At 58.8% G+C, this 57671-nt stretch carries 51 protein-coding genes, 1 tRNA gene and 2 pseudogenes (1 of these 54 running past the window's edge); 25 read left to right on the top strand and 29 right to left on the bottom strand.

Annotation, left to right across the window (positions count from 1 at the left end):
- The 4 genes from HFO71_RS33860 to HFO71_RS33845 all read left to right on the top strand — a co-directional run.
- Nucleotides 1-370, top strand: partial view of a GumC family protein gene (locus tag HFO71_RS33860; protein ID WP_077979156.1) — the final stretch only. 1394 nt of this gene lie to the left of the window's left edge; 370 of the gene's 1764 nt are visible here — the last part of the coding sequence; its start codon lies off the left edge, out of view; the stop codon is at nt 368-370.
- Nucleotides 367-1386: a glycosyltransferase family 2 protein gene (locus HFO71_RS33855; protein ID WP_170269710.1), complete on the top strand. Its 1020-nt coding sequence runs from the start codon at nt 367-369 to the stop codon at nt 1384-1386. Before HFO71_RS33860 ends, HFO71_RS33855 begins: the two co-directional genes overlap by 4 nt.
- Before the next feature lie 6 nt (nt 1387-1392).
- Nucleotides 1393-2778, top strand: coding sequence for a polysaccharide biosynthesis/export family protein (locus tag HFO71_RS33850; protein ID WP_131642808.1), 1386 nt, complete (start codon nt 1393-1395; stop codon nt 2776-2778).
- 114 nt (nt 2779-2892) lie between these two features.
- Complete coding sequence (locus tag HFO71_RS33845; protein ID WP_077979159.1) at nt 2893-4359, top strand: hypothetical protein; 1467 nt, start codon at nt 2893-2895, stop codon at nt 4357-4359.
- Between the two features lie 185 nt (nt 4360-4544).
- Here the strand turns inward: HFO71_RS33845 and HFO71_RS33840 are convergent, their stop codons facing one another.
- Complete coding sequence (locus HFO71_RS33840) at nt 4545-4844, bottom strand: hypothetical protein (RefSeq protein WP_077979160.1); 300 nt, start codon at nt 4842-4844, stop codon at nt 4545-4547.
- A 308-nt stretch (nt 4845-5152) separates the two neighbouring features.
- Here HFO71_RS33840 and HFO71_RS33835 point away from each other — a divergent pair, with 308 nt between their 5' ends.
- Together HFO71_RS33835 and HFO71_RS33830 are read left to right on the top strand one after the other, a co-directional pair.
- Nucleotides 5153-6064: a glycosyltransferase family 8 protein gene (locus tag HFO71_RS33835; protein WP_132613907.1), complete on the top strand. Its 912-nt coding sequence runs from the start codon at nt 5153-5155 to the stop codon at nt 6062-6064.
- 133 nt (nt 6065-6197) lie between these two features.
- Entirely contained in the window at nt 6198-7220 is a 1023-nt protein-coding gene (locus HFO71_RS33830) for a glycosyltransferase family 2 protein (protein ID WP_025395766.1), read from the top strand.
- 177 nt (nt 7221-7397) lie between these two features.
- On the opposite strand, the gene HFO71_RS33825 is transcribed toward HFO71_RS33830, so the two are convergent.
- Nucleotides 7398-8147, bottom strand: coding sequence for a Crp/Fnr family transcriptional regulator (locus HFO71_RS33825; protein ID WP_132613909.1), 750 nt, complete (start codon nt 8145-8147; stop codon nt 7398-7400).
- Nucleotides 8148-8599: 452 nt separating this feature from the next.
- Here HFO71_RS33825 and HFO71_RS33820 point away from each other — a divergent pair, with 452 nt between their 5' ends.
- Nucleotides 8600-9256, top strand: coding sequence for a sugar transferase (locus tag HFO71_RS33820; protein ID WP_131642811.1), 657 nt, complete (start codon nt 8600-8602; stop codon nt 9254-9256).
- A gap of 152 nt (nt 9257-9408) precedes the next feature.
- Here HFO71_RS33820 and HFO71_RS33815 read toward each other — a convergent pair whose 3' ends face one another.
- Complete coding sequence (locus HFO71_RS33815) at nt 9409-9705, bottom strand: hypothetical protein (RefSeq protein WP_077979165.1); 297 nt, start codon at nt 9703-9705, stop codon at nt 9409-9411.
- 593 nt (nt 9706-10298) lie between these two features.
- Nucleotides 10299-11408: an acyltransferase family protein gene (locus HFO71_RS33810; RefSeq protein WP_245007074.1), complete on the bottom strand. Its 1110-nt coding sequence runs from the start codon at nt 11406-11408 to the stop codon at nt 10299-10301.
- A 252-nt stretch (nt 11409-11660) separates the two neighbouring features.
- Between HFO71_RS33810 and HFO71_RS33805 the strand changes: the two genes are divergently transcribed.
- The 3 genes from HFO71_RS33805 (at nt 11661) to HFO71_RS33795 (ending at nt 18279) form a co-directional block, all read left to right on the top strand.
- A complete protein-coding gene (locus HFO71_RS33805; RefSeq protein WP_221989027.1) occupies nt 11661-13979 on the top strand; it encodes a membrane-bound PQQ-dependent dehydrogenase, glucose/quinate/shikimate family in 2319 nt (772 codons plus the stop codon).
- 146 nt (nt 13980-14125) lie between these two features.
- A complete protein-coding gene (locus HFO71_RS33800) occupies nt 14126-15913 on the top strand; it encodes an adenylate/guanylate cyclase domain-containing protein (protein ID WP_168284561.1) in 1788 nt (595 codons plus the stop codon).
- Nucleotides 15914-16107: 194 nt separating this feature from the next.
- Nucleotides 16108-18279: an adenylate/guanylate cyclase domain-containing protein gene (locus HFO71_RS33795; protein ID WP_077979168.1), complete on the top strand. Its 2172-nt coding sequence runs from the start codon at nt 16108-16110 to the stop codon at nt 18277-18279.
- Between the two features lie 14 nt (nt 18280-18293).
- Here the strand turns inward: HFO71_RS33795 and HFO71_RS33790 are convergent, their stop codons facing one another.
- From HFO71_RS33790 to HFO71_RS33770, 5 genes are all read right to left on the bottom strand, one after another.
- On the bottom strand, nt 18294-18794 hold the full coding sequence (locus HFO71_RS33790) for a YHS domain-containing (seleno)protein (protein ID WP_131642815.1): 501 nt from the start codon (nt 18792-18794) through the stop codon (nt 18294-18296).
- A 13-nt stretch (nt 18795-18807) separates the two neighbouring features.
- Entirely contained in the window at nt 18808-19401 is a 594-nt protein-coding gene (locus HFO71_RS33785; protein ID WP_131642816.1) for an ankyrin repeat domain-containing protein, read from the bottom strand.
- Nucleotides 19402-19535: 134 nt separating this feature from the next.
- Entirely contained in the window at nt 19536-20318 is a 783-nt protein-coding gene (locus tag HFO71_RS33780) for a FadR/GntR family transcriptional regulator (RefSeq protein ID WP_077979171.1), read from the bottom strand.
- Nucleotides 20319-20511: 193 nt separating this feature from the next.
- The gene (locus tag HFO71_RS33775) at nt 20512-21498 is read right to left on the bottom strand and encodes a substrate-binding domain-containing protein (protein ID WP_077979172.1); all 987 of its coding nucleotides are present in this window, start codon (nt 21496-21498) and stop codon (nt 20512-20514) included.
- Nucleotides 21499-21546: 48 nt separating this feature from the next.
- The gene (locus tag HFO71_RS33770) at nt 21547-22527 is read right to left on the bottom strand and encodes an NAD-dependent epimerase/dehydratase family protein (RefSeq protein WP_077979173.1); all 981 of its coding nucleotides are present in this window, start codon (nt 22525-22527) and stop codon (nt 21547-21549) included.
- A 259-nt stretch (nt 22528-22786) separates the two neighbouring features.
- Between HFO71_RS33770 and HFO71_RS33765 the strand changes: the two genes are divergently transcribed.
- On the top strand, nt 22787-23527 hold the full coding sequence (locus HFO71_RS33765) for an ATP-binding cassette domain-containing protein (RefSeq protein ID WP_025395777.1): 741 nt from the start codon (nt 22787-22789) through the stop codon (nt 23525-23527).
- 40 nt (nt 23528-23567) lie between these two features.
- The gene (locus HFO71_RS33760; RefSeq protein ID WP_029872506.1) at nt 23568-24566 is read left to right on the top strand and encodes an ABC transporter permease; all 999 of its coding nucleotides are present in this window, start codon (nt 23568-23570) and stop codon (nt 24564-24566) included.
- 60 nt (nt 24567-24626) lie between these two features.
- On the opposite strand, the gene HFO71_RS33755 is transcribed toward HFO71_RS33760, so the two are convergent.
- The 6 genes from HFO71_RS33755 to HFO71_RS33730 all read right to left on the bottom strand — a co-directional run bounded on the left by HFO71_RS33755 (nt 24627) and on the right by HFO71_RS33730 (nt 30390).
- Nucleotides 24627-25676, bottom strand: coding sequence for an ABC transporter ATP-binding protein (locus tag HFO71_RS33755; RefSeq protein WP_077979174.1), 1050 nt, complete (start codon nt 25674-25676; stop codon nt 24627-24629).
- A 13-nt stretch (nt 25677-25689) separates the two neighbouring features.
- Nucleotides 25690-26532, bottom strand: coding sequence for a carbohydrate ABC transporter permease (locus HFO71_RS33750; RefSeq protein WP_132613920.1), 843 nt, complete (start codon nt 26530-26532; stop codon nt 25690-25692).
- A complete protein-coding gene (locus HFO71_RS33745) occupies nt 26529-27452 on the bottom strand; it encodes a carbohydrate ABC transporter permease (protein ID WP_132613922.1) in 924 nt (307 codons plus the stop codon). Before HFO71_RS33745 ends, HFO71_RS33750 begins: the two co-directional genes overlap by 4 nt.
- A gap of 11 nt (nt 27453-27463) precedes the next feature.
- A complete protein-coding gene (locus HFO71_RS33740; protein WP_221989026.1) occupies nt 27464-28711 on the bottom strand; it encodes an ABC transporter substrate-binding protein in 1248 nt (415 codons plus the stop codon).
- A 132-nt stretch (nt 28712-28843) separates the two neighbouring features.
- A complete protein-coding gene (locus HFO71_RS33735) occupies nt 28844-29635 on the bottom strand; it encodes an SDR family NAD(P)-dependent oxidoreductase (protein ID WP_077979177.1) in 792 nt (263 codons plus the stop codon).
- A complete protein-coding gene (locus HFO71_RS33730; RefSeq protein WP_077979277.1) occupies nt 29632-30390 on the bottom strand; it encodes a FadR/GntR family transcriptional regulator in 759 nt (252 codons plus the stop codon). Before HFO71_RS33730 ends, HFO71_RS33735 begins: the two co-directional genes overlap by 4 nt.
- A gap of 160 nt (nt 30391-30550) precedes the next feature.
- Between HFO71_RS33730 and HFO71_RS33725 the strand changes: the two genes are divergently transcribed.
- Genes HFO71_RS33725 through HFO71_RS33715 form a run of 3 tightly spaced genes read left to right on the top strand, consistent with a single transcriptional unit; the run spans nt 30551 to nt 32956 of the window.
- A complete protein-coding gene (locus HFO71_RS33725; RefSeq protein WP_168257743.1) occupies nt 30551-31696 on the top strand; it encodes a mandelate racemase/muconate lactonizing enzyme family protein in 1146 nt (381 codons plus the stop codon).
- A 58-nt stretch (nt 31697-31754) separates the two neighbouring features.
- Nucleotides 31755-32621, top strand: coding sequence for a DUF6772 family protein (locus tag HFO71_RS33720; protein WP_017989306.1), 867 nt, complete (start codon nt 31755-31757; stop codon nt 32619-32621).
- Nucleotides 32621-32956 carry a hypothetical protein gene (locus tag HFO71_RS33715; protein WP_168257742.1) on the top strand — a complete coding sequence of 112 codons (336 nt, stop codon included), beginning with the start codon at nt 32621-32623 and terminating at the stop codon, nt 32954-32956. The genes HFO71_RS33720 and HFO71_RS33715 overlap by 1 nt, the downstream gene beginning before the upstream one ends.
- A 44-nt stretch (nt 32957-33000) precedes the next feature.
- Here the strand turns inward: HFO71_RS33715 and HFO71_RS33710 are convergent, their stop codons facing one another.
- The 10 genes from HFO71_RS33710 to HFO71_RS33665 all read right to left on the bottom strand — a co-directional run bounded on the left by HFO71_RS33710 (nt 33001) and on the right by HFO71_RS33665 (nt 43129).
- Nucleotides 33001-34395, bottom strand: coding sequence for an FAD-dependent oxidoreductase (locus HFO71_RS33710; protein ID WP_221969754.1), 1395 nt, complete (start codon nt 34393-34395; stop codon nt 33001-33003).
- A gap of 19 nt (nt 34396-34414) precedes the next feature.
- Nucleotides 34415-35218, bottom strand: coding sequence for an SDR family NAD(P)-dependent oxidoreductase (locus HFO71_RS33705; RefSeq protein ID WP_131642824.1), 804 nt, complete (start codon nt 35216-35218; stop codon nt 34415-34417).
- A gap of 314 nt (nt 35219-35532) precedes the next feature.
- Complete coding sequence (locus HFO71_RS33700; RefSeq protein WP_221969750.1) at nt 35533-36090, bottom strand: c-type cytochrome; 558 nt, start codon at nt 36088-36090, stop codon at nt 35533-35535.
- A gap of 125 nt (nt 36091-36215) precedes the next feature.
- A complete protein-coding gene (locus tag HFO71_RS33695) occupies nt 36216-36584 on the bottom strand; it encodes a methyltransferase (RefSeq protein WP_312895275.1) in 369 nt (122 codons plus the stop codon).
- A gap of 73 nt (nt 36585-36657) precedes the next feature.
- Nucleotides 36658-37407 carry a ribonuclease activity regulator RraA gene (locus tag HFO71_RS33690; protein ID WP_168321977.1) on the bottom strand — a complete coding sequence of 250 codons (750 nt, stop codon included), beginning with the start codon at nt 37405-37407 and terminating at the stop codon, nt 36658-36660.
- 21 nt (nt 37408-37428) lie between these two features.
- Nucleotides 37429-38592 (bottom strand): mandelate racemase/muconate lactonizing enzyme family protein, encoded by a 1164-nt coding sequence (locus HFO71_RS33685; protein ID WP_221969749.1) that lies wholly within the window; start codon nt 38590-38592, stop codon nt 37429-37431.
- A 32-nt stretch (nt 38593-38624) separates the two neighbouring features.
- Nucleotides 38625-39722, bottom strand: coding sequence for an ABC transporter ATP-binding protein (locus HFO71_RS33680; protein ID WP_131666203.1), 1098 nt, complete (start codon nt 39720-39722; stop codon nt 38625-38627).
- A gap of 10 nt (nt 39723-39732) precedes the next feature.
- The gene (locus HFO71_RS33675) at nt 39733-40620 is read right to left on the bottom strand and encodes a carbohydrate ABC transporter permease (protein ID WP_131666204.1); all 888 of its coding nucleotides are present in this window, start codon (nt 40618-40620) and stop codon (nt 39733-39735) included.
- A complete protein-coding gene (locus tag HFO71_RS33670; RefSeq protein WP_027663776.1) occupies nt 40617-41576 on the bottom strand; it encodes a carbohydrate ABC transporter permease in 960 nt (319 codons plus the stop codon). The genes HFO71_RS33675 and HFO71_RS33670 overlap by 4 nt, the downstream gene beginning before the upstream one ends.
- A gap of 74 nt (nt 41577-41650) precedes the next feature.
- Nucleotides 41651-43129, bottom strand: coding sequence for an ABC transporter substrate-binding protein (locus tag HFO71_RS33665; protein WP_017961866.1), 1479 nt, complete (start codon nt 43127-43129; stop codon nt 41651-41653).
- A gap of 208 nt (nt 43130-43337) precedes the next feature.
- Between HFO71_RS33665 and HFO71_RS33660 the strand changes: the two genes are divergently transcribed.
- From HFO71_RS33660 to HFO71_RS33645, 4 genes are all read left to right on the top strand, one after another.
- Nucleotides 43338-44048, top strand: a complete 711-nt coding sequence (locus HFO71_RS33660) for a GntR family transcriptional regulator (protein ID WP_221969747.1) — start codon at nt 43338-43340, stop codon at nt 44046-44048.
- A 32-nt stretch (nt 44049-44080) separates the two neighbouring features.
- Nucleotides 44081-45268 (top strand): mandelate racemase/muconate lactonizing enzyme family protein, encoded by a 1188-nt coding sequence (locus HFO71_RS33655; protein WP_338150506.1) that lies wholly within the window; start codon nt 44081-44083, stop codon nt 45266-45268.
- Between the two features lie 62 nt (nt 45269-45330).
- Nucleotides 45331-46692, top strand: a complete 1362-nt coding sequence (locus HFO71_RS33650; protein ID WP_168257738.1) for a mandelate racemase/muconate lactonizing enzyme family protein — start codon at nt 45331-45333, stop codon at nt 46690-46692.
- 17 nt (nt 46693-46709) lie between these two features.
- A complete protein-coding gene (locus tag HFO71_RS33645; protein ID WP_221969741.1) occupies nt 46710-47909 on the top strand; it encodes a mandelate racemase/muconate lactonizing enzyme family protein in 1200 nt (399 codons plus the stop codon).
- A gap of 224 nt (nt 47910-48133) precedes the next feature.
- Here the strand turns inward: HFO71_RS33645 and HFO71_RS33640 are convergent.
- Nucleotides 48134-48735: pseudogene (locus tag HFO71_RS33640) on the bottom strand (aldehyde dehydrogenase family protein); the annotation flags it as partial.
- A gap of 408 nt (nt 48736-49143) precedes the next feature.
- On the opposite strand from HFO71_RS33640, the gene HFO71_RS33635 reads away from it, so the two are divergent.
- From HFO71_RS33635 to HFO71_RS33620, 4 genes are all read left to right on the top strand, one after another.
- The gene (locus HFO71_RS33635; protein ID WP_221969739.1) at nt 49144-50424 is read left to right on the top strand and encodes a DUF3422 domain-containing protein; all 1281 of its coding nucleotides are present in this window, start codon (nt 49144-49146) and stop codon (nt 50422-50424) included.
- 312 nt (nt 50425-50736) lie between these two features.
- Nucleotides 50737-52101: a TadE/TadG family type IV pilus assembly protein gene (locus tag HFO71_RS33630; protein WP_221989025.1), complete on the top strand. Its 1365-nt coding sequence runs from the start codon at nt 50737-50739 to the stop codon at nt 52099-52101.
- 3 nt (nt 52102-52104) lie between these two features.
- Complete coding sequence (locus tag HFO71_RS33625) at nt 52105-52623, top strand: TadE/TadG family type IV pilus assembly protein (RefSeq protein WP_221969736.1); 519 nt, start codon at nt 52105-52107, stop codon at nt 52621-52623.
- Entirely contained in the window at nt 52613-53215 is a 603-nt protein-coding gene (locus tag HFO71_RS33620; protein ID WP_221969735.1) for a TadE/TadG family type IV pilus assembly protein, read from the top strand. The genes HFO71_RS33625 and HFO71_RS33620 overlap by 11 nt, the downstream gene beginning before the upstream one ends.
- 174 nt (nt 53216-53389) lie before the next feature.
- Here the strand turns inward: HFO71_RS33620 and HFO71_RS33615 are convergent, their stop codons facing one another.
- Nucleotides 53390-53593 carry a hypothetical protein gene (locus HFO71_RS33615; protein ID WP_221969734.1) on the bottom strand — a complete coding sequence of 68 codons (204 nt, stop codon included), beginning with the start codon at nt 53591-53593 and terminating at the stop codon, nt 53390-53392.
- Nucleotides 53594-54078: 485 nt separating this feature from the next.
- Between HFO71_RS33615 and HFO71_RS33610 the strand changes: the two genes are divergently transcribed.
- Complete coding sequence (locus tag HFO71_RS33610; RefSeq protein WP_221989024.1) at nt 54079-54276, top strand: hypothetical protein; 198 nt, start codon at nt 54079-54081, stop codon at nt 54274-54276.
- Complete coding sequence (locus tag HFO71_RS33605) at nt 54266-56329, top strand: recombinase family protein (RefSeq protein ID WP_221989023.1); 2064 nt, start codon at nt 54266-54268, stop codon at nt 56327-56329. The genes HFO71_RS33610 and HFO71_RS33605 overlap by 11 nt, the downstream gene beginning before the upstream one ends.
- A 23-nt stretch (nt 56330-56352) precedes the next feature.
- Here HFO71_RS33605 and HFO71_RS33600 read toward each other — a convergent pair.
- Nucleotides 56353-57370, bottom strand: a pseudogene (locus HFO71_RS33600) (IS3 family transposase); the annotation flags it as partial.
- 174 nt (nt 57371-57544) lie between these two features.
- A tRNA-Met gene (locus HFO71_RS33595) sits at nt 57545-57621 on the bottom strand.
- Nucleotides 57622-57671: the final 50 nt, after the last annotated feature.

Below are 57671 nucleotides of genomic sequence, written 5' to 3'. Positions count from 1 at the left end.
CGTCGACGTTCTCGACAATGGCGAACTGATCCGGACGGCGGCATTGCCCCTCACCCCGACGCTGAAATTCCTACCCCTCGGCAAAGTCGAAGCGGTAACGCCGGCCATTCGCCTCAGTTCCCGCCGCACGCAGTTGAGCTTCGCCGACTTGAAAAAGGAGTTCGACGCCATATTCGTCGACATTTCCGCATTCTCTGCTTCGTCGGATGTCAATGCGATCGCGCCGGAACTGGACGGTGTCCTCGTGGTCACCTCGCACGGGCACACCTCCATCGACGACACCATGCACGTCATCGAGACCCTGCGGAATGTCGGCGCGGAGATCCTCGGCGCGATCATCAACCATGCACCGAAAAGAATAGAGTCATGACTTCACCTTCGGCAGAAGCAACAAGGCAGGACAGCCCGATCGGACCGGCGCCTGTTCCTTGCGGCGCTAAAGCCATGGCGGGCCGCGCGCGCCGCCCATTGCGACTGGCTGTGGGGATTGCTTCGGCAGGCCGCCCCTCGATACTCAAGGAGACCGTCGATTATCTCACGGCCCTGCCGGACCAGGCCGAGCGGCTGATCGTCTGCGTGCCCGTGATCGACGACGCCGCCGGCCTCGCAGACCGCCTCGATGTGGAAGTCATCGTCGGCAGCCGTGGCCTGACCTCCCAGCGCAACAGGATCATCCAGGCCGCCGCCGACACGGATATTCTGATCTTCCTGGATGACGACTTCATTCCCGCCGCGACCTTCCTGTCGCGGATGGCGGCTGTCTTTGCAGCAAACCCCGACGTGACGATCGCCACTGGCGAAGTCCTGGCCGACGGCATCCTCGATGGCGGCCTCAGCATGCCAAAGGCCCTGCAGGTTCTTGAAACAGCCGGTGAAGGGGCCGAGCAGGTGACGGAGGTCTATAACGCCTACGGATGCAACATGGCGGTTCGCCTTTCACCCGTTCTCCAGCACGCGCTGGCCTTCGATGAACAGCTACCGCTCTACGGCTGGCTCGAAGATGTCGATTTCAGCCGGTCCATCGCCCGCTACGGCAGGTCCGTGCGTGTCGAAGGCGCTCGCGGCGTGCATCTCGGCGTCAGATCCGGGCGCCAGCCCGGCCGAAGGCTCGGCTATTCGCAGGTTGCCAATCCTGTCTACCTGATCCGGAAGGGCACGATGTCGAAGGGCCGTGCTGTCGCACAGATCGGCCGCAACATCCTGGCGAATACGCGGGGTCTATTATTCAATGACCGCCTGATCGACCGATGGGGACGCTTGAACGGCAATTTGCTGGCGCTTTCCGACCTTCTTGTCGGCCGCCTCTCTCCGTCCCGCATCCTGGAATTCGGCAATCCCGCGCCGCGCGAAATGCCTTCGCCGTCGATCGCAACGAAACGGAGATAGCAGACAATGCAGCGCACATCCTTGTCCGGTCGCCTCATCTCCATCGCCCTTGCCTTGCTGGTACTCTCCGGCGTGACCGGCTGGAGTGTCGCGCATGCGGAAAACTATACCCTCGTGCCGGAAGATCAGGTGAGACTGCGTGTCGTCGAATGGCGATCGTCGGATTCCCGGTATGCCAGCTGGGAGGCCCTCGGCGGAACATATACAGTCGACGATGCCGGTAATCTGGCGATTCCGATCGCCGGCCAGGTGCAGGCGATCGGCAAGACGACGGAGCAGGTTTCCGATGCGATCGCCACCGCGCTCTCCGAAAAGGCGGAACTGCCGGGAAAGCCGTTCATCGCCGTGGAAATTGCCCAGCATGCGCCGATCTTCGTAACCGGGACCGTGCAGACCCCCGGGCGCTATGCTTTTGAGGCCGATATGACGGTCATGAAGGCCGTCAGCATCGCCGGCGGCTTCCTTCGGGAGCGCGAAGAGAATACCGTCTTCGAGCGCGACCGGATCGAGGCTGCCGGCGCCTACCGAACGGCCATTCTCAACCGGCGTGATCTTCTGATGCGCCAGGCGCGGTTGCGCGCCGAGATCGCCGGCGAACAGAGTTTCGAGATCCCTGCAGAACTCGCCGGAACACCCGATGTGGACAAGCTGAAGGCGCAGGAATTGAACCTGATGCGGCTGCGACGCGTCGATATCGAAAGCCAGATCGAAGCGGCGAGCGACCTCGCCCGTCTCTACGGCCAGCAGGTCCAATCACTCGAGGCCAAGATCAATTCGCAAAAGCGGCAGATCGACCTTGCGCAAAAGGAACTGGATAATGTCAACAGCCTGGTGAGCAAGGGTCTGGTCAGCAATTCCCGGCAGGTCACGGTCGACCGCGGCGTTGCGGACGCACAAGGCACCCTGATCGATCTCGAGGTCGCCCTGACTACGGCTCGCCAGGGGCTCAGCGAAGCCGATCGCTCGAAGATTAATATCGTCAACCGGCAGAACAGCGAAAACCAGGAGCTGCTCAACCAGGTCAATCTCGCGATCGGCAGGGCTGCGATCGACATCCAGGTGGCCCAGCTTCTGGGCGAACAGGCTGGCTACAGCGCGCAACTCGCCCAGATGAATACGGACGTGCCGGGTCTTGGCAGAGCGCAAAAGAACTACAGGATCGTGCGTCGCAACGACGATGGCACCTATCGCAACATCGAGGCGGACGAGACGACCAGCTTGCGGCCGCATGATGTCGTCGAAATCGGCATCGACACGGATCTCCAGACGCCGTCGCCTCCGCTGCAGCTGCAGTCCGCGCCACAGCAGCAAAGCTCGGCAGTCCCGCTGTCTGATGTAGCAGGCGACAATCACGCGGTTCCCGGCTGGGTATCCCAGACGGGATCGAATTAGGGGGCGGTCGTGACCATGAACGACAGCTGGCGGCTTTCGCCTCGGGCATTGCGCCGGAAGGCGGATCGACAAACCCGATGCCTCCGCCGCTCCGTCCGGTTCGGGATCTGAAGCATGTCGATAGAACCAATCGGCTTCATCGTTCTGCTGCTTGGCCTGCTCAGCATGGTCAACGGCGCGCGTTTTGCGATCACGACCCTTTGCCTGTCGACGCTGCTCGGAGCGGCCGCGGCTCTGCAATTGCCCGCGCTCGGCGGCAGCAGCATCCAGCCAAGCCATCTTCTCGTGCTTTTTCTCGTGGTAGCCGCCCTGCTGCGCCCGGCTCAAACACAGGCGACGCTCGCCAGCATGGCCTATCCGGGTCCCGGTTTCTGGTTTGCCGCCTACATCTTGTTTTCCGTGGCATCATCTTTCTTTTTGCCGCGCATCTTTGCAGGCGCGACCCTCGTCTACTCCTCTGCACGAGACACCACGGGCATGATGTCGACGGTGGCCGCTCCCCTGTCGCCGGGTTCGTCCAATCTCAGCCAGTCTGTCTATCTGCTCGGCGACCTCGCCTGCTTTGCCGTCGTCTCGGGGCTTGCCAGGCTCGGCTATGCCCGTTTCATCGCACTGCAGTTAATCGTCGCCTCGATCGCATGTTTTACCCTGGCATTGATTGATATCGGAACATTCCTGACCGACCAGTCCTACCTGCTCGATGTCATCAGAAACGCGAACTATACGATGCATACGGCCGAGACGATCAGCGGCTTCAAACGCATCGTCGGCCCGTTCCCCGAAGCAAGCACTTATGGCGCAGTCGCATTAGCCTATTTTTCCTTCACGCTTCTGCTCTGGCTGGAGCGCGTCCAAAGCCGTATGGCAGGACTTGCAACGCTTTTCATCGGCCCGACGATCGTCCTCTGCACATCGACAACCGCTTATATTGCCGGCATTTTCGTTGTCTGCATGTTCGTTCTGTTTTGCCTGAAACGACTGATTGGCGGCCCCGCCAAGACCCCGCATGTGACTTTCCTGGTGATCACGCTGTTTTTGATTCCCTGCGCCATCGTCGCACTCAGCCTTGTCCCCGATGCGTGGAATTCCATCGCCGGCCTGATGAGCACCACCTTGTCGGACAAGCTCCAATCGCAATCCGGTGAAGAGCGCACCGCCTGGAATACACTGGCATTGATCGCATTCGTCGATACCGCCACCTTCGGCGCCGGGCTCGGCACGGTTCGGGCCTCGAGTTTTATCGCTGCGTTGCTCTCCAATGTCGGATTGACCGGCACTCTTCTCTTCGCCGCCTTCCTGTACAGCCTTGCAAGGGCCTCCGGCCGGCACATGTCAGGCGATCGGGAGACGCAAGCGATCGGAAACGCTGCGGTTATGGCATCCATCGCGCAGGTCGCCTCCGCGGCGATCTCGGGGAGCGGCACGGATCTCGGCTTGCTGTTCAGCACCACGGCAGGTCTGGCGGCCGGCTGCCTGGCAACCAATACCTCTCCCCGGCGCGCGACCCGATCGCTCGCTAATCGAACCCCGCTGGAGGCATCGACATCTCTGATGAGAGCGCCGATGTTTTCAACACGATGACGCCGGCTTTGGAACTCCGCCAGGGCGCGGGATGGCAATCTCGTCGAGCCATCGGCGTGCCCGCATTGGGCCGAAGCCGGCCGGCCGCACCGCATCTTTCAAGGATCGCCTGTAAAAGCAGTCCATCGAATAAACGCCGTCGGAGGTCAGTCGCGGAAGGCCATGCTGCAGGCTTTATGTCGACGTCAGCCTTGCGGGTGTTCGCTGGTGGTCGCGACGCTATCTGCAACGGAATTGTTTTCGCGCAGCTTGGCACTGCGCCGCAAAAGCCCCGACAGGAACACGCCTGCCAGATAGCCGATTTCCATGAGCACGAGGATGGCGATACCGGAGAGCATGGCCGCGATCACGGAAGACCCGCCGGCAAAAGCCACGCCGCCGAAGCCGATTGCCACCAGGATTGCAAAAATCGCGAAAGCCCAGGCGCGGATGGAAGCCCCGGCAGCGATCGAAATCACCGCTGCCCCGAGTGTGGTGATCAACATGACAATCCCCCTTCCCTCCGCATTCCGACAAGGGTCCCGGCACCAATCGCCGTACCGCGAAACAACATGTCGAAACATAGCCTTATGACAGGCAAGGCACTCTTCATGGTGAATATCTCAACAATGAAACATACAAAAACCGCCGACAGCCAGACACCGATTCAGCACCAGCGCACTGGATGCTGGCCTATATATACCGAACAGGGCCTTCATATGACAGACCCGTCGGCTCAATTCACAAATGGTCCCTCGCCTCGCAAAGACAATACCGATTCACTTGTATTGCGCCCAATCGGAAAGGTGATGACATGAACAACCAGTGCGTCGTCTACGTCACGGATGTCGAGTATTCATTTCCGACCATTCTCTCGGCGCTTCAAGCTCGCAAATTCGCAACCCCTGCGACCGACGTCTGCGTTCTGATGTCGGAACATCTCGACAATTTCGAAGAGCTGAAAGCCCTGCTCGCAAGGAGTGGGGTCATATTGACCGATGCGACCGAAGCGCTGCAGGACTCGCTCGGCAAGCTCGACAATTCGCATTTCCAAGGACGCATCAGCGTCAGCACAATGGCCAAGCTGGTCCTTTGCGAGATCCTGCCTTCCAACTATACCCAGATCATCTACCTCGATGGGGATACCCAGATCGTTAGCGATCTCGGCGCGTTCGAAAGTGCCACTGTGCCCGAGGGCAGGTTTTTCGCGGCGCGCGATTACACGGCGATCCATGACTTCCTCGACACCGGAAGGGACAGCCAGTATTTCAACGCAGGCGTCCTGAAATTCCATCGAAACGGCTGGATCGGGCAGGAGGCGCTCGAGCTTTTCGCTAGAAATCCCGAGGCCTGCGAGGGCAAACATGATCAGGGTGCATTGAATTACGTCTGCGGTTCATCGCTGATCCTGGTATCGAACCGCTGGAACTTTCCCAAACAATTCCTTCATCTGGTGAACATCTCCTCCTTGTCGATCGTCCACTATATGGCGCATCCGAAGCCATGGCATGGAACTTTCTTTCCGTGGACCGATAAGGAAAGCCAAGTATACGTCGACCTGCGCAAAGCACATCCGATTTACAACTCGCTGTATCGCGGGATAACCTTCGATCGGAAGATGCTGTATAAATACCGGTCTATACGGGCGCGCATCGAGAACGCAATTGAGAAACAAGGACCCAATCCCAGGGTCCAGAGCCTGCTGGTTGGCGACTACGCCGTATGATGATGTATTGTTGGCCCGACTTGAATGTCCGCGTGACTGAACTCAGCGTCGCCGGTCGAGCCGTGGATTTGCAGACGGAAGCGCAAAGTATTCATCCATTCATTCCAGGAATGGATAATCTTCAGGACAGAATATGAGTTATCGGGCTTCCGCCGTCAGTATCTCGCATTACGTGAAAGCCCGTCTGCGCCGGTCGCTCAAGGCTCGGCAGGTTCGCTATGACCTGCTGCGCAACGGGCTCAAGCAGGCGCGCCACGTCGTCATCTGCGTCATCCGTGACGAGGGGCACCGGTTGGCCTTCTTCCTTCAGTATTATCGCGATCTCGGCTTCGAGCACTTCATCTGTATCGACAACGGCTCGACCGACGGCACGGCCGAGTTGCTGTCCGGCTTCGACGATGTCTCCCTTCTTTCGGCTCATGGTTCCTACAAGGCGGCGAGGTTCGGAAACGACTGGATCAACGAAGTCATCAACCGCCACTGCCGGGAGAAATGGGTCCTGTATGTCGATGCAGACGAGTTCCTGGTCTATCCGCATTGCGACACACGGCCGATTGATCAATTGACGTCCTATATCGCTTCCATGGGCGGCCATTCCCTCCGCTCGGTCATGATCGACATGTACAGCCCGCATCCCGTTCTCGAAAACATATGCGAACCCGGTCGCAACCCGCTCGAGGTCTGCAATCTCTTCGACCGCTCCGGCTATGTGGCGCATTTCGACAAACGCAACTGGACGATATGGATCAAGGGCGGCGTTCGCGGGCGCGTCTATTTCCACGACCGGCTCTGGGACGGCCCCGCGCTCAACAAGATACCCCTCGTCTATGTGGCGGGTGAACGTCTGTTTCTCAAATCATCGCACCAGGTCTGGCCGCTCTCCCTGAATTTGGGCGACATGCGCGGAGCGCTCGGCGTATCCGGCGCCCTTCTGCATTTCAAGTTCCTGTCGACCTTCGTGCACAAGGTCGCCGATGCGGCACACCGGTCCCAACATACGGAAGAATATACCGTATACTCCTCAGTCAAGGACATGGATGACTTCGTCTACGACGATACGGGCACCTACAGAAGCTGGAAGGACCTGTCCGATCACGGGCTCATCCAGGGTGAGGGCTGGAAATACTGGAGGAGTGCTTCCGAGAGCGAAGTCTAAGTATGCCGTGCCAAAATACGCAGCGATTTTGGGACGACGTGCATGAAGACAAGCGCCAACCTGATCTTTCAGCCTGCCTCGTCTGTCTATCAGCTCGCACTGTCATCAAACAAAAACCCGCCGACGGCGGGTTCTGTCGAGGCTTTCTGCCGTTCCGTTTTTTATCGCGGCAACGTCTCAGGCGAGACCGGCCCCCTCGGCATAGGCCTCCAGCGCCTTCCGATTGAGAATGCGGATTTTGCCCTGTGTCCCGTCGACCACTTTGCTCTCGCGCAAGCGCCGCAGGCACTGGTTGACCTTTTCACGCGACGCCGGCAGTGTCGCGGCCAGCTCGTGCTGGGAGATGATCAGTTCGTCGCCGTTATTTTGCGCATCCATTCTGTACAGGGCAGAAAGACGCAGCAGCGTACGGGCCAGTCTCTGTCTTAGACTCGATCCGGCATTGGAAATGATCCGCAGTTCCAGTTCGGAAACACGCGCCAGCGCCTTCGACAGGATCTTCACCTGAAATTGCGGATCGTTCGCACACAGGTCCCGCAGCAACCGACCGTCGAAGTAATGCAGTTCGCAATCCGACGAGGCCCGATATTCCAGGCTGAGAGACTGCTTGCGGAGCACCTCCAATTCGCCGATCAAGCCGCCTTTCGGAACGATTTCCACGATGAACTCTCGTCCATCGGCAAGCGGGGTGCTTGCGCTTACCATTCCGCGCTGTACGCGGGCGAACACGTCGAGGACGACGCCGGCGCCGGCAATAATCTCACCGCGGCGAAACTTTCGAACACTCGAGCGGCAAAACGGGAACTCGTGATCCAAATCCGCCCGGCCACCGTAAACAATAGCTGCAGACCCGCAAGTAACCGCTTCGCTTATTCGCACCGCGTTTCCTCTAGCTCTGTTGTCCCTGGTACTGATCACCCCGTCCATACGCACAACTCCACACAGACTAAATAACTTATTATCTGGAGCGACATTCCTAATAGATTAAATTAGAAAGTCAAACAATAATAAAATAAAAAATTCGTGCTCGAACTATACATTATTATGAATAATCCTCATATTTATATAGCATAAAATTCATATTGAATTCTATCGCAGACAAGTCTTAGGGGCGGCATGACGATTTTTATACAATTTATGACAATTGCCCGCCTGCAGAATACATCTGGCAAATATAACAACAACGCCGAATTTTAAAATAAATCTAAATAGATTTCTGCTATACAGTCAAAAGAAAAGGTAATGCTTTTAATATTCGCAAGAATTTCTTAAGAGAATAAAGAATTTATTCATGATTATGACCTCGGTCACAGACATCAAACTTGCATTAAAACAAAGCTTTGGCTGTGATTTCTGGAATTCGTCTAACGGAGACGCGGGTGGCGGGAAAAAATCAGGGCATCAACCCGACCGGACCTTGGCGGGATTTCGCCAGGGCTCGACAGGAAAGGCGTCCATTCAATTCCTCACAACCCCGTCTGATCAGCAGAATTCTGAAGCGCGCATTGGACATCATCATTGCGGCAAGTTTCTTATTCTTTCTGTCACCGCTCCTTCTGTCGGCGGCAGTCATCGTCACGCTAAGTGATTGGGGCCCTGTTTTCAATTCTCATCGCAGGATCGGTTATAAGGGAAAAGAGTTTGGTTGCCTCAGGTTTCGGACGACAGGATCCGACGCAACGACCGACGCGCACGTTACGGTCGTCGGCGATATTTTGAGGCGATCGAGCCTCGACAAGCTGCCGCATTTGATCAACGTGTTGCTGGGTCAAATGAGCCTCGTCGGGCCTCGCGCCATTACCAAAGAAGAGCTGCCGCATTACGGTGAACATGCCTATGCCTACATGGCCGTCCGTCCCGGCCTCACTGGCCATTGGCAAGCCAGCGGGCACAACGACGTCAGCTATCGGAACGGAATTTCCCTCGACGTCGAATATTTATCCAAATGGACGCTCAGGCTGGATTTCGTGATCATGGCAAAAACGCTGTCGGCGCTGCTTTCCCGGCACGCGTTGCTGCCCAAAGTCGATTCCTAAAGCATGTCGCGTAAAACTGTGTTGCAGTTTTGCGATAGAGACATGCGCAAAACCAGAGACTAAAGCGCGGGCCAAGCGAACCTAAAAGATCGCGCCGCGCTTTAGCACCCTGACATAGCGCAGCCGAGCATTCTGCCGCCTCGGTCATATCATTACCCGTGAGGACGCTTGCCGGTAACATGGGAGCGCTCAGTAATGGAGTTCTTTTTGCGGCGCTTTTGAATATGCCACAAGGAGAAAGCGAATAGACCCACCAGATAGCATATCTCCATCAATACAAGCACTTCGACGCAAGAAACGACCGCCTCCGTCAAGGAGGAACCTTTGAGCAGGATCACGCCGCCCAAGGCCGTGACCACCAGAAATGCAAAGATTGCAAAGGCCGAGGCCCGAATGGTCGCTCCGGCGGCGATAGAGACGGCAACCACGACGAGCGTGCTCTTCATCATTATTCTGATCCTCTCTTCACACCTCCTTCAAGTCACCGTCAGCCCTCGATGACATGACAAAACCCAAAGTCGAAACGAAGTCCGATCAAAGTATTTTACCTATTGTGGTTAAAATATTGCTAACAGCAGCCTAGCAAATCGACGGAACAACGCCGGAGAATATTCGACTATTCATCCAGCGGGGCCGCTCTACCGATTAAACCCAAGAAATCCTTGAATATTGCGGTCAGATAGATTTAGGTATCTGAGGCTTATACAGGAGCCGATAATGCAGCTGCCGCGTTCTCTCGCCGAACTGAACGCTCAATTGATATCCCTGAAAAGATGAATTTGGGCCATAGGCTTACGCTCGAGCGCATATGCGCTGGCAACGAACAGGCTTATGCTCGTCCGGCAAGCGTGACATCGACCGCATCAAGGTTGCGCAGCAGCCTACGGAACACTCGGCCCCTACGATGGACCCGGATATTTATCTGAGGCGATCGGTCAGGCAACAACGAAACAGGGCCGCCGCTATGGCGAGCCCTGCTGATGTTCTTGCCGGTTGAGCACCTGCGATGGAATTGCCAGCCTCGAGGCCGATATCGACAAACCTATTTCGAGACCGCGCCGGCCAGTTGCCGTTTTACGCTGCGTTGGAGACTGAGGTTTTCGAGCCAGGTGACTTGTTTCCGCAATTTCAACGCCGGCTTTTCGATGAATCTCCACGAGAAGGCGGCAAAGCAAGCGGCAACAATGCTGCAGACGATGCCGTTCAACCACCAGTTATGCGCCCAGGGGCCGAGCGCTACGAACGCCTGTTGGATCGGATAGCCATAGAGGAAGACGCCGTAGGAGTAGTCGGCCCCACGCAGGACGCCGAGCTTGCGGGGCGAGGTGAGACCAAGGAAGACCGTGACATATCCCATGGCCGGAATGGCAATGAAGTCCCCAAAGGGGGTGAACCAGTAGGCCCACAAAATCATTGCCACAGAGGCGAGGAAAATTCGGATATCCCAAAGAACCTTGTCCTTGTAGAGATAGAAGGTCACCCCCACAAGAAAAGCACAAATGAGCAGATTGCCGGACGCGGTCGTCGGCATAGTTGCCCAATCGCTTCCATGTTTCCAATATCTTGCAATACCGAAGGCCATGATCAACGCCGGCGTGGCGATAAGAGCAATCACCCGCCGCCTGACCACGCCGAGCAGGAAGAGCGCGGCGATCACGGCATAGCACTCAAGCTCGAAGGGCACCGTCCAGAGCTGCCCGTTCACCATTGCGGCGTCAGGATTATCAAGGAATACCCCGGGTAGATTGAAGTGAATGTGCCCTGTGACATTCATCAGATATGTAAAGAATTGAGGATCGGTGAAATAGTCACGCAGGTCATACTCTGTATAGATCGCTCCGAGTATAAAGGCAGCCAGCAACACCTCTACCGCGAGAGCGGGATAGATCCGGATAAATCGATTGCCGAGAAAAGAGACCAATGTCTTCGATCGTTCGAGACTGCCGGCCACCAGAAACCCGCTCAGGACAAAGAACATGGGCAGAACTGACTTGATGACAGGGCGGAAGGGCGACTCCCAGAGAAACAGGTCGTCGCCATAGGTGACACGGGCCGTGTGTATCCAAAGCACTGAAAAGGCTAACAGTAATCGCATATAGTCGAATCCTGTCGGTCGCCCGTTCGCTAGATCAAGCTTTTCGCCGAGAACCATCTGTGCCCCTTTCAGAAGTATTGACTCGATTTGGAATGGCAAGCCGTTGCCGCAGAGCGGCAGCGGCATCATTGCCGGGTCGGGGCCGCGTGTCAGTGACCACAGGTACATCAGGTAAAATTGAACGAGAGAGCAGCCCTCTCCCGAAGACGCGTCTCTGACCATCAACCCATGGCCCTGTGCTTCCCGAGGGCCATGCGACGGTCGGAGTTGGAATCCAGGTGATCGGGCGGCGGATTGGATGAGGAGACTATGAAATTTCTGGCCACCCTGTTCTGTATTGTTCTTGCCCTTATCGGACTGGCACTGATCGGAGGCGGCGCCTGGCTGCTGCGCCTTGGCGGCTCGCCCTATTACGCAATCGTCGGGCTGGCCTATCTGGTTGCAGCCCTTCTGCTGTGGCGCCGGAAGACGCCAGGCGGGCTCATCGTCCTGCTCGTCGCCGTTTTCACCCTTCCCTGGGCGCTATGGGAGTCGGGTCTCAATTTCTGGGCGCTGTTTGCCCGCTTGATGTCCCCCATCGCGCTGGCGGGCTTTGCCCTTCTCTTTGCACCGTCGCTTTGCCCGGCCGCCAACCGGAAGCTCTTTTATGGCGGCGCCTTGGTGACCGCTCTCATCTTTGTCGCGGGTTTCGGTCTCAGCTTCGTGCCGCATGGGATCATCCAGCCCTCTGCCGACATCACCGCCTATAAAACCGCCAAGGGCGACAACTCTCCCTCCGACTGGACATCCTATGGCCGCACCACGGCAGGAGATCGTTATTCCCCATTCGATCAGATCAACCGCGGCAATGTTTCCAAGCTCGATCTCGCCTGGACATATCGCACCGGAAAAGGCGATGGCGCCGATCAGAACACGCCTCTGCAGATCGGCGATACCGTCTACACCTGCACGCCGACAGATGTGATCGCAGCACTCGATGCAGATACCGGCAAACCCCGCTGGACGTTCGATCCCAAGGCGACGGCGCCTTACTGGCAGCGCTGCCGCGGCCTCGGTTACTACAAGATACCGACGGAAGCCCAGTCCGCCGATGGGCTTTGCATTGAGCGCCTGGTGCAGACGACGATCGATGCCCGTCTCCTGGCGATCGACAGCAAGACTGGCGCGCCCTGCAAGAACTTCGGAGACAATGGCACCGTGCAGCTTTCCCAGGGCATGGGCGAAGTCAAGACGGGCTATTATTTCCAGACATCGGCGCCGTTGATTGCCCGCAACCTGATCGTCGTCGGAGGCTGGGTCACGGACAATCAGGAGGTCGGCGAACCCTCTGGCGTCATCCGTGCGTTCAACGTCGTCACCGGCGAGCTCGAATGGGCATGGGATCTCGGCAACCCGGAGATCACCAAACTTCCGCCGGAGGGCCAGACTTATACGCGGGCCACGCCCAACATGTGGACGACGGCCGCATTCGACGACAAGCTCGGCCTCATCTATGCACCGCTCGGCAATACCACGCCGGATTATTACGGCGCCAATCGCCCTGCCTTCGCCGATCAATACAACGCGACATTGGTGGCACTCGATGTGACGACGGGTCGAGAGAAATGGAAATTCCAGACCGTCCATCACGATATCTGGGACTATGATCTGCCGGCTCAACCGGTCCTGGTCGATCTGCCTGACGGCAATGGCGCCACCGTGCCTGCTCTGCTGCAGACCACCAAACGCGGGCAGCTTTTTCTCCTCGACCGCCGAACCGGCACACCGCTTGCCGAAGTTCAGGAGAAGCCGGTGCCGCAGCAAGGCGGCGTGCCCGAAGAGAAACTCTCCCCGACGCAGCCCTACTCCGTCGGCATGCCGACAATCGGTGCGGAGCGCGTGACGGAGCAGACGGCCTGGGGCCTGACGATGTTCGATCAGTTGGCATGCCGCATCGCTTTCCGTAAAATGCGCTATGACGGCGATTTCACCCCGATCGGCACGCAATATGCAATCCAGCAGCCGGGAAATCTGGGTGGTCTCAACTGGGGAAGCGTATCGGTCGATCTGCCCAACAACAGGGTCTTCATGAACGATATCCGCGTGCCCAGTCTCTTCGCACTCATCCCACGCGAGGAGTATGTCGACTTTGCCCTCACCACGACCGCCCACGGCCCCTCCGCCCCGCAGCGCGGTACGCCTTACGCCATGGCCACCGAGATGTGGACATCGAGGCTCCGCGTTCCCTGCACCCAACCGCCCTTCGGCACCGTCACTGCAGTCGATCTGAAGACGCGCAAGATCGCGTGGCAGGTTCCGGCCGGCACAGCCGAAGAACTTGGGCCGTTCAAGATCAAAACCAAGCTGCCTATGCCGATGGGGCTGCCGAGCTATGCCGGCACCTCGGCGACCGCCGGCGGCGTCGTCTTCTTCGCCGGCTTCCAGGACTATTATATCCGTGCCTATGACGCCGAGAACGGTACCGAGCTCTGGAAATACCCACTGCCGGTCGGCTCGAGCGCGACGCCCATGACCTACGTCTCGCCGAAAACAGGCAAGCAATATGTCCTGATATCGGTTGGCGGCGCACCCTATTCGAAGGATGTCGGCGACTACGTCCTTGCCTTCTCTCTGAAAGACGGAGCTTAGCCGCGGATATCGCTTAGGCTTCACCGACCATCTTCAAGTCCAAGCACCCCCCCACGGACCGCTTCTTAGCGCACGCAATCGGATTTGGCGGCGTTGCCGATCACACTGTGTTATTTTGATCCGACGAGGAATTGGGACTTACGAGCGTGACGCGAAAACTGGCGGCGATCCTGGTCGCGGATGTGGTCGGCTACAGCCGCCTCGCCGGTGCGGACGAGGATCGCATCCTGGCGCGGCTGAGAACGTTGCGCAGCGACCTGGTCGATCCGACCATTGCCGTGCACAATGGCCGGGTCGTCAAGCGTACCGGTGACGGAAGCCTCATCGAGTTTCGCAGCGTCGTGGACGCCGTGCGCTGCGCGATCGAAGTGCAGACTGCCATGGTTGAGCGCAATATCGGCGTGTCGCCTGAACATCGCATCGAGTTCCGGGTCGGGATCCATCTGGGAGATGTGGTCGAGGAGAACGACGGCGACTTGATGGGCGACGGCGTCAATATCGCTGCGCGGTTGGAGGGAATTGCCAAGCCCGGTGCCATCTGTCTTTCCGAAGACGCCTACCGCCAGGTGAAATCGCGGCTCGATCTTGCCGTGACCGATCTCGGCAAAATTGAGCTCAAGAATATTGCTGAACCGATGCAGGTCTATTCGCTTCAGATCGGAACTCCGCAGCCGACCGCGGCACGACAGGTGCGGCCCGCAATCGAAATGCCGTCAGTTCCGGCCGTTCCCGACAAGCCGTCCATCGCCGTATTGGCGTTCAACAACATGAGCGGCGACGCCGAACAGGAATACTTCTCCGACGGTATCAGCGAGGACATCATCACCGACCTCTCGAAGCTGTCCGAGTTGCACGTGATCGCCCGCAACTCATCCTTCGTCTACAAGAATGTAATAGCCTCAGTGCCTGAGATGGCCAAGGCGCTCGGCGTCCGCTATGTCCTCGAGGGCAGCGTGCGCAAGGCCGGCAACCGCGTGCGTGTCACCGCCCAATTGATCGACGCCAGCAATGGCGGACATATCTGGGCCAGCCGGTTTGATCGCGACCTCACCGACATTTTCGCGGTTCAGGATGAGCTCACGCAGGAGATCGTGGCCGCGCTCAGACTGAACCTCACGCATGGCGACCAGGATCGATTGGCCAAAGGACGCGCACTCGACGTCGACGCTTACGAGTTGTTATTGCGTGGCCGCGAGCAGGCGTCGGCTCATACCCGAACCGGAAACAGAGCGGCCCGCAGCCTGGCGGCCGACGCCCTCGCAATCGATCCGCAATATGCGGCCGCCCAAGCACTCATCTCCTTCACCCACGTACTCGACTACGTCAACGCCTGGAGCAACGATCCGGAAGGCTCGCTGCGGATCGGGATGGATCTCGCGCAGCAGGCCGTGGAGATTGCCGAGGAACAGCCCAACGGCCACTTTGCACTGGGCATGGCTTGCATGTGGAACCGGGAACTGGACCGGGCGCGGGCAGAAGTGCAGCAGGGCCTCGCGCTGCAGCCCAACTCCGCCGAGCTTCTGCTACTGCTGGCCCATATCCAGATATTCTCCGGCGATCCCGCCGGCTCCCTGGAAACACTCGATGCATCGATGCGGCTCGACCCGCACCATCCGGAAATTCTCTTCCAATTTCGCGCCGATGCGTACTTTTCTCTCGGCGAGTATGAACAAGCGATTGCAGCCATCGAGCAGCGGCTCCAACAAAACTCCCAATCGGAGACCGCCTACGCCCTGCTTGCCTCATGTTACGGCCACCTCGGTCGGTCGGAGGAGAGCCGTCAGGCCTGGGAGAAGGCACTCCGGATCAATCCTGATTTTTCTGTCGAGCGCCGCCGGCGGATCCTTCCATTTCGAAACCCCGAGGACTTTAACCGCCGTGTAGAAGGACTCCGTAAGGCAGGACTTACAGGTCCGAATCTTGGTCAATGCTGAAGGAAACTGCTGTCGACCCGATATCGCGGGCTGCTCGTTCTATGGGCGGACGTGCGAGCAGCCTTCCAGATTGCGCCCTCTCCACGGAGCATTTGGCCGGCGAACGTGATGCCAGTTCGGGCGACTCTGATAGCAACGGCACGGCACCTGCTGTAAGATAACGGCAAGGGATCGGACACCCGGAAAGAGCTGGTATGGAGCGCCGCCTTGCAGCAGTCCTGATTGCGGATGTGGTCGGTTACAGCCGCCTGAGCGAGATCGACGAAGAGGGAACGCGTATCCGCTTCCACACCGACCTTCACGAACTCTTCGAACCGAAGATCGCCACGCATCACGGCCGCCTGATCAAGACGATGGGTGACGGGATCCTCGTTGAGTTCCATAGCGTGGTGGATGCCTTGCGATGCGCCGTCAAAATCCAGCAACAGAAGGCTGAACGCAATGCGGCGCTGCGGCCCGAGCAGCGGATGTTTTTCCGCATCGGCGTCAATCTCGGCGATGTCATCGTCGAAGGAGAGGACATTCATGGAGACGGCGTCAACATAGCGGCGCGGCTGGAGAGCCTTGCCCAACCCGGCGGGATTTGCATATCCGGCACCGCTTTCGATCACACGGTACACAGGGCTGAGGTCGGTTTTTCCTCTCTCGGTGAGCAGCAACTGAAGAACATAGCCGATCCGGTTCGCGTCTATCGTGTTCTGTTAGACCCCTCCGAGGCAGGCAAGGTCGTCGCCTACCGTCGGCCGCGCCGCCGGGCGATCATCGTGGCCACACTTGCAGCGCTGTTGATTGCGGCCGCTGCGATTGTCTTCGCATGGCAATGGCCGTTTGTGCCCCAACGTCCATCGGTAGCGGTGCTTCCCTTCGCCAATTTGAGCAGCGACGCCGGCCAGGATTATTTCACGGATGGCATTACCGACAGCCTGATTGCCGATCTGACCATGCTTTCGGACCTTGACGTCATCGGCCGTAATTCGGTGTTTGCGTACAAAGGCAAGCCTCTCATTTTGGCCGACATCGGACGCGATCTCGGCGTGCGTTTTGTCGTTGCGGGCAGCGTGCAACGGATAGGCGATCAGATCCGCGTCAATGCGCAATTGAGCGATGCCGCAAGCGGCGACCACCTGTGGGCCAACAGATTTAACCGCGCCGCGGCGGATGTCATGGCTGTGCAGGATGAGCTCAGTCGGCAGATCGCCGAAGCGCTCGGCCTGAAACTCACTCAATCTGAGACGGAACGGATTACCCATCCGCCGACCGCCAATCTCGAGGCATACGACTACTACCTTCGTGCCGAGCAGGCGACGCGTACCGGCCGCCGTTCTCGGCTGCTCGAGGCACTGGCGCTCTTTGACAAGGCGGAGGCGCTCGACCCCAGTTTTGCAGAGGCCTTCGCGGCCGACGCGCACGCGACCGCCTATGTCTGGCGAAGCGCGTACGACGACGTTCTCCAGAGCGCGCTGGCGCGGAAAAGGGCCTACGAGAAGGCAAGTCGCGCGCTGGCGCTCGACTCGGCTCTTTCATCGCCATACGCCGTTCTTGCCGTCATGCAAGTCGTGGACCGCCGCTACGAGCAGGCGGTCACCTCGGCGCAGCAGGCAGTTTCGCTCGGGTCTGCCGATGCCGAAGCTCATATGGCGTTGGCATACGTTCAATTGTTCTCCGGCAATCATGCCGAGGCCGGCGCGGCCGTGGACACGGCGCTCAGGCACGATCCGAACCTCTCCGCCATCAACCGATATACTGCTGGCCTGGTATTTTATTTGCAGCGCGACTACACGAAGGCCATCGACAGCTTCGAACGCGCGCGCGATGGTTCTCCGGGAAATGGCGATTTCGTTACCCCACTCGCTATGGCCTATGTCCGTGCCGGTCGCCTCGACGACGCCCGTGCGACTGTCGCCGAAGGACTCCGCTTACTGGCTGGGCGCGATTCTCTGGCGGACTGGCGTCTCAGCAATGCCCATTTCCGCAACGAGCAGGATTTGGCGTTTATCCTCGATGCTCTGCGCGAGGCCGGCCTGCCGGAGTGGCCGTTCGGTTTCAAGGGCAACGAGCACGAACGCCTGCACGGTGAAGAAATCGCAAGTATCGTCATGGGCAAACTCCTCCGGGGCAAGACCGAGCCCTCAGGAAGCGCTGCACTCATGCAAATCGAACGCGACGGCAAGGCGGCCTTCCGCTCGACGACGCAGATGGTCACCGGAACGGTTTTCGTCAATGGCGACATGCTTTGCGAGCAGAGTGAAAACGCATTTGGACGAGCCGATTGCGGCCCGATCTACAGACCTGCAAACTCGCCCGCTGAAACCAGCTATGCTTACGTGAACTCCACGAAGGTCTTCTATTTTTCGCCAGTCAAATAGCCGCGCTCCACCGGTCAGTGATACTGATCCCGTTCGAGATCGGCTGCGACCTTCGGCCAGTTTCTATCGGCTTTCGGCGCTGCTTCGGCCACATGAGCGGCAAACCCTTCTGCCGATCCCTTGTCGTAGATCAGGTAAAGCTTGCCCTCGATGATCTTGAATGCTTCCGGATCGACGTTGATCGTCACCGATCCGAGAGCCACCTCGCCCGCGCAGTAGCCGCCATATTGAGGCGCATATTTGATCGGCTCGCTGATGAACATTTCACGGTGTTTGGCATTGGCAAAAAGCCACGGCGTCCCCAGCCATTCGTGGGAGAATTCCTCGGAGCCTTTCACCGCTTTGCCTTCGGTGAAATAGGCTACGGGGTCGTATCCCATGATCGCCACGCCGCCGAAGTAGCCCGTGTTTACCGCGTCGTCGGCAAAAGCCCGCGATCCACCGACAGCTGCCAAAGCCAGAAGGAACACCGCCATAGCAATTCCTCGCACACCGCTTCTGGTCCCCGCATACATCTGTGCCTCCTATTCAATCATGGATTTCCATGCACTTCGCGTATTCTTTTTCGCCGATGCGGCTGGCCGGAGGGCAAGGCGCACCATGCCGCTTGAAAAGCCGCACGATGTCCGAGTTGCCCTTCCAGATTGCTCGCGTAATTGGCGTGTAGCCGTGAACCTCCGCATGACCGACGTCAGCCCCCTCAGCGAGAAGAAACGTGGCGAGAGCGACGTGGTTTTCCTCACCGGCGACCATCAGCGGTGTCACACCTGCTTTATTGGCCGCATCGTCGAGCGTCGCGCCATGGTGGAGAAGCAGTTTGCTGATCGGCACGCTGCCGGAAAAGGCCGCGGCATGAAGCGGCGTAAAGCCGCCCGAGTTCCGAGCCATGACGTCGGCCCCTTTGCCGATCAGCAATTCGGCTATGGCAAGCTGGGCTCCGAGCGCAGCGTTGATAAGAGGTGTTGCCTGATCGCGTGCCCGGCTGTCGACATCGGCACCGGTAGCCAGAACCTGCTCGACGACGGCGGTGTTCCCAGTGGCAACGGCATCGAACAAAGGGCTCTCCGCAGCGGCCACCGTCGCTGTGAAAATCAACGCCACCGATGCAAGCAGCCCACGCATGGCTCAGCCCCCGAAGGTTGCCAAGGAAAGTAGCACAAGCCGCGGGTTTTGGGTAGGCATCGAGGACTGTAGGAGGTTGAATTCCCCTGCATCAAGCTATCGGCAACGCGCCGGTCGGACACGATGCAAAAAATCTATCGTGACCACCGTGCGATGATGTCGTCGGTATTTGCCAACGCCTTGCGGACTGCGTTGCGCGCCATGTTCGGCCGCTGCAGTCGAATGTTTTTCTCAATATTTTCATGAAGTTTCAGCGCATATCGCAAATTGTCTTCCTCCCGCGTCACATGGGCGAAGAGGTGGTTTAGCGCCGATTCGATCAAGACGCCGAGCGGCACCAGCAGATCATTTCCGGAGGCGCGCAAGATCGCGATGTGAAATCGCGTATCGGATTCTGTTCGCTGCTGGAGCGATGTCGCCTGATCCATGTCATGCAAGGCCTGGCTGATCGCGGTCATTTGCTCGTCAGTTCGGCGCTCCGCAGCAAGCGCAGTCGCTTCCGGCTCGATCATATGCCTGAGTTCTTGCACGGCCCTCAGAAAGGATTCGCGATCAGGAGATGCCGCATACCAGCCCAAGACATCTCGATCCAGCAGGTTCCAACGTTCCTTGGGTTCGACCCAGCTGCCGATTTTCGGGCGGGAAGAAAGCAGGCCCTTGGCCATCAACATCTTGATCGCTTCGCGCACCGCCGATCGGCTGACTTCAAAGACTTCCGACCATTTTGCTTCATTTGGCAGGATCGTGCCCGGCGGATAGTCGCCGCGCACGATTCGCAGACCGATCTCGCCTGCCAAGGACACATGAACACTCGCCCCAGTCATGCGGGGAGAATTTGGGCGCCTTGTGGTGGCCGAGCGGTCAACCATCACCACCTCGAGCGCAGCCGTTGGCTTTCCCGATTTTTTGTCAGGCATTTATTTCTACTGCCTCAGCATTCTTCGACTGTCTGCACGTGTGATCAAAACAATCGTAATAACGAGGAAGTCGCCTGCGATTGACGCCAGCACAAAGCGTGGAATTCAGGGCGCGTCAAGCCCAGCGGATCTCTCGATCCGTCTCGTAACGACAGATGGCGCACCCTTTGAACCGGGTGCGCCAACCGTGAACCTACTTTTGAATGCAGGTGTCGACTGTATCCTTCGTGCACTCATCGAGCCCGGTGAAGACCGGATCTTCAACCGGCTTGCCGGCAATCAGATCCATCATCACCGACGGTGCCTTGTAGCCCATCTCGAACGGCCGTTGGCCGACGAGCGCTGTCACCAGCCCTTCCTTCGCAATGGCGACCTCGTCGCCGATCGTGTCGGCGGCACCAATGACGAAATCGTTGCTGGCGATCTTGTCGGCCAGCGGCTTGAACAGGTCGCGATAGGGTTGCGGTGCGCCGAACAATGGCCAGCCACCCATAATGCCGAATGCGTCCAAGTCGGGATTGGCCGCGAGGATATCGGTCATTGCCTGAACGCCCTTGGCACCGTCGTCATTGGTGAACACCGGGCAACCGGCGACCTCGGTCCAGCCACCCTCGCCTTTCAGCTCGGTCAAGCCTTTCTGGCCAGTAAGTGTGTCGCGCATCCCTTGTGCGCGGCGTAGAATATTGTCTGCTCCCGGATTGCCTTCGATCGTGCAGATCTTGCCGCCCTTCGGCTTGCCCTTCTTGATGTATTCGCCGATGCGTGCGCCCATCAGATAGTTGTCGGTGCCGAGATAGGTCTTGCGCAAGGCTGCGTCCTCGGCGGCAAGATCGGCATCAAGCGTCATCACCGGAACCGTCGGATTGGCGGTCTTCAGGGTCTGGGCAATGAGCTTTGCATTTGACGGCGAGATTGCGATTGCCGCCGTGTCTGCCTTGCCCAACATATCCTGAACGATCTGCGCTTCGCCGGCTTCATCGGATGTCGATGCCGGACCGGTGTAGAAGCATTCGTATTCCGAAGTGGGGTTCTCCTTGTTCCATTTCTGGCAACCTTGATTGATTGCTTCGAAGAACGGATTGTCGAGGCCCTTGACGACGATGACGAGTTGCTTCTTGGCCAAGGCCTGCCCGGCGGTCAGTGCTAAAACTGCGGCTGTAAGTAGTAATGCCTTCCTCATAGTTTCCTCCCTTGAAACAGACGGACACCGCGTGCCCGCCACACCAAATCAACCCGGATACCAGACGATGCGAGGCTCCTCCTTTGAACGCTCGTATTGCCAGGCCGAGTTGATAAGCATTTCGAGATCGTAGTTTGGCTGCCAATCCAGCAGGTATTTGGCCTTGCTGTTGTCCATCCAATTGGAATGGAAGCGGCTCGGTATGTCGACAGAGCCGAGATTGCGCGTGCGCAAGAGATAGGCGGCGACTTCAGCATAGTCGACGGGGCGATCCATGCAGATATTGAAGAGCTGCCGCTCCGCCCGCGGGTTGTCGATCGCTGCCAGTATTGCCGAAACAAGGTCGTCGACATGAACGAAGTTGCGTTTCAGCGGACGACCGTCAGCATCGAGCAGCAGCGGCACCGTACCCATCGCCGCATAACGCCGCGCCGCGTCTTCCGGAACGAGCGTCTTCCAGTCCGGACCGCCAAAGACGTCGTCTCCAAAAGACAGCGAATACTTGAAATCGTCCTTTTCCATGATCCAGGGCGCGCGCAGACAACAGCCATTGAGGCCATACTGAATGCCAAACTGCTCCAGCATGACCTCTTCCAGGACTTTGGAGAGCGCATAGCTTCCCGGATAGGCACAATGGCGGGCGTTCTCGGTGATCGGGCCGTCGTGGCGATAGTGGAAATGTCCCACACCCGCATCACCACCGATCAGGATGAACTGGCGTGCGGTGACGCTCGTACGGAACTCCTCGAGCAGCCAAAAGAGACCTTTGACCGTGACATCCATGATGTCTTCAGGCGTTTCCTTGCATGTGGCGAGATGCACGACATGGGTAACATCATCCAGCGCCTTTGCCACGACATCGCGATCGGCGATCGAGCCTTGGAAGACATCGACACGGTCGGTCGCCTCGTACAAACGATTATGACAAAGCGCACGAATACGGGCTTTGGAAAATCTCGGATCGTCAAGCAGCCCAGCAATGAAGCGCCGCCCGACCTTGCCCGTCGCACCGGTCACAAGGATCAGCATGCTTTTTCTCCCCCATTGATAGCTAATATCCGGGCGCCACTTTCGTCAAATGATATTTGTCTGACAAAACAGATTTTTGCGACAATAAGGTCAATGGCCGGGACAATGAGTTGACGCTGTCGCAGGGTTTTGCGTAAATGCTCCCAATCGCTTTTCCTGGGAGGGTATTGGAAAAGCGAATTCGCCGGAGCCTTGCATCGAAGACATGCAGGGTTCGGTGCGATGGATAGCCCGCAGGTTTTGGGAGGCGAGGAGGCTGGTGGCGGTTCTTGAGCTCAGCAATATTTCCAAACATTTCGGTGCCATCCAGGCAGTCAACGATGTTTCGTTTTCGCTCGAAGCCGGGCAGGTTGTCGGCCTGATGGGCGATAACGGCGCTGGCAAGTCCACATTGGTGAAGATGATCGCCGGCAACTTTCGGCCGAGCCATGGAACCATGCGGCTCGACGGCGCCGATCTCGTGCTTCATCGGCCGAAGGAAGCACGCCAGCATGGCATCGAGATCGTTCACCAGGATTTGGCGCTCTGCAACAATCTGACGGCGGCAGCGAACGTGTTCCTCGGTCGGGAATTGCGCCGCGGCGTATGGCCTCTTCGCATCCTCGACCACAAGGCCATGTACAAGCGCGCCGGCGAGATATTTCGCGAGCTCAAATCCGAGACGCGGGCGCGCGATCTCGTCAAGCAAATGTCAGGTGGCCAGCGCCAAGCGGTCGCGATCGGCCGCACGATGCTGTCGGAAGCGAAAATCGTATTGATGGACGAGCCGACCGCAGCCATTTCCGTGCGCCAGGTGGCTGAGGTTCTGAATCTGATCCGCCAATTGCGGGATCAGGGCATTGTCGTTGTCCTGATCAGCCACCGCATGCCCGACGTCTTCTCGGTCGCCGACCGTGTGATCGTGATGCGGCGAGGCAGAAAGGTAGCCGACAAGCAGATTGCGGCAAGTTCGCCGGAGGAAGTGACGGGACTGATTACCGGCGCCATCGAACAGGTGTGATCGATGCTATCCGTTGCAACAAGAAGGAAGAAGGTCGACGATGGCGATTACACTTGACCAAACGATCGGACAGAAGCAACGGAGCTGGCTTGCAACGATCATGAGCGGCCAGACATTCTGGGTGCTGATTGCAGTCATTCTAGCCTGCATTTTTCTGTCGATGGCAACGGACTCCTTTGCGACGGCGAAGAACATCTACAACATCACCCGCAACGTCACCTTCGTCGCCATTATCGCGCTGGGCATGACGCTGGTCATCATCACCGGCGGCATCGATTTGTCCGTTGGCTCCGTACTTTGTCTGTGCAGCATGGTGCTGGCTGTGGTTATGCACGCGGGCTATAGTATTGAAGTCGGCATCGCCGCCTCGATCGGTACGGCTCTTCTGGTCGGAGCTTTCAACGGCGTCTTGATTGCCTATCTCGGCTTCCCGCCTTTCGTCGTCACGCTCGGCATGCTGTCGATTGCGCGCAGCCTTGCGATGGTTGCATCCAACAACACTGTGGTTTTTGAATTCGGACCTGATCACGACAAACTATTGGCTCTCGGTGGCGGCGCCTGGTTTTTCGGCATCGCCAATCCAGTGCTTTACATGGTCGTGCTGGCACTCATTACCGGTTTCGTGCTGCGCTGGACCAAGTTCGGCCGCTATGTATTTGCCATCGGCGGCAATGAGCACGCCGCGACACTGACAGGCGTTCCGGTGCCGAGGATCAAGGTCATCGTCTATATGATTTCTGCCCTGTCGGCGGGGGTTGCCGGCATCATTCAGACCGGCTGGCTCGGCGCCGTCACCACAAACATCGGCGCCGGGATGGAACTTCAGGTCATTGCCGCCGCGGTTATCGGCGGCGCCAATCTGGCGGGCGGCGTCGGCACCGCCTTTGGAGCCTTGGTCGGCGCCGCACTCATCGAGGTCATCCGTAACAGTCTTGGTTTGCTCGGTATCAACGCGTTCTGGCAGGGTTGCTTTATCGGTGGCGCAATCGTGCTCGCCGTCCTTTTCGACCGACTTCGCAACTTGCGACAGGGCGAGTAGACGAACCCCGCTCTTCAGAGATTTCTGCGGCTCGCGCCCGCGCCAGGAGCTGCCATACGTTCAAGCAGTCCAGCCTTGTTCAGTCCGCTTTATTGTCTGCCCGTTGCCATTGAAAAAGTGCACCTTCGAGACATCGGCGGTGAGCCCTAGTTGGTTTCCCGCCTTCATATCACCACCGTCGTGCAGGACGAGGCAATCATGCCCGTCCGGCAGCTTGACGTGAAGCAGTGTTACCGCCCCGGTATATTCACAAAGCCCGACGGTTCCGCGCAGCGTCCCGTCTCGAGGTTCCACGACCGTCAGATGTTCCGGCCTTATCCCGATGGTCTCGGCCGTGGTATCCGCTGCCCTTGCACCTGTCAGCAAAGGCGCGATATCTGCCGGGAGCAGGTTCATTTTTGGGCTTCCGATGAATTGCGCCACGAAGATATTTGCCGGCCGCTCATATAATTCCCGGGGGGAACCGACCTGCTCGACACGGCCGTCGCGCAGAACGACGATCTTGTCGGCGAGCGTCATCGCTTCGATTTGGTCGTGCGTTACATAGATCATCGTCGTGGAGAGCCGCTTGTGTAGTGCGGCGATTTCAGAGCGCATGTGCACGCGCAACTCTGCATCGAGGTTCGACAGCGGTTCGTCGAACAGGAAGACATCAGGATTTCCGACGATGGCCCGGCCGATCGCGACGCGCTGCCGCTGACCGCCGGAAAGCTCACGGGGGTAGCGATCGAGCAATGCTTCGAGCTTCAGCGTGGCGCTTGCTTCATCGACACGCTTCTGACGCTCCTGTGCCGGAACTTTGCGAACCTTCAGCCCGAAACCCATATTGTCCCGGACGGTCAGATGTGGATAGAGGGCATAGGATTGGAAGACCATGGCAACACCGCGTTTCGAAGCCGGCACTTCGTTGACCACCCGGCCGCCAATCGCAAGTTCACCGCCGCTGAGATATTCCAGTCCCGAAATCAGCCGCAGCAAGGTGGACTTGCCGCAGCCTGACGGACCGACGAATACGACGAACTCGCCCGGATCGATCCTGAGATCGACGCCGCGGATGACCTCGACGGCGCCGAAGCGTTTTTCGATGCCTTTAAGCGATACACTGCTCATGAACGAAAAATCCTCATCCCTTCACGCCTGATAGCGCAAAACTTTCGATGATCTGCCGCTGGGCGATCAGATAGACGATCAGGATCGGCACCACGGCAAGGCTGGTAGCGGCAAGCTGGAGGTTCCACAACGGCAAGCCGTAGCTGTCGTTGAAGTTCGACAAGGCCAAAGGCAGCGTGAACATGTCGAGCGAGCTCAGAAAGATCAGCGGCTCCAGGAACAGGTTCCACGAGAACAGAAAGGTGATGATGGAAACCGCAGCCAGGGCCGGACGCGCCATCGGCAGCGCAATCTTCCACCAAACGCCGAAGCGTGAGAGGCCGTCCATCTTGCCGGCTTCTTCCAGTTCCTTGGGCAGGGCCAAGAAATACTGGCGCATCAGGAACGTTGCCATCACCCCATGAGGGCCGAAGGTGGGCAGCAGGATCAGCGGCCAGTGAGTATCCACCAGGCCCAGCCAACGCATCAGGAAGAAGTTCGGAATGATCGTCACTTCCTCCGGCACCATGAGCGCCGAGATCAGAAAAAGCATCAGCAGCCCGGCACCGGCAAACCGCATGCGCGCCAGCGCATAGCCGGCCAGGGACGAGATGGCGAGGGTGAGCGCCGTCACCACGATCGCGATGTAAAGCGAGTTGAAATACTGCCGCGCGAACGGCTGGTAGGTGAACACTTCGACGAAATTCTGCCAGCGCCAGACGCGGGGAATAAGCGTCGGCGCACCGAATATCTCGGTCACGCTCTTGAAGCCGGCAGACACCATCCAAACGAATGGGAAAACAAAAGGTATGGCGGCGATCAGGAGCGCGATCGTCCAGCAGGTGCGGTAGAGGATCTGGATTTGGCGCTGGGTCATTCCGATCCCTTTCTCCGCAGCATCACCTGTACCAGGGTCAGCGCCATGATCATCACGAACATGATCATCGCGAGCGCCGAGGCATAGCCGACATTGAAGAACTTGAAGCCCTGCTGGTAGATGTAGAAGGCAAGCACCAGCGTGCCGTTTTCCGGGCCGCCACCGGTCATCTGATATATATGATCGAAGACCTTGAAAGAACCGATCGTCGTGATGACCATGATGACGAGCGTGGTCGGCGCCAGCAACGGCCAGGTGATCATGCTGAAGATCTGCCGGCGCGAGGCGCCTTCCAGGCGCGCTGCCTCTTCATAGTCCCGCGGGATCGCCTGCAGCGCCGCAATGTAGAGGATCATGTTGAGGCCGACCATCTTGATGACGCGGGTGACGATGACCGCCGCCATGGCCCAGTTCGGTTCACGCAGCCAGTTTGGACCAGTGATCCCGACCAGCGCCAGTACCTGGTTGATGAAACCACCTTCTCCCTGCAGCAGAAATTTCCAGACGATCGCCCAGGCGATAGCCGAGGTGATGACGGGAGCGAAAAACACCGTGCGAAAGAACACGACCCCGAAGAACGGCCGGGAAAGGGCGAGCGCCAAGGCGAGCGCGAGCGCCATGTTGAGCGGCACGAGACCGATCGCGAAAATAACCGAATTGCGTACCACAAGCCAAAAGTCAGGGTTTTCGAGGAGCGCATTCTGAAAATTGGCAAGGCCTACGAAGGTGGCCTGCTGGCTGAGCAGGTTCCATTCGGTCATTGAATAATAGACCACTGCACAGAGCGGACCGAGGAAGAAGATGAGGAAGCCGATGAAGGTGGGGCTGACAAACAGCCACGCCTCCATCATCTCTCTCATCTTCAACGTCAGCCAGGTCTTTTGGCCGGTTCGAATGGAGTTATGAACGGTATCGGCCATCTTCGTTCTGATCAAAGCAGCGGCTGGATTGCCGCGCAGATGCCCTTGATGGCGGCATCGACATCGGCATCCGGCTTCCACAGGGCATCGACGCGAGGCGCCATGGCGGCAAGGATCTGGGGCGCTTTTTCGTTAGCCGAGACCACCCGGCCCTTTTCTATCGCGGCAGCCACATTCTTCATCATCTCGGGCGGCACGAGCTTGTTGCCGTTGATGAATGCATCGGCCTGCAGAACGCTCTTGCGGGCCGGCGGGAAGAACTGCGCCATGGTGGCGACGTTCTCCTTATTGGTCATATGCGCCACGAATTCTGCGGCGATTTCGGTATTCTTGCCTTGGGCGAACACAACAAGACCGGCCTGGCCAATAACGGGTGACTCACCACCTGGGCCGGTGGGCAACGGTGCGATGCCCCACTTGAAGCCGGCTTCCGCCATCTTCGAAGCACGGGAAATCTGGTTGACCGTCATCGCCGAATTGCCGGAGAAGTAATCACCCTGTTCGCCCGGCGGAACGATGGACTTGTCCTTGAAGACCATGTCATGCAGCTGCTTGACCGCCTTGACGGCTTCTGGCTTGTCGAAGCCGCATTCCTTGTTCGACCAGATGTCGCCGCCATAGGCGCGGATTGGCGGCAGAAGGGCGTGGGTCATGCGAGAGGCATAGCCTTCGCCATCCTTGAACTCGAAGCCCCATTTGCCGGGATTGGCTGCCGCGAGCTTCTTGGAGACTTCCTGGAACATGTCCATGTTCCATTCGCCCTTGGCGGCGAGCGTCAGCGGATCTTCGAGCCCGGCTTTGTCGAACATGTCCTTGTTGTAGTAGATCATGAAAGGCGAGGTGGAGAACGGAATGCCGTAGACCGTTTCATCCTTCTGCCAGAGGCCCATGGCCGGCTTCGAAAAATCGTCGAAATCATAGCCTTCCGCCGCCTTGAGCGTCGGGCCGATATCCATCAGAAGATTGGCGTTTTCGAAAGCCGGAGCGGCATCCTCCATCATCCAGGCTATGTCGGGAGCATTGCCGCCGGCGATCTGGAAGGTCAGTTTCTGGGTGTAGTCGCTGACCGGCACGGTCTCGAACTTCACGTTCACGTCGGGATGCGTGGCTTTGAAGCTCTCCGCAATGCCATTCAGCATCTTCAGATGAGCCTCGCTCCCGGTCCAGACCGTCATGCGGAGATCCGTCGCGAAGACGGCGGACGTCGATATGCACAATGTCAACGCGGATGCTGCGATACCTGCTATTGCGGCCTTCATGGTTTCCTCCCTTTTTAGTCGTCGGCGATCAGCCTTCACCGAATGAATGCAAACGGCATTCGTCCGGCGTTTGGCTGCAAGCTGCGGCGGGTGGTGCCGCCGCGTGATCTCGAAAACCTTGCCACACGCCGCTCACCCGGCGGCGTGCGGAAGGCTCCCGGGCGCGTCTCCGATCGACCATCCTCCGTCGACCGGGATATTTGCACCCGTAATGTAGCTGGCAGCATCGCTGCACAAAAAAACAAACGCCCCAACCAGGTCCTGCGGCTGGCCCGGCCTGCCCACAGGGATCTTGGCGGCAACCGCTTTGCGGAACGCCGGGTCGCCGTAGCGCGCGGCACTGGCTTCGATCTCGATCGCACCCGGCGAAACCACATTCAGCGTGACTCCGCGATGGCCGGTTTCGCGCGCAATCGACCTGATCGCAGTCAACTGCGCCGCCTTGAGCGACGCATAAACAACCGTTTCCGCCCGCGGCCGCACCGCCATGATACTGCCTGTGGCGACGACCCTGCCCCAGCCCCGCTCGGCCATCGGCGGAACCAGCTTTGCCGTCAGCGTCAGCAGCGCCGAGAAATTCGATGCCACATGGGCGTTGACATGCGCCTCATCCAACTCCTGCCAGGGCCGCCGATGTTCGATGGCGGCATTGGCAATGAGGATATCGATCGGGCCGTGTGTTTTGAGCACCTCATCGGCAAAAGCCTGCGTCGCACGCCCGTCGGTGAAGTCTGCTTCCAGTACCGGCGCTGTGCCGCCGGTCGCCCGGGCCACCTCACGCGCGCCCGTCTCATTACCGAAATGATGCAGGATCAGTTCCGCTCCATGCTCCGCAAGGCCAAGCGCAACAGCCCGGCCGATGCCGGAACTGGCACCGGTTACCAGCACGCGTCGGCCTTTCAGTGAAAAGCGCGCGGCGCTCATCGCTCGGCATCTTTCAACTTGTCGGCCACCTCGAGCGAGGCAATGTCGGCAGCTTCGAAATGCTCCCGGATTTTTTGCTCGGCGAGGTCGGCATCACCAACTGCAATTGCGTCGTAGATTGCCTGATGCCGGCCAATCGTTGCCCGCCAGTCAGCGTCGCTGCGATTGGCGCGACGTGAAAACAATTCCGACACCTCGCGCTGCACGGAACGCATGCTCTCCATGTGCACGCGGATCATGTAATTACCCGTCGTCACGGCGAGGCCGAGGTGAAACAGGATGTCGGCGGCGGTAAAGCCGGAGGGCTCCTGGACGGAAGCCAGCATGCCCGCCAGGCCCTGCCGCATAATATCCAGACCTTCCGGATCGCGACGTTCGGCGGCGAGTCGGGCAATTCCCGTCTCGACGACGCGGCGCATTTCATTGGCTTCGCGCAGCCGCTTGAGACTGGAGCGGACCGCGTAGCCGTAGATTTTGTCCATCGATTCGCCGCTCAGCGCCTTGGCCCGGGCAACCTTGCCTTGTTGGGTGAAGATCAGCCCGGCTGCCGTCAGCTGGCGAAGCGCCTCGCGGGCGATAGGCTTCGAGACGCCGAACTCCCTGGCGATCTCCCCTTCGGGCGGCAACGGCTCGCCAGGCGAGATGCGCCCATCAAAGAGCGCGGCGGCAATCGCATCGGAAACCCCATCCGCCAACCGCGAAGGGTTGGGCGGCTTGGCGGTGAAAACGGGTTTCCTTTCGGGAATTTCACTCATCTCGATCCTCATATTCACAAAGCTAACACGCAGTTTCCAACTTAGCAACTAGGTTTATCAGTTGCCAAGTCACCAACATCTAGCTAGGAATAACAGACACGCCCCAAAGCAGCGAGCAAAACCAAGAGCAACGAGCAAAACATTGGGAACGAAAGAGCCGATGGATTCTGTGCAACCTTCGACCGGACCGGCGATCATTATTTCAGATGTCATCGCCCATCCGCTCAGCCAGATGCTGCCCAAACCGACCGTCACGTCCTGGGGCACCTATCACAAGGTCTCGATGGTCCTCGTCGAGGTGCGCACCGATGCCGGCATCGTCGGCGTCGGTGAGGTTCTGGCCCGGTTTTCGCCCAAGGCCTATGTGGAGCTTATCGAAACCTCGTTAAAGCCACGGCTGATCGGACAGGACGCACGCAACATCGGCGCGCTCTGGCAATCCATGCGGCGCTCGCTGTCAGGCCGCGCCGGCGGCATGCTGATCGAGGCGATCGCTGGCGTCGACATTGCGCTGTGGGACATCATGGGCAAGGCCGCGGGCATGCCGATCGCCAAGCTGCTTGGCGGCATCGGCCGGAAAACGATCGAGGTCTATGCCGCCGCCGTAAACTGGGTCGACGATGCTGAGGCGGATCGGGAACTGGAGCGCTATATCGGCGAGGGATTCTCGCGCATCAAAGTCAAGATGGCCAATCCCGTCCGGGAAGCCTGCCGGCGCATCGAACGGCTGCGCAAACGCGCCGGCGACGATATCGAACTCTGTGTCGACGCCAACTGGGCCTATGATCTGGACCAAGCGATCGAAGTCGGCGGGGCACTTTCGGCCAACGACTACTTCTGGTTCGAGGAGCCGCTGGCGCCGGAAAACGAGCAAGGCTACGAAGAACTTCGCAAACGCTGCGACGTGCCGCTCGCAGCCGGAGAGAGCAACTTTACCGCCGATCAGGCGCAGCGTCTCGTCGCCAACCGCACCCTTTCAATCCTGCAGCCGGATGTCGCCCGTGCCGGCGGCATATCCGAAACACGTCGCATGGCAGACTATGCCGCCCTGCACGATGTGGGCTACGCCCCGCATATCGGGATGTCCGGCATTATCTGCGAGACGGCCAGCACGCATCTTGCGGCCGCCCTTCCGAATTTCCGGGTGATGGAATGCGAATGCGATCTTAGCCCCTTCAAGCGCGACCTGGCCAATCTGGCGCCCGGCTGCCTGCGCCAGAAGAACGGCAGGCTCGACGTGCCGACACGGCCGGGTCTCGGCATCGAAATCGATTGGGACGCCGTCAAACGGCTCCGCGTACAGTGAGGTCAACGCCATAATGACAACATCAGCCCCCTCTTCCACAGCAGACATGATGGAAGCCATGAGGCTCGCCATGCTTCGCGCAGATCCGGCGCTCAGCCGTTTCGATCCTCTGCCGCGCATCCTGTCCTTTGACGATTTTTCGCGCGGGCATTGCGGCTGGTCACAGTTGGTCGGCAATTACGAGGACAACCTCGACGTCATGCTGCCCGGCTTTGCCCAGCACTCGAGCGCCATGCTCTCAACTCTCGGACATTGGGATGCAGGATCCCACGGCGGCATGGATTCGTCCTATGCGCTGAAGATCGCCACAAAGGCAAAACCGGGTGCCCAGAACGTTGCAATCAAGCGTCATACCTTCCGCAAGCGCGGGCCGATCCGCTTCGAGATTTTCTTCACGTTCAAGCCGGAGGCGACGGAACTGAAACTATCGGAAACCGACGTGCGATCGATCGGCTTCCTGTTCGACCTGCAATGCGGCGATCGCGACGGAGATGGCGAGCGGGTTATGCCACATCTACGCTTTCTCAATGCACTCGACGGCAAGCACTTGCAGAAATGGCAGTACAAACGTGAGACCACGTCCTTCACCGCCATCGGCCGGGAAGACAAGACCGTAAGCCACTATCACCTGGCGCCTGAAGGTTGGCTGGACCTGCCGGATGGTGAACAACGGCTCTGCTACAACGAGATCCCGACGAAAGTGAACTGGAGCTATATGCGCTTCGATTTCGACCTCGCCTCCATGAAGGCGACCGGCTTGCAGTGCAACGACCGGAATTTCGACGTATCCGGCTTCGAGTCGATCCGGATTCCGGCGATGAAAAACCTCTGGTGCATGCTGAACTTCTGCCTGTTCGCCGAGACGGATGTCGCCAAACGCGCCTTTCTCTACGTCGATTCCATCTGCATTTCAGGGGATTTTTGATGCTTCCCGAAAACATAACGGCGGTGATAACCCGCAATGAGCGCTGGAGCGGCGACGCCGCGAGCGAACCCTATGAGGCCGGCTGGGCGCGTGAAGCCGTGTTCTTCATTCGGGCGTTGAAGCCTCCCGTCGGCACTGTACCCAAGGGCTGGGTGGAAATCTCGCCTGACGGCATGCACTGGGTTCGCGAAGGAACGGAATTCGCCATGCCGGGCGAACAGGACGGCATTGCCGTGGCCCGGCTCAACGCCTTCGGCAATTGGCTGCGCGTTGCAACCCGCTTTGCCGATGGCGCCGAATGCACCGTGCTGGTGACCCTTCATCTGAAGGCCTGACTTGAGAAAACACGGGTATATAGCTTCCGCGCTTTCTCCTTCCGTCAGCCAAGATAGGCGCCCTGGGCCAGAAGTTCCCTGCGCAAATCCGCGTAGTCGACATGCCGGGGGCTTGCCCTGTTGCCGACCGAAAGCGCTGCGGCAACACCGGCCGCCTGGCCGAGCGCAAAACAGGGCGGCATGACGCGAATGGCGCTGAGCGCCTCATGCGTCGCCGAGACCGCGCGGCCGGACACCAGCAGGCCCTCATGAACGCGCGGCAGCATGACACGGTAGGGTATCTGGTAGATATTGGCCGCATCAAGCCCCTGGCCACCGGTCCCACCGCCCGAACCTGTGGGGTCGTGAATATCGAGCGGATAGCCGCACAACGCCACGACATCTTCGAAGGCGCGGCCGGAATGCAAATCTTGCAGCGTCAGTTCGTAGGCGCCATCGATCCGTCGGGTTTCCCGTACGCCGATCTGGGTTGCCGTGTCCCGCAGTTCCACCTGTTCGAAGCCGGGCAGATTGTTGCGGAAGAAATCGAGCAGCGCCACGGTCTGCTCCCGGCCTTCGACCTCGGCAAGCGAGAGCTCAAGGGCGTCAGCCCCATTGCGGCGCAACACGCGGCCGGTATTGATGCGCCAGACGCCCGGTTCCATGGTTTTGTAAAGGCCGATGCCGCGGCGAGGCGCGGGAAAGCGGCCCTCGGCCGTCGCCTTGGCGACGATCGAGGCGAAAGGCCGAAAATCCTGCGGATGCGCGCGGATGTAATCCTCCACAGCCTGGTCATCGACGTTCTGCACGCGGAAGAACAATGTTTGCGGCTGGGAAAGGCCGTCGCTTTCCCGCCCCTGACGGGTATGGACACCGGCATAATGGGCGACATCGCCGTCGGCCGAGCAATCGACGACGACCTTGGCACGAACGCTCCTCAACCCGCCTTTGCCGGCGCAAACGACCCCGAGCACCCGGGGATTGTCCGCGTCATGGTCATCGACAATGGCATCGACGACCATGGTGTGCAGCAACAATTCCACTCCCGCCTCGACGCACATGCGCTGCGCCGCGACCTTCGCCGCCTCAGGCTGGAAAGGTGTCACCTTGTCGTGGCCGTAGACGATGAAGCCGCAATAGGCCGAACCTGCCGGGATCGTACTCGGATGCAGCGCGCCGCCGAGCGCCATCATCCGCTGAACGAATTCTTCGTAGATGCCCCGGATCAGTTGCTGGCTGCCGTCGAGCGAATAGGAGGTCATGCAGGGGCCGACGAGGCCCGCCGTAAGGTTGCCGCCGAGGAAGCCGTAGCGCTCCACAAGGCGTACCCGCACGCCAAGACGTGCCGCCGCGACCGCGGCCGATAATCCCGATGGTCCGCCCCCGATGACGAGCACATCGACATCATCGAGTTCGGGAATATCGGCCGAATAGGCGTAACGGCGGGCTGTCTGCTGCATACTTCTATCCCCTCCCCATCTAGCGGAACATCGATCCGCCATCGACATCGAGCGCGGCGCCGTAGGTAAAGCTGGCTGCATCCGAGCACAGGAACATGATTGCCGCCGCCATGTCCTCGGGCCGTCCCATGCGCCGCATCGGCAGATTGCCGGCGATGCGGTCCTTCAGCGACTGGTCGATATGGGAGTGCATCGGGGAATCCGTCGGCCCGGGGTTCAGCGCGTTGATGCGGATCTTCTTGCCCGCAAGTTCCCGCGCCACCGATTTGACCATCGACAAGATCCCGGCTTTCGATGCCGCATAAGCGGTATCGGCGATCAGCCCGCCGCCGCCATGCACGCCGGCATCCGAGGCGATACAGACGATGTTGCCGCCATCGGCGTTGTCGAGCATGCGTTTGACCGCCGCCTGCACGACGAAGAAGCTGCCGAGCAGATTGACATCGAGCACGCGATGCCAATGCGCCCGATCCTGCTCGAATATACGCTTGGCTGTGATGATCGCTGCACATGTCACGACGTTATCGAGACGCGCCAGATTTGCGTCACAAAAATCGAAGGCCTTGTCGATGCTTTCCTGATCGCTGACATCCACCGTCACGGTGTGAATAGCCGCGCCGCCATTGCGCAGTTCCGCACCGTAGCGCTTCAGCCCCGCCTCGTCACGATCCGCCATGACGACTTCCGCGCCCTTGCTGGCGAAGGCCCTTGCCGTTTCAAGACCCATTCCGCTCGCTGCGCCCGTGATAAGGACGCTTCGGCCCGCAAAACTATCGTCGGAAAAGGTAGCATAGGTCCCAGACATCGTCGCAGCGTCCTTCATTAAGGGCAGTCCAACAACCAGTCAGCAGGCCCGCTTCCATCGCTAGTAACGTAGCAACTATGTTATATAGTTGTAAAGCGCAATGTGGAGGCGATACGCAGTCTGGAAACAGAGTTTCGCGTGGCAAATACTCAGGACGGAGGGGCAAACTGTTGATCGCGCTGCTTTCAAAAAGCGCGGCAGGCGGCGAAAATGCGGGCTCGGCAAGGGCGAGGTTCTCGTCCCGAACTGAACTCCGGCGCGATCGTCCAGGGCGACTCCGCGCGAGTCGTGAGCCGGCAATGGGATGGGCGCCGCCCTGCAATGCGCCGCCCCTATTTCTCCGCCGGCGCCACGATCTTCATCACGAACGACGTCGGCGCCTCGCCCGGCCCGAACGGTCCGGGCACCTTGTTGCTCACCGGCGGCAGGCTCTTGAGATAGGCCGCAATCGCCGCGGCGTCAGAGTCGGTGAGCTTCGCCAATGCGGGCCACGGCATGACCGGAGCGAGCATGCGTCCGTCGGGGCGCCTGCCTGTCCGGATCGCAGTGACGATATCACGCTCGCTCCAACGCCCGAGACCCGTCTCCTCATCGGGCGTGAGGTTGGGGCCGTAGAACACCCCGACATCCGGGATCTCGAAACCGACCTCGGAGCCGCCGAGGTGACGCGTCATGTCCGGCTTGCCGAGGAAATGTCCCGGCGTGTGGCAATCGGTGCAGCTCGTGATGGTCACCAGGTATTTCCCCCGTTCGACCAGCTCGCTGTCGGCCGCGCCGGCAGGCGACGATCCAATCGCCGCCGCCAGCGCTGCGAATGCTGCGGGCAACACCCGCCTGGCCGCCCGCGACGCCACGCGCGTGACAGCAGATCCGAAATCGTGAATGCTCATGCTTCCCTCCGTCCCGTTGCTCTGGAGCATGATGCCGAAAAGTGTGCGCGGTTTTCAGACGACATCATGCTCTGATTTAGATCAGGTTTCATATTTTAGGCCGATTGGGCCCAAATCATCCTGATTTAGGGCTTGCGGCCGATCACCGCGCCGTTCGCGGCGGGTGCGTCGAACCAGACCGTCTCGATGTGCCGGAAGCCGGCTTCCTCGAGCCACGCCGAATATTCGGCCGGCGTGTAGTTTCGCCCTTCCGTCTCGATCAGCATGTTGAGGCTCATCAGCGCGGCCGGCGCCGGCCCGGTCTTTTCGTCATTGACGAGAAGCTCGCTAATGATCACTGCGCCGCCGCTCGGCAAAGCCTCGAAGGACCGGCGCAGCAGGGCGCGGTTCTTGGCCTCGTCCCAATCGTGCGGGATCATCGACAGGAGATGCACCTCGTGATCCCCGGGAACCTGTTCGGAGAAGTTGCCGCCGGCGGTCTCGCACGGCGAAATTCGACTCCCTATTTTTGCATAGACGTCGGCGATACCTCAGAAGGTTCGCGGCCCGCCGAGGGTAATCAATAGGCTAACTTCGGTTCTCCAAGCGGTTTGTTTTGCGCCACTCTTCGTATTCTCCGCGGGCATCGTCATGCAGCGGATAGTAGCGCTGCAACGACCCGCCCTCCATAAGCTTCACTCGCGAGAACTCCTCCCAATCGTGATGCTTTTGCGACTCTTCGATTACCTTCGCGGCCATCGCGACTGGAAGTACCACCACCCCGTCATCGTCGGCGACGATGATGTCGCCGGGGATTACCGTGACACCGCCGCAGGCAATCGGAACGTTGACCGCATTCGGATAGATGCTGGTCTGCACATGGTAGTTGGGAGTCCAGCCACGTAGCCATAGAGGGAGATCCAGCTTCTCGACATTGGGCCGATCGCGCATGCACCCATCGATCACGATGCCGGCGCCGCCTCTGCCTTTGAAATAGGTCGACATCATATCGCCGAAGACGCCCGAGCTCATGTCGCCGCGCGCGTCGACCACGACCACATCGCCCTCCTGCACGTGATAAAGCACATGGCGGTGCAACTGCGTCTCCGGATCTGCATATTCTCCCTCGGTGAAGAGGTCCGGCCGCTGCGGCATGAACTGGAGCGTCAGGGCCGGCCCCACGATCGACTTCCCGCGATTCTGCGGCACGGGACCGACCATATGCGGATTGCGGAAGCCCATGTGGCCAAGCGTGCCGGAAATCGTCGCGGCACCGATTTCCTTCAATGCGTCGATCAGTTCTTTGGGCGGTCGCGTAATGTCGGGCGTATGGGTCATTCTAGGCTCCGGTGGATGAAACTACCAGTTCGTAACAGAACCATCGCGGCGCTTCAGGTGAGGCGTTTCCCAGAACCGGAAGCTCTCCGCCTTGATCGCCTCTTCGTTGACCTCTACGCCAAGCCCCGGCAGATCGCTGACCGGATAGTCTGGGCCGTCGAGCCGTGGTTGCACGGGGAAGAAGTCGGAATTATCGAAGCCCAGCTTTGCCTCGGGCACCCTGGTCTCGAGCCAGGCGAAATTCGCTACCGCGGCGGCGAGATGGATGGTCGCGGCCGTGCAGACTGGGCCGAGGGGATTGTGGGGCATCAGGTCCACATAGTGCGCCTCGCTCCAACCGGCGACCTTGATCGCTTCGGTGAGCCCGCCAACATTGCAAACATCGAGCCGGTTGAACTGATGGATGCCACGCTCGATGTAGGGCAGGAATTGCCACTTGCTGGCAAATTCCTCGCCGATGGCGAAGGGGATGTCAGTCATCGTGCGCAGGGATTCGTAGGCCTCGGGTGTCTCGTCTCGTATCGGCTCCTCGAGGAAATCAAGCACGCCGCGGCTGAGCTTGTTACAGAAGCTCGCCGCCTCTGCCACCGACAGCCGATGATGATAGTCGATGCCGAGGACGACCTCGTCGCCCAGCGCCTCGCGCGCCTTGTTCAGCATAGTTGCGGTCGCGCCGATCGACTGGCGCGGTTCAAAGATGTCCTTGCTGTTTTGCCCGATAGGAAAGAAGCGGATCGCCTGCCACCCTTGTTCGCGTAGTTCGCGGGCTCGTTCGATGGCGACATCGCCCTCGGCCTCGTCACCCGTCGAGGCGAAGGTAGGAATACGGTCGCGCTGCATGCCGCCCAACAGTTCGTAGGCCGGCACGCCCAGCGCCTTGCCCTTGATGTCGTGAAGGGCAATGTCGATGGCGGAAATTGCCGCCTGCAGAACGCGCCCGCCTTCAAAGTACTGGCTGCGATAAACTTCTTGCCAGATCCGACCAATCTGCATTGGATCGCGGCCGATGAGAAACTCGCGATAGTGCTCGATCGCGCCGGCCACGGCCTTTTCGCGACCGCTCAAGCCGCTCTCGCCCCAGCCGAAAATGCCGTTGTCGGTCTCGACTTTGACCAGCATCTGGTTGCGCGTTCCAACCCATACTGGATAGGGCTTGATGGCCGTGATTTTAAGCTTCGTAGTCATTCACGCCTCGATTCGCACGCATCGGCTCTGTCTCAGTGGGCCTTGAGGGCCATTTCTGTTTCGCCGTCGAACAGATGCATCCGCTCCTGATCGAACTCGAGCCAAATCTGTTCGTCGGGCGCGACGGCAATGGTCGGCGGCACGCTGACATTGACGATGGCGCCCGAAAGAAACGCCTGCACGAAGGTGACGTCTCCAGTCGGCTCCACCGTGTAGGCCTTGGCAGGAATGCTGCCTGGCACCGCACTCTTGTGCAGCTTGATCGTCGAGTGACGTGCGCCGAGCACGACTTTCTTGGTTGTCGCCCTTGAGACCTTCTGAGCGTTTTCTGGCGAGAGCTCGAGGCGCCAGCCCTCCGCACTCGTCAACACAGTGTTGCCGCTTGCCGTTGACGTCTCCAGCGGAACAAGGCTCATCGCCGGGCTGCCGACGAAGCTGGCGACGAACATGTTCACCGGATGGGCAAAGACCTGCGCCGGTGAATCGTATTGCTGCAGGTAGCCGCCGTTCATCACCGCCATCCTGTCGGCCATGGTTACCGCTTCGAGCTGGTCGTGCGTCACGTAGATGATCGTCGCCTTGAGGTCCTGGTGGAAACGCTTGATCTCCGACCGCATCTGCACGCGCAGCTTTGCGTCGAGGTTGGAGAGTGGTTCATCCATCAGGAATACCGCCGGATCGCGAACGAGTGCACGGCCGAGCGCCACGCGCTGCTGTTGCCCGCCCGAAAGTTCGCGTGGCTTGCGCTCGAGCAGCTGTGTCATGTCGAGCACTCGCGCTGCTTCCTTGACCTTCTTGTCGATCTCGTCCCTTGGCAGTTTGCGCATCTGCAGCGGGAACGCCAGGTTTTTGTAGACCGATTTCTGCGGATAGAGCGCGTAGTTCTGGAACACCATTGCGATGTCGCGGTCCTTGGGGTCGAGGTCGTTGACCACCCGGTCGCCGATGACGATGTCGCCAGATGTGATGGGGATGAGCCCCGCCACAAGATTGAGTGTAGTTGTCTTGCCGCAGCCTGAAGGGCCGACGAGCGCTACAAATTCGCCGTCGTTGACCGTCAGCGAAACATCGTTGACAGCTTTGAAGCTGCCATAGGTCTTGACAAGATCTTTGAGGACCACGTGGGCCACCGGCAACTCCCTAGTGCTTGACTGCGCCTTCTGTGAGGGCGCGTACGAAGTATCGTTGCAGGACGAGGAACAAGACCACGACGGGCACACTCATCATAAAGCTGGCCGCCATAAGGCCGGGAAAGTCCGTCGTATTTTCGGAGAAGAAGCGTTGGATGCCGACCGGCAGTGTCAGCTGGTCGTTCTTGGAGAGGAACGTATAGGCATAGATGTACTCGTTCCACGCGCCGATGAAGGAATAGATCGCCGTCGCGATGATTCCTGGCGCCGAGAGCGGCATCACGATCAGGACAAAGGCCTGGAACCGCGTTGCCCCATCGATGCGCGCGGCCTGCTCGAGTTGCACCGGGATGTTGTCGTAGAAGCCCTTGAGGAGCCAGATTGCCAGCGGCAGGCCGAATGTGAGGTAAGTGAGGATGAGCGAGCTATGCGTGTTCACCAGCCCGATCGCGCGCATCAGGATGAAGAGCGGCACGAGAAAGATCACCGCCGGGAACATGTTGCGAAGCAATACGGCGAAGAACAGAAAGTTCCGGCCTGGGAAAGTGAAGCGCGAAAACGCGTAGGCCGCAGGAACTGCCACGATCACCGAAAGGATGGTCGTGGCAGTGGAGACGAAAAGGCTGTTCCAGAAGAAACGAAGGAAGTCCTGACCGACGCTGTTTTGCGGATCGAGCAGCTTCTGGTAGCTGGCAAGAGTAGGTTGGTCCGGCCACCATTGCGGCGGGAATTGCATCGCCGCGAAGCCGGACTTGATCGACGTGATCAGCATCCAGATCATCGGTAATGCGGTGTAAAGCAGCATGAACACAAGGAAGATGCGTCCGCCCCACCGCCATCCATCGATGCGCATACGGCGACGCGCCTGGCCTTGAGCAGTCTCGACAATCGTGCTCATTCGCTCCCGTCTTTCTGGTCGTTGCCGCTCAGCGCACGAACGTAGAAGTAGCCGAGCGACATCAGGATCAGGAACAGCAGCACCGAATAGGCCGATGCCACCCCCCAGCGCTGGCGGCCGAAGGCGAGTTCGTAAATGTGAGTGATCCAGATATGCGATGCATTCGACGGTCCGCCGCCGGTCATGATCCAGGGGATGATGAAAGAATTGAAGTTGGCCACTGCCAGCAGAAGGATCGTCACCGTCGAGACGTTTCTCAAGTGCGGAAAGGTGACGTGCCAGAACCGCTGCCATGCATTGGCTCCGTCGACTTTTGCGGCGCGCAGCAATTGGTCGGGAACCGTCTGCAGGCCGGCCATCATCATGATCATGGCGAACGGAAATTCTCGCCAGATATTCACGACGATCAGCGAGGGCAACACCGTACTGACGCTGTCGATGAAATTCGGCGGCCGGTCGCTCAATCCCAGGCCAACCAGCACTGAGCCAATGATCCCAAAGTCCGAATGGTAGATCCATTTCCAGATATATGACGCTGCAACCGCGCTGATGACCCAGGGAATGATCAGGATGGCGCGCAGGATGGCGCGGCCGGCGAAGTCACGATGAAGTGCGAGGGCGCAAGCGAACCCCAGGACAAATGCGATGAAAGTCGATCCCGCTGTCCAGATAAGAGTGTTCGAAGTAACCGTCCAGAACACCGGACTTTTGAGGATGGCGGTGTAGTTGTCGAGACCGACGAAAATCTTGTCCCGAAGCTGCAGACCAGGCGGTGTATTGAAGAACGACAGCTCGATCGTGTAATAGATGGGGTAGGCTATGACGATGAGCATCACGGCGATCGCAGGAAGCACGTACGCGTAGTCAGCGCGATGCTCCCAGACCTTTCGCAGCACTCCGGACCTATGAGGTCGCAGTCGTCGGGAAACCTCGGCCTTCCCAGTCAAGATCGTCACCGTGCAGAGCCCTCATCCTTGGGAACAAAACCGGCTGCGACCGATGTGCAGCCGGTCAGATCGTCGGACTTGGACTAGAGCCCACCGTCCATCAGGTCTTTGACCTTCTTGGCCGCATCGTCTGCTGCCTGGTCGACGGTCATGGCCCCAGTCAGAGCATTCTGGAGCATGTCCGGGACGATGATGTTCATGATCTCGGGGGACTGTGGCAGTGCCGGGAACGGGATGCCGTAAGGCAGCATCGAGGTCGTGACATCAAGAAACTTGATGCTGTCCAGGCGTTCCTTCATCCATTTTGTCTTGAAGCCATTGAGGTTCCCCGGGTTCGAGCCGGCATAAGCCATCTTCAGTGACCATTCGGGGCTTGTCCACATGCAGATGATAGCTTTTGCCGCCGGCTCGTCTACCTTGCCGCCTTCGACATATTCGGGCTTCAGGATGTGAATGTTGGAGCCGCCAAACACGACGGCACGCTTGCCGTCGGGGCCAGTCGGAATCAAGCCATAGCGCATGTTGTCGATCACGGTCTGCGCCTTGTCCTTGTCGGTGGCCGTCGCCTTTTTCTGCAGGTCGAGCATGACGTTGTAGTCGGACGGATGCGAGATCATCATGCCGAGCTGGCCAGCGAGGAAGAGGGGCTGGTTGTCGGCCTGCTGGTTGGTGAGCGCCGAAACCGGAACCGACTTGTCGCGAACATACATATCGTAGGAGGCTTGCAATGCCGCTTTGCTCTGCGGGCTATCGAGCTCGACCTTCTTATAGGTCGGGTCGGCGGTGGCCTCGTCGAAGACGCCGCCGCCATAGGCCCACAGCTGCGGCATGAAGCGGTACGGCGTATTGCCGGCATTCTTGCGAGCCACGAGCCCGTAACCGGCAATGCCGAGCTTGTCGTGGATCTGCTTGGAATACTTGACGACGTCGTCCCAGGTTGCCGGAGCCTTGTCCGGATCGAGGCCTGCACGCTTGAAGATGTCGGCGTTCCAGATGAACGCCATCGTCTCGTTGTTGGTTGGAATGCCGTAGGTGACGTCCTCCCAGGTTACAGCCTTCATTGCGCCGGGCCAGAAATCCTCGGTCGAATACCCTACATCCTCAGGTTTGAGCGGCTCCAAATATCCCTTTGAGGCGAACTCGGTGCCGCCCAGGATTTGCAGGCGGACCGCCATGGGCGCTGCATTGCCCAAGAGCGCGGTCCGGAACTTGTCCAAGAGGTCGTTATAGGTGAGGGCTTGTTCCTCAAGCTGGATGTTTGGATAGGTTTTGCGGAAGGTCTCGAAGAACTCCTTGTAATACTGGCGCAGGAGGTCGGGGTCGCCCTCGAACACGCCCTGATACCAGAAAGTCAGCCGCCCCTTGTAGTCGAGAGGGGTGACCTTGCCGCAATCAGCTGCCGTGTCAAAATTCTGTGTGCCGGCAATGGAGCGCACATATTGCGGCGACCACTTGCTCAAGTCGACCGGCGCGCCGAGCGCCGACGCCGACATCAGTGATACCATCAAAGCAGTCGAGACAGTGCCGCGCAGGACGGCGCCGCCGAGTGAAATCCTCGTCATAGGGTATCCTCCAGGTTCTCCTATGCCGCTCTGCGTCGAAGCGAGCGGTCTTTGTTCCCCGGCCGCGGGACTTTCCACCCAATGTATCCCTTTGGCCTAATCATACGTTTTCAGATTGTAGATTGCCTGTCAATTGAATAAATCGTACATTGTTTACAGAAGGCTGGCGTGATATCCGAGCAATGTGTGTATTGATTTGGGGACAGCCTTGGCCGAAACAAGCGATTTTAAAGCAAAGCCACCCGAAGGCATCGACGCTATCGGGGCCTCCAGCGAGGGCGCCTCGCTTTATCAACTGATCAGGGACGACATCATCGAAGGGCGGCTCGCTGCCAACGAGCGGCTTGTAGTCACCGATCTCGCCCGGCGCCACGGCACCTCGACCAACCCCGTGCGCGAGGCTTTGCAACTGTTGCGCGGGGAGGGCTTTGTCACCCTCATTCCCAACCGCGGAGCGCGCGTCCGGCCCATAGATCAGGATTTTGTTCGGGACATCTACGAGATAGGAGTCTTGATCGAGCCGGCACTAACGCGATGGTTCGTGAACATGGCCACCGTCGAGGACATTGCTGAACTCGAACGCATCCAAGGCCTCATTGAAGAGAACAACTTCGCCGACACGTTAAGGCACAGCGAGCTGGACACCGCCTTTCACACCGTAATGTACCAAAAGCACTACAACCGCCATGCCGCCGAGCTTTGGTGGAAGCATCGCGAAGTGCTTCGAGCCGTGAGCCGGCGTTTCAACTTCACGCTCGCCCGGCGTGCCGCGATCCTTAGCGAGCATCGCCAGCTCATCGCGCATGTAAAAGCGGGAAATGCGAACGAGGCAGGCGAACTCATTGCACGCCATGTCGAGGGCTCCGGCCGGCACATCCTCGAACACATGCGCGCGCGTAACGCCGCTCGGGCAGGATAGAATACATAGCCTGGATTATCGCTATCCCGAACATTTCAGTAAAGGCAGTTGAGATGAAAATCACCAGCGTTCGGCCGTGGCTCATCAAGTCCGATGCTTCTTATTGGGGAGAGTTTCTGTTCGTCGAAGTAACGACCGATGAGGGGGTGAGCGGCTGGGGAGAGATCACCACCACGACGAGGCTCGCCAATCGCGCCCTCTGCACGATCCTGAGGCAGATCGGTGCCGCTGTGACAGGCGAGGACCCGGCGCGTATCGAATATCTGTGGCACAAGATATTCCGCAGCTTCACCTACATGGGCAGTCGCGGCGCCGCGGTCGAATGCGTGAGCGCCATTGACATAGCTCTCTGGGATATCCAAGGCAAAGTCTTGGGTAAGCCGATTTACGAGCTGTTGGGCGGGCCGGTACGCGATGAAATTGCTCTCTACACCCACCCCAACCAGGCTAAATTTACCAGCAATGAGGCTGTTGTCCGCGAAATTCGAGACATCGTCGAGTCCGGCCACACTGCGCTCAAGTTCGATCCTTTCCCCCAACAAGGCCGCACCGCCGACGGACAGCCTCGCGAACAGCGGGACGGCTACCTCGATGGCAGCATGACCCGCAAGGATGAGCGCGAAGCCGCCGAACTCACGGCTCTGATCCGCGAAACGGCGGGCTCTGATGTCGACATCCTCATCGATGCGCATGGCCGCTTCGACGTTCCCACCGCCATTCGCCTTTGTCGGAGCCTTGAGGAAGCCGGTCAGATCGACTGGTTCGAGGAGCCCTGCCCACCGGAGAGCCTCAATGCGCTTAGACAGGTCCGTGAGCAGGTCAGCGCCGCTATCTCGTGGGGCGAGCGCGGCCATACGAAATGGGATTTCGTGGCGGTGCTCGAAAACAGACTGGCTGATTACATTATGCCTGATGTCACATGGACCGGCGGCATTACCGAACTCAAGAAGATTTCTGCCCTATGCGAAGCCTACTACATTCCCGTCTCGCCGCATGACGCGGCAGGGCCGATCAACGTGGTTGCGGGAGCGCAGGTGATGATGACCGTTCCCAATTTCTACAAACTCGAAACGTCGGAGTGGAACCTGGGCAAATACGATCACCTCATCGACAGGCCACTCGATGTCTCGAACGGCAGCCTCAAGCTTACGCCCAAGCCTGGTCTCGGCGTTGAAATGAACCGCGACTACCTTCAAAGCCACGAGATAGAGCTGGACTAGCAACCCCTACACCGCCCCAGCGTGGGCGGCGGCAGCCCCGCGGACTAAAACGAGGATAAACCATGCTAGAGGCAGATGGAGCCGACGAGGCGCTCAATCGTGTGAACACGCATTCCAAGCCGTCCGACCTTCGCATCACCGACTTGCGGGTAGCCGAAATCACCGGCGCTCCGTTCGCCTCAGTGCTGCTTAAGATTTACACCAATCAGGGCATCGTCGGGCTTGGCGAGGTGCGCGACGGTGCCAGCGCCACCTACGCGCTGATGCTGAAGAGCCGGCTGCTTGGCGAGAACCCTTGCAATATCGATCGACTGTTTCGCCGGATCAAGCAATTCGGCGGGCACGGCCGGCAAGGCGGCGGCGTATCGGCGGTGGAAATCGCGTTGTGGGATCTTGCCGGCAAGGCCTATGGCGTCCCCGTCTACCAGATGCTTGGCGGCCGTTTTCGGGAAAAAGTGCGCGTCTATTGCGACACCGACGCTACCGTGCCGAGCGGTACCGAGACCGGCAAGCGCCTCAAGCAGCGCATGGAGCTCGGCTTCACCTTCCTCAAGATGGATCTGGGGCTGATGCAGATCGCGGATGTGCCCGGGGCGGTAGTGTCTCCTGCCGGCTCACTTGAAGGCTACCGCGACCACCCCGGCCGCGGTCCGCTGAAGACCATTGAAGAGCGGCGCGTGCGCAACGCTGCATACGATTTGCATAACGTCCCACACCCATTTACCGGCCTCCACTTTTCCGACAAGGGCCTCGACTTCCTTGAGCAATACATTGCCGAGGTTCGTGAGGTCATCGGAATGGATGTGCCGCTCGCAATCGACCATATCGGCCATATCTCGATGCAGAACGGCATCCGCCTTGCCAGGCGAATTGAAAAATACGTGCCAGCCTGGCTCGAGGATGTGATCCCGTGGCAGTATACCGATCAATACCGACAACTGCAGGACGCCACCACAGTGCCGATCTGCACTGGCGAGGACATATACCTCAAGGAAGGCTTCGAGCCTCTGCTCAAGAGCGGCGGCGTCTCCGTTATCCACCCGGACCTGCTCACCAGCGGGGGCATCCTCGAGACCAAGAAGATCGGCGACATGGCGCAGGACCACGGTGTCGCCATGGCGATCCACATGGCAGAAAGTCCAATCGCAGCAATGGCCGCGGCACATGTCGCGATCGCGACTGAAAACTTCATGGCGCTCGAATACCACTCTGTCGATGTCGACTGGTGGGACGATATCGTCACCGGCCTTCCCAGGCCACTGGTGAAGGACGGTTTTGTCACTGTTCCAGACAAGCCGGGCCTGGGGATTGACGACGTCGTCGACGAGGTGATCTCGCAGCATCTGCAGCCGGGTGTCACCGGCATCTGGTTGCCGACGGATCACTGGGACGATGAGTATTCCTGGGATCGCACCTGGAGCTGAGGCGAAGAGGAACGAAGATGAAGATCACCGATCTCCGCTGTGCCGTTATCGGCAAACACCCGATCGTCCGCATCGTTACGGACGAGGGCCTCTATGGCTTGGGCGAAGTCGAATTCACCAAGTCCCACCTCAAGCCCTGGGTACTGCATTTCCGCGAGGCGCTGATCGGCGAGGACCCGACCGACGTCGAGAGAGTAATGTTGAAGATCCGTCAACGCGGCTCTTTCAAGCCGTACGGCGCGGCGGTGAGCGCTATTGAGCATGCGCTGTGGGATATTGCTGGCAAGGCCGCGGGCGTGCCCGTCTATAAACTCCTCGGCGGCAAGGTGCGGGACAAGGTGCGCGTCTACAATGGTTCGATTCGCCAGGAACGCACGGGCGATCGGCCGGAAGATTACGCCGCCGACGTCAAATGGATGATGGAGCAGCCGCAGAACTTCTTCATGGTCAAGCAAGGAATCTCGTTCCACTCCAACATGAAGGACACTGTCGAGGGCTTCCACTACGGCGTGACGCAGAAGAAGGGCGGCTATCACGGTGCCATGGATCAGGGCGTGATCAGCGAGCGCGGTTTCAATCACATGCTCGACTGCGTGATCGCGATGAAGGAAGTGCTGGGCGACAAAGTCAGCCTGGCGCTCGACTGCGGCCCCGGCTGGATGCTGCCCGATGCGATCAAGTTCGCTCGCGCGGTCGAGAAGTACAATTTGATGTGGCTCGAGGACATGCTCACTGGCGACTACGTGCCGTGGGTCAATCCGCAGGCCTATCGGGAACTGACAGCCTCCACCTCGACGCCAATCCACACTGGTGAGCAGATCTACCTGCGGCACAATTTCAAGGAACTGATTGAGACGCAGGCGGTACGCGTCATCGGCCCCGATCCAGCCGATGTTGGCGGCATTGCCGAGCTCAAATGGGTCGCCGAGCACGCCTACATGCACTCGATCCTGATGGCACCGCACGGCATCGCTAACGGCCTGCTTGGCCTCGGCGCGTTGATCAATGTCTGCGCCACCTTGCCGGCAAATTACATCGCCTTCGAATATCCGACCGCCTCCGATCCCTGGTGGCAGGATCTGGTAATCGGCTTGCCGCCGCAGATCGTGAAGGACAGCATGGTGGACCTACTGGAAGCGCCGGGGCTTGGCCTTGATATCGACGCCGAAGCGGCCAGGAGATATCTTAGCGAAGAGGATGCGGGCTTCTTCGACTGAACCTCCCTCCCCTCTATATCGTCGGCGATCGCAGCCGCTGGGAAACCTTGCCTTACTTCAGGGAGGCAGCGAGTGCCCTGGAAGCAATACAGGCAGCCGAATTCCTGGCCCGGAATGAATTGAACTGAAAGATCCGGATTACCGCATCCTGGATGCCTGCCTTGACTCACTTTTGGAACGCAAAAAGCCCGCACGGGGCGGGCTTTTGAGTATGTGTATGTTGGAATTTGGTTGAATACGCCTGGCGGAGTGCCGGCGTCGTGCATCAACTGGGCAAAGAGCAGAGCGCTATAGGGTGACAGCTCACTGGGCTTGAGGACAATGGTGCAGCCTGCCGCGATTGCGGGGCGACCTTGGCGGTGATCTGGTAGAGCGGCCAGTTCCATGGTGTGATCAGGGCGCATACCCCGATCGCCTCCTTGGCGGTCGCGGTACGCCCATCAATCGTCACAAACCGGAATTTTTCAAGAGTTTCCATCTGGACGCGGATGTGTTCCGCAGCGAAAGGAACCTGGGATGCCCTCGCGAAGCTGATCGCCGCTCCCATCTCCATAACGAGGGCTTCCGCGAAGCTCTCCGCTCGTTCCTTCAGGAGCGAATGCATCCTGCCGAGTAGAGCGGACCTATCGGACACAGGCAATTGAGAGAAGGCGGGGAAGACTTTGCGCGCCGCTCCAACCGCGATGTCGACGTGACTAGCACCGCCCGCAGCAAGATGTCCAACAACCCGTTCCGAGGCGGGATCCACGACCGGCAGATGGGTTACATCCGCAAATTCCCGCCATTCCCCGCCAAGGTAGAATTGGTTTTCTCGCTCGGTCACCATAGTTTCACCTCGCGTCAAACGTTGCGGCCATTCCGAGCTGCCCGAGGAAGATGCCCGGAAAGACTGGAAGATGACAATTCATGTCGTCTGAATGGTTGCTTAAGAAGCGTGTTAACGAGAAAACTCGTCGTCGGACCTGACACAGATGGTATCGGCCATACTTCCGTATGTCCGTTCAAAAGCTCGGAGGTGGGCATGGCGGCACGCTCGGCGTCAGCCGACCGAGTGTTGAGTCCAGTCAACAGGAAAGCAACACCCCCTGGCTTGCCGCACAAGTCGACCGCAACAGCTCGGACCTCGACGAGGATCGGCAAAGTCTTTGCACCCCGGCGGGGCTTCTCAAGTTGATCGCATTCCCTTCATATAGGTTCGCCGATCGGTGTGTTTTTGGGAATGGGGAAGACAGACATGATTTCAAAGGGCGCAGAAGAAGCATTCTCCCCGACGGGGTCTGCTTCCGCATCACAGGTCTCTCGTCCAGCTGCTTTCGAACAGAAGATGGCAGACTTCAACTCGGAGCTTCACGCTCGCCCGTCAATTTATTTTACCGGGCCGGCGATCGTCGAGCACGTTGCTTTCATGCCGTCGGATGGCGTGATCAATGAGTTCCATGATAGTCTCGAAGCCGACGGTGGAATTTCAGTCAGAGTGGAACGGCACACTGAGTTCGTGACGGTCACGCGGGTCCGAAAATTGGCCAGCGAGCCCGAGGGTTGGCCGGACACTGACCTTTGTGAAGGTGATTTTGCCCGGCTAGCAGGGTTGAGCTCTCCTCTGCTCGTTTGCCACGTTAGTATCCTTGTCCTCGGGAACCCTCCTGACCAGCTGGGAACGGTTCTGAAAAGCCTCGACTTCGGCGATACCGCCGCGTCGTTGATCGGCGGCGAGGCGGCGCAGGTCTGCTCCGACTTTCGCGTTCGAGGGGACAATTCAAGCAGAATCATCCTGTTCAACAAGAACCTGAATGCACATCGCCTGGGGCGCATGGTCCGTCGCATATTTGAGATCGAAACCTATAGGTCAATGGCGCTGCTCGGATTGCCGGAGGCGCGTCGTCTTGCCCCGCTTCTGGGCGGATATGACGCGGAACTTGTCCGGCTGACCAACCGCAACTTGAGTACGCCTGCACATCAGCACAAGCAATTGCTCGAAGAGATTACTGTTCTCTCGTCGCATATCATCTCAGCCACCGCCGAGACCAGAAACAGGTTTGGCGCAACCGCTGCCTACGCCAAAATCGTTGAAGAGAGGATTGCCGTTTTACGGGAAACCCATGTCCCTGGCTTTCAACGGTTCGGTACCTTCGTGCAGCGCCGGTTCAAGCCTGCGATTCGTACCTGCGAAGCAACCGCATTGAGGCTTGAGCAGCTATCAAGGGCTGCGATGCACCTGCTCGACCTGCTGCAAACCCGAATCCAGGTCGAGATTGAGTTCCAGAACGCTACACAGATCCAGGCGATGGCTGATCGGGCCGCGACGCAGGTCAAGATCCAGCGCGCGGTCGAAGGCTTCTCGATGATTGCAATTAGCTACTACTTGCTGAGCTTGATGAAATTTATATATGAGACAGCCGACCACGCAGGATTCCATTTCGATCCGGTGATCATGCTCGTCGCTGTTCCGGTGGTTGTGGGATCTGTTGTGATCACCATCCTCCGCGTCAAGCATGCCTTAAAGGCAGAGAGCTAGAGGTAGCGCAGCCCGACCCGGGAATGCTTGATCAATCAACGCGAATCTACTGTATCTCCAGCCAGCGCTTCGGCTGGCGGCCTAAAACCGATTTATGGAACTTGGTTGCCCGTCATCGCACCAATGATGGACTCAATCGATTTGCCTCAAAACGATGATTGCTCGAGCGAGGATTTCGCAGAGCCTATCAAAAGGTGCTGATTGGATTAACGTCAAATAAACCGGGCTCCCGCAAATTGAGGAATGGCGTGATCAGCACGGCATCGGGCCCTGGGCCGCAACTGCAAATTGGCGGCGATGGGAACGCAGATCATGATCAGAATACCTTCCTTAATATCGAAAAAATGGTGGCCTTTCTGCAACGATCGCACCGGTAACATCGCCCTATCTTTTGCGCTGTTGCTTGTCCCGCTGATCGGTGCTGTCGGCGCCAGCCTTGACTATGTGCGGGCGTACAACACTCGCTCGAAAATGCAGTCCGACTTGGATACCGCTCTCCTTGCCGCCATTAAAAGCGTTGGCTCAGTCGATGAGGCGGCCCTGCAAAAGCGTGTCGAGCAATGGTTTGCGGCCCAAACGGACCTGAGTGCTTCAGCCTATGAGGTGGCAGACATCGGGGTCGACGTCACGAACGTCACTATAACCGCGACAGCGCGATCAACCGTCCCCACAACGCTGATGCAAGTTCTCGGCGTAAAAATTGTTGACGTCAGCGTGTCATCGACCGTGCAAGGCCCCGGCCAAGCCTATATGAACGTTTATGTCGTATTGGATAAATCGGCGTCTATGCTGTTGGCAGCGACGGCGCAAGGACAGAGTACAATGCTTTCGTCCCCGGCCAAATGCGCTTTCGCTTGCCACACCGCGGAAGGGACGACCTTCAAATACAAAGGAAAGACATACAGCAACGTTTACGACCTCTCGGTTGCAATGGGCATCAAGCTTCGAGCCGATGTGTCTGTCTCGGCAGTAGGCGAGATTCTCAATCTGGTCGCGGTTTCAGATCCGAAGGAGGAACGCATTAAGGTTGGCCTCTATACGCTGGGGCAAACGACTAAAGAAGTTCTCGCACCAGCCCTTTCGATATCCTCCGTGCGCAAACTTCTGACATCAAACTCGAGCGGCCTCACGAGTTCATCATCGGAAGCCGGGACTTACTTCGATAGCTCGCTCACCTCACTTGGGAAACTCGTTGGTAACGGTGGCGACGGAAAGACGGCGGGCAACCCAAAGAAATTGGTCCTCCTGCTGACGGACGGCGTCCAGTCTGAACGAAATTGGGTTCTCCAGAGCAACTCTGGCATTCGTTTTCCAAGCTCCGCAAGCATATTGCAGACGGTCGTGACGCCGCTCAATTCAAAGTGGTGCCAATCCATCAAGGATCAGAACGTTTCCTTCGGCGTGCTCTATACGGAATATCTGCCGATGACGTGGGATTGGGGCTATAACGCCACGGTCGGCAAAACCATGAACAGTAGCAGCTTCGCGTCGGTCTGGAATGGTACCATTGCTAGCGGAGGAGGCGCCAAAACCCGACTTGAATACATTCCGATAGCTCTGAAAGAGTGCGCATCAGCCAAGGATCTTTTCCTGCACGCCGAATCCGAAGACGAGATCAAAGCAGGGCTTTCCGAGCTCTTCAAGCAGTATCTGTCCAAAGTGCGGCTCGCGAGCTAAGCCATGAAGCGCTTTGCGAAATCAATCCTACATACTCATGACGGCGCAGCGGCGGTCGAGTTCAGCTTGCTCGTCTTTCCGTTCTTCGTCATCATTTTCGGCATTCTCGATGTTGCGCTGATGTTCTTCGTCGATGGCTCGCTCGACTCCGCACTTCATATGGCGGCGCGTGATGTTCGCACAGGGCGGGCCTCGATTGAGAAATGGAATCTCGCTAGTTTCAAACAGGAGGTGTGCGGCGGAATGGCGCTCGCCTTCGACTGCGGCAACAGCCTGCTCATCGTCACGAAGGTCATGGACGACTTTTCGGCGGTGACGTTCACGTCGGCGGTCAGTAACCGTGCGCTCTCGATCAACGAGAGTTTCGCTGGTGGGGCGCCGGGCGACTACGTTATGATTCAAGCATTCCTCCCCTGGACCAGTTGGTTATCGTCGATGGGCGTCGATACGGCGCATCTGGCGGACGGACGCTATGTTCTCTCAGCATCGGCCCTGTTTCGCAATGAACCCTATGAAAACTGATCATGCTTGCGGCTTGCCGCCGAGACCCATCGAAAACCGATTGGTGCGGATTGGCCTTCGAGGTTGTCTACGCGACAAACGAGGGCAGTCGGGCATCGAGTTCGCACTCCTCCTACCGCTGATGTTACTTTTGATCGCCGCGACGATCGATTTGGGTCAGGCGTTGATGATCCGTCGAAAGATTAACCAGATAGCCGCAATAACGGGTGATATCATCTCCCAGGAAGACTCGTGGGTATCTTCCGATGTGACGACGGTGCTCAAAGGGGGAGCTTCAACCCTCAGCCCATTTGACGCGACGGACCTCAAGATTGTCGTGAGCGTTTTGGATATCGACGCGGTCGGGAACGGCAAGGTCAACTGGTCGAGAGGTTTTCAGACCGAGGCACTAGCCGCTGGCACCGCATGGCCTCAACCCATCCCTGTCAGCGTTGTCGAGAGCGGTGTACAGATGGTCGTGACTCGCGTTGACTACAACGTCAAGTCTGCTCTCACCGGCCTGCTGACCGCTTTAACCGGGATAGAAATTTACAGTTTCACCGGAACGTCTATAGCGCGCCCGCGCGTCGGTGACAGTGTGAAAGTAAAATAGCGCGATACTCACAGGCAAGCCCCGCGAGGCGGCAGAGTTGAAAATCAGCGCCGGTTGGCCACCGAAAAGCTGACCAGCAATTTTTGCCGTCTTCAGCGGCCCGAACTGCTAGATGCAGCGTCCAATGGAGAGTTGCACCAGCGCCCTGGTTACGGTTAAGGGGTAGCGAAACGATCAATCCGGCGAAGGATGAACGGTGGCCCGCGGCGCGGACAACGACCAACGCTGGGGGGCGGCCGGCGCCGCGGCGGCTTCGGCAAACGGTTTCACTTCAACATCGTCCCGCCCACGTCGCTTTTCGATCAACATCACAAATGCGTCCGAAAACGTGACCTTGCCCCGTTGAAATAATCCATTTTGAAGTAAGCTCTGGCCCATTTGAGGTGCTCCCCGATTTTGGGCCAGCGGGAGCTGGAATTTTCCGGGGTTATGGCTCAGCTCGGCGAGGGTGCCGATGAGCCGTTCAAAAGCGAGATCGGCACCTTGTTGCCGATCGTGCCATGTGGCCGAACCTCATTGTACAACACGACGACAGAACACCCACAGGACGGAGGTTCGTGAGCTTTTATATCCGTGGCATCCTTGGTGCGGTCAGCTCGTGCATGTCCATGATGCGCTGGCCAAAGGTACGGACATTTTCCGCTGCAGCCTATCTGGTGCTTCTTCTGATCGGCTTTTTGAAGTCCCATCATGGATGTTCGACCGTTCCGTGAGCGGATATTGGCGCAGCCTGCCAGTTCCGCATGTCGATCTCGCGAGCCTGCATGCTTTGGCAAAGTTACTGGAAGACGCCGACGCCTCATCGCAATCTGCGGTAATGGGCGCAGCATTGGTCTCTCACGAAACGAGTCGGAGAGATGTCCATGCCTCGCCAGTCCATGACATGCCAGTTCGATCTGTTTTCGGCTCCGCAGAGGGGGATGACCGCAGGCATGCCACAATGGCCGGAGTTGCCGGAGGAAACCCGCCAGGCGCTGACGGTTCTCATCGTGCGGCTGTTCGTCGATCACGCAAACTGCGAGCGCACCTCCCAGCAGAAGGAGGCCGGTCATGCTGCATGAGAAGATCGGGCCGCACCATCTGGAGCGGAAGGCTATTCTCTATGTTCGGCAGTCCTCGGCTCACCAGGTTCTGCACAATCGCGAAAGCAGTACCCTTCAATACGCCATGCGCGATCGCCTGACAGCACTTGGTTGGTCGCGCATTGAGACGGTGGATGACGATCTTGGTCGTTCGGCCGCCGGTGGTGTAACCCGCGCCGGTTTTGACCGGATGGTCGCCGAGGTCTGCCTTGGCAAGGTGGGGGCGGTAGCGGCACGCGAGGTATCGCGTTTTGCCCGCAACAGCCGCGATTGGCAGCAGCTCATCGAGATGTGCCGCGTCGTTGATACCGTTCTGATCGATCAGGAAGCGGTCTACGCACCACGCCAGGGCAATGACCGGCTGCTCTTGGGCCTGAAGGGCAGCCTCAACGAGTATGAGCTCGATCTCTTACGTCAGCGTTCCCTTTCCGCCCGCTACGAGAAGGCACGCCGCGGAGAGCTTGTCGTCACGGTGCCGGTCGGCTTTTTGAAGGTCGGTGACAGGATCGAGAAAGATCCCGACCGGCGCATCCAGGACGCCATTGCGTTGGTCTTCAACAAAGTCGCCGAACTTGGCAGTGCACGGCAGGCGCTTCTATGGTTCCTCGAACACGGGTTGGATTTGCCCGTCAGGCGCGCGGACGGTGATGTCATCTGGCGCAGACCCAACTATGCGACCATCCACCGGATGATTGCGAACCCGATCTACGGCGGCGCTTATGCTTATGGTAAGAGTCGTTCCGTCCCGGGATACGGTGGCCGATCTGGAATTCGCCGCAAGGTGCGTGATGAATGGTTGGCGCTGATCCCGGACGCACACGAAGGTTACATCAGTTGGGAAAGGGCGGAGGAGATCCGCAAGATGGTCAGCGACAATGTACCGGCCAGTCGCCATCATGGAGCGCCGAAGCATGGCGACGCTCTGCTTGCCGGCCTTTTCCGCTGCAAAAGGTGCGGCCGGAAGCTGACGGTTCGTTACACAGGAGCCAACCATAACATCCCGCGCTATTCCTGTTGGCGAGGGTTGCTCGACAACGGCGAACCACGTTGCATCGCCTTCGGCGGTTTGCGGGTCGATGATGCGATCGAGGAGGCAGTGCTCGGGGTGGTCGAACCAGGAGCTATTGCCGCCGCCATCGAGGCGGAACGCCGTATGGCCAGCCAACGCGACCAGGTTCAGGATGCCCTGCTGCGCGATCTCGAGGCAGCGCGCTATGCCGCCGACCGGGCATTCCGGCAATACGACGCGGCTGATCCGGAGAACAGGCTGGTGACGTCGGAGCTCGAAGCACGCTGGAACACGGCGCTCGCTCGCGCCGGCGAGATCGAAGCCAAGATTGCCAAACATCGGACGGTTGCGCCGCAGCCGATCCCCATGTCCGCATCCCAGGTAGCCGCACTAGCGGGGAACCTCCGCGCCGTCTGGACGGCGCCGACAACCGATGCAAGGCTGAAGAAGCGTATCGTGCGAACGCTCATCAATGAAGTGGTTGCCGATCTCGATGATGGAACCTCCGAGATCGTCCTCGTCATCCATTGGGTTGGGGGTGTCCACACCGAGCTGCGCCTGCCGAAGCGGCGCCGCGGGCAAAGAAACGCGACGCCTGACGATATTGTCGACGCCGTACGACAGCTCGTCCTTATCGCCAATGACGATGTGATTGCCGGTGTCCTCAATCGAAACGGACTGACGACCGGCAATGGCAATCGGTGGACACGGGAGCGGGTCACCGCGCTGAGGTCATATCGCAAGATTCCGGTCTTCCGTCCCCGGGTCGACGGGGTCGAGCCGTGGCTTAATCTGGGCGGTGCGGCGAAGTTGCTCGGGATAACGCCAAAAACGCTGCGTCTGGCGGCCGAGGCTGGCCAGATCGAGGGGGCTCATCCGCTACCCGACGGCCCATGGATCTTCAGCCGTTCAAAACTCGCCACCCCGCAAGCACATCAGATCCTCGATCGCGCCCGGCAGAACCCTCGACACCCCACAGGATCGCATCCAGATCAGGAAAACTTATTCCCTTCAACAACATAGAAAGATGGGCGTTATGAAACAGGATTGTAGTCTCTACGCCAATCCTCCATCTTTTGCGGGCATCCGCAAGGGTCAGGAACCAATGGGCGTTCAGGCACTCGGCCCGGAACTTGCCGTTGAAACTTTCGATGTAGCTGTTGTCGGTCGGCTTGCCAGGCCGCGAGAAGTCGAGCACCACGCCCTTATGGTAGGCCCACAGGTCGAGGTCGCGCGAGATGAATTCGCTGCCATTATCGACTCGTATGGAGGCTGGATACCCGACCTGCCGGCATACCCGCTCAAGCGTCTGTACCACGTCTTCGCCTTTGTAGCTGAAGCGAGCGTCGACTGCCGGCGAGAAGCGAGAGAAGGTATCGACGACTGTCAAAACCCTGATCTTGCGGCCGGTAGCCAACTGGTCGTGAACGAAATCCATCGCCCAGACATGGTTGGAATGGGTCGGTTCCGTGCGCTCAGCCCGCAGCTTCGCTTTGACCCGTCGCTTCGGAACCTTGTTGCGGAGCTGGAGGTCCATCTCCTTGTAAAGGCGATAGATTCGTTTCGGATTGACAGGCCATCCGTCACGTCTGAGCAGGACATGAACACGGCGATAGCCGTAGCGCACCCGTGTCTGGCAGATGTCCCTGATCTTCAGCTTCAACTCGGCCTGCTCGCCGCGCCTGGACTTGTAGACATACAGCGACCGATCGATCTTCAACACCGAACATGCGCGCCGGATCGAGACCTTCCAGTCCGCCGTGACCGTGTCGACAAGCTTGCGCTTGCGGGCAGGCCTCAGAGCTTTTTTGACAGCACGTCCTGGAGCATGGCCTTGTCCAGTGACAGGTCCGCGACGATCCGCTTCAGCTTGGCATTCTCCTCTTCGAGCTGGCGAAGACGCTTCATCTCCGACGGCATCAGCCCAGCGTATTTTTTGCGCCAGTTGTAAAACGTCGCGTCCGAAATTCCCGCCTTGCGGCAGACTTCGCCGATCGGCGTTCCATCTTCCGCTTGCTTCAGCACGAATGCGATCTGCGCTTCCGAAAACTTCGAGGGCTTCATCGAATTCTCCTCTTCTTCCCACCAGGGATCATAAGTGGAAAATTCCAGTTCCAAATGGCCTAATTTATTGGGGGCACGTCAGGATTACTGCATCCTGGATGCCTGCCTCGACCCACTTTTGGAACGCAAAAAGCCCGCACGAGGCGGGCTTTTGAGTATGTGTATGTTGGAATTTGGTTGCGGGGGCAGGATTTGAACCTGCGGCCTTCAGGTTATGAGCCTGACGAGCTACCGGGCTGCTCCACCCCGCGCCATGTGCAAATCCCGAAGGGATTTGTCGCGTCTGAGTAAACGCCTTTGG

Source organism: Rhizobium laguerreae (genome assembly GCF_019778565.1).
Taxonomy (GTDB): Bacteria; Pseudomonadota; Alphaproteobacteria; order Rhizobiales; family Rhizobiaceae; genus Rhizobium; species Rhizobium laguerreae.
The sequence above is the reverse complement of the archived record's forward strand: the minus strand, read 5'-3'. Positions and strand labels throughout refer to the sequence as shown.

Bases quoted from the DNA above. Each gene is read 5' to 3' on its own strand.
- HFO71_RS33615 (WP_221969734.1), bottom strand. From the start codon at position 53,593: ATGGGCCAGAGCTTACTTCAAAATGGATTATTTCAACGGGGCAAGGTC.
- HFO71_RS33730 (WP_077979277.1), bottom strand. From the start codon at position 30,390: ATGAGTGAAATTCCCGAAAGGAAACCCGTTTTCACCGCCAAGCCGCCC.
- HFO71_RS33815 (WP_077979165.1), bottom strand. From the start codon at position 9,705: ATGATGAAGAGCACGCTCGTCGTGGTTGCCGTCTCTATCGCCGCCGGA.
- HFO71_RS33690 (WP_168321977.1), bottom strand. From the start codon at position 37,407: ATGACCCATACGCCCGACATTACGCGACCGCCCAAAGAACTGATCGAC.
- HFO71_RS33665 (WP_017961866.1), bottom strand. From the start codon at position 43,129: ATGACGAGGATTTCACTCGGCGGCGCCGTCCTGCGCGGCACTGTCTCG.
- HFO71_RS33840 (WP_077979160.1), bottom strand. From the start codon at position 4,844: ATGTTGATCACCACACTCGGGGCAGCGGTGATTTCGATCGCTGCCGGG.
- HFO71_RS33675 (WP_131666204.1), bottom strand. From the start codon at position 40,620: ATGAGCACGATTGTCGAGACTGCTCAAGGCCAGGCGCGTCGCCGTATG.
- HFO71_RS33830 (WP_025395766.1), top strand. From the start codon at position 6,198: ATGAGTTATCGGGCTTCCGCCGTCAGTATCTCGCATTACGTGAAAGCC.
- HFO71_RS33805 (WP_221989027.1), top strand. From the start codon at position 11,661: ATGAAATTTCTGGCCACCCTGTTCTGTATTGTTCTTGCCCTTATCGGA.
- HFO71_RS33775 (WP_077979172.1), bottom strand. From the start codon at position 21,498: ATGAGGAAGGCATTACTACTTACAGCCGCAGTTTTAGCACTGACCGCC.
- HFO71_RS33785 (WP_131642816.1), bottom strand. From the start codon at position 19,401: ATGCGTGGGCTGCTTGCATCGGTGGCGTTGATTTTCACAGCGACGGTG.
- HFO71_RS33770 (WP_077979173.1), bottom strand. From the start codon at position 22,527: ATGCTGATCCTTGTGACCGGTGCGACGGGCAAGGTCGGGCGGCGCTTC.
- HFO71_RS33645 (WP_221969741.1), top strand. From the start codon at position 46,710: ATGAAGATCACCGATCTCCGCTGTGCCGTTATCGGCAAACACCCGATC.
- HFO71_RS33845 (WP_077979159.1), top strand. From the start codon at position 2,893: ATGTCGATAGAACCAATCGGCTTCATCGTTCTGCTGCTTGGCCTGCTC.
- HFO71_RS33850 (WP_131642808.1), top strand. From the start codon at position 1,393: ATGCAGCGCACATCCTTGTCCGGTCGCCTCATCTCCATCGCCCTTGCC.
- HFO71_RS33715 (WP_168257742.1), top strand. From the start codon at position 32,621: ATGCTTCCCGAAAACATAACGGCGGTGATAACCCGCAATGAGCGCTGG.
- HFO71_RS33825 (WP_132613909.1), bottom strand. From the start codon at position 8,147: ATGGACGGGGTGATCAGTACCAGGGACAACAGAGCTAGAGGAAACGCG.
- HFO71_RS33740 (WP_221989026.1), bottom strand. From the start codon at position 28,711: ATGAAGGCCGCAATAGCAGGTATCGCAGCATCCGCGTTGACATTGTGC.
- HFO71_RS33625 (WP_221969736.1), top strand. From the start codon at position 52,105: ATGAAGCGCTTTGCGAAATCAATCCTACATACTCATGACGGCGCAGCG.
- HFO71_RS33750 (WP_132613920.1), bottom strand. From the start codon at position 26,532: ATGACCCAGCGCCAAATCCAGATCCTCTACCGCACCTGCTGGACGATC.
- HFO71_RS33855 (WP_170269710.1), top strand. From the start codon at position 367: ATGACTTCACCTTCGGCAGAAGCAACAAGGCAGGACAGCCCGATCGGA.
- HFO71_RS33790 (WP_131642815.1), bottom strand. From the start codon at position 18,794: ATGTATGCGGGGACCAGAAGCGGTGTGCGAGGAATTGCTATGGCGGTG.
- HFO71_RS33630 (WP_221989025.1), top strand. From the start codon at position 50,737: ATGATCAGAATACCTTCCTTAATATCGAAAAAATGGTGGCCTTTCTGC.
- HFO71_RS33810 (WP_245007074.1), bottom strand. From the start codon at position 11,408: ATGGTTCTCGGCGAAAAGCTTGATCTAGCGAACGGGCGACCGACAGGA.
- HFO71_RS33745 (WP_132613922.1), bottom strand. From the start codon at position 27,452: ATGGCCGATACCGTTCATAACTCCATTCGAACCGGCCAAAAGACCTGG.
- HFO71_RS33720 (WP_017989306.1), top strand. From the start codon at position 31,755: ATGAGGCTCGCCATGCTTCGCGCAGATCCGGCGCTCAGCCGTTTCGAT.
- HFO71_RS33620 (WP_221969735.1), top strand. From the start codon at position 52,613: ATGAAAACTGATCATGCTTGCGGCTTGCCGCCGAGACCCATCGAAAAC.
- HFO71_RS33610 (WP_221989024.1), top strand. From the start codon at position 54,079: ATGCCTCGCCAGTCCATGACATGCCAGTTCGATCTGTTTTCGGCTCCG.
- HFO71_RS33635 (WP_221969739.1), top strand. From the start codon at position 49,144: ATGATTTCAAAGGGCGCAGAAGAAGCATTCTCCCCGACGGGGTCTGCT.
- HFO71_RS33705 (WP_131642824.1), bottom strand. From the start codon at position 35,218: ATGAAGGACGCTGCGACGATGTCTGGGACCTATGCTACCTTTTCCGAC.
- HFO71_RS33780 (WP_077979171.1), bottom strand. From the start codon at position 20,318: ATGCCTGACAAAAAATCGGGAAAGCCAACGGCTGCGCTCGAGGTGGTG.
- HFO71_RS33835 (WP_132613907.1), top strand. From the start codon at position 5,153: ATGAACAACCAGTGCGTCGTCTACGTCACGGATGTCGAGTATTCATTT.
- HFO71_RS33685 (WP_221969749.1), bottom strand. From the start codon at position 38,592: ATGACTACGAAGCTTAAAATCACGGCCATCAAGCCCTATCCAGTATGG.
- HFO71_RS33605 (WP_221989023.1), top strand. From the start codon at position 54,266: ATGCTGCATGAGAAGATCGGGCCGCACCATCTGGAGCGGAAGGCTATT.
- HFO71_RS33735 (WP_077979177.1), bottom strand. From the start codon at position 29,635: ATGAGCGCCGCGCGCTTTTCACTGAAAGGCCGACGCGTGCTGGTAACC.
- HFO71_RS33710 (WP_221969754.1), bottom strand. From the start codon at position 34,395: ATGCAGCAGACAGCCCGCCGTTACGCCTATTCGGCCGATATTCCCGAA.
- HFO71_RS33650 (WP_168257738.1), top strand. From the start codon at position 45,331: ATGCTAGAGGCAGATGGAGCCGACGAGGCGCTCAATCGTGTGAACACG.
- HFO71_RS33795 (WP_077979168.1), top strand. From the start codon at position 16,108: ATGGAGCGCCGCCTTGCAGCAGTCCTGATTGCGGATGTGGTCGGTTAC.
- HFO71_RS33700 (WP_221969750.1), bottom strand. From the start codon at position 36,090: ATGAGCATTCACGATTTCGGATCTGCTGTCACGCGCGTGGCGTCGCGG.
- HFO71_RS33760 (WP_029872506.1), top strand. From the start codon at position 23,568: ATGGCGATTACACTTGACCAAACGATCGGACAGAAGCAACGGAGCTGG.
- HFO71_RS33755 (WP_077979174.1), bottom strand. From the start codon at position 25,676: ATGAGCAGTGTATCGCTTAAAGGCATCGAAAAACGCTTCGGCGCCGTC.
- HFO71_RS33725 (WP_168257743.1), top strand. From the start codon at position 30,551: ATGGATTCTGTGCAACCTTCGACCGGACCGGCGATCATTATTTCAGAT.